Origin of the sequence: Microbacterium sp. LMC-P-041 (assembly GCF_030209555.1) — a bacterium.
Classification (GTDB): domain Bacteria; phylum Actinomycetota; class Actinomycetes; order Actinomycetales; family Microbacteriaceae; genus Microbacterium.
Genome location: NZ_JARVRV010000002.1, coordinates 222,944 through 279,513, shown reverse-complemented (window position 1 = coordinate 279,513; position 56,570 = coordinate 222,944). Strand labels below are relative to the sequence as shown.

The window sequence follows — 56,570 nt, the reverse complement described above, 5'->3', positions numbered from 1 at the left end:
CATCGACGACCCACCGTCAGCTCACGGAATCGCAGCTCGTCGCGGCGGGCGTGCGACCGGACCTCATCCGCATCTCGGTGGGCCTCGAGGACGCAGAAGACATCATCTGGGATCTTGACCAGGCCCTCACGACAGCGACAGGAGCCACTCGATGAGCGGAATCGAGACCACCGGCGCCGACGCCTGCGCGCTGCCGACCGCCCAGGATTCTGTGGCCTGCGCCCTGCCCGCATCCGCGCCGGCGCACCCGGATCGGACCTGGGAGGGCCCCAGCCAGCAGCAGCGCTTCGGCATATTGCGACGCGCGAAGTCGGTCGCCATCGTCGGCGCGTCGAACAATCCCGCGCGCGCCTCGTATTTCGTCGCGACGTACCTGCTCTCCAGCACCGCATACGACGTCTATCTCGTCAACCCGCGGGAATCGGAGATCCTCGGTCAGCCGGTCTACGCCTCGCTGTCCGACCTGCCCGTGGTTCCGGACATCGTCGACGTCTTCCGCCGCCATGACGACCTGCCCGGCGTCGCCCAGGAGGCGATCGAAGCCGGGGCACAGACCCTGTGGCTGCAGCTGGGATCGTGGAATGAGGATGCCGCGGCGATCGCCGAGGGCGCGGGGCTCTCCGTGGTGATGGATCGGTGCATCAAGATCGAGCACGCCCGGTTCCACGGAGGCCTCCACCTGGCCGGTTTCGACACCGGCGTCATCAGCTCGCGACGGCAGCTGCTGGCCCGCTGATCCGCGATCTCAGCCCCGTTTAGACTGGCGAGATGCCTCTCATCGCGCTCACCGGCGGCATCGCCTCGGGCAAGTCGACCATCGCACGACGACTCGCAGAGCTCGGCGCGGTGGTCGTCGACGCCGATCAGATCGTCCGTGACGTGCAGTCGCCCGGCTCCGAGGTTCTGGCTCGGATCGAGGATGCCTTCGGCGCGGACGTCATCTCGGCGGACGGCGCACTCGACCGCGCCGCCCTGGGGGCCAAGGTCTTCGGCGATCCGGAGCGGCTGGCGCGGCTGAACGCGATCGTGCATCCGGCCGTCCGTGCCGAGTCGCAGCGACGATTCGAGGCGGCAGCGGCCGCCGATCCGGACGGTGTGGTCGTGTACGACGTGCCCCTTCTGGTCGAGGCGCGCGTCGATGACCCCTGGGACCTGATCGTCGTCGCCCATGCGCCTGCCCAGGAGCGCAGACGGAGGCTCGTGGAATTGCGCGGCATGGCGGAACAGGCTGCGCAGGAGCGGATCGATGCGCAGGTCTCGGACGAGCGTCGGCTGGCGATCGCCGATGAGGTCGTCGACACATCCGGATCCCTGGAGCAGACGATGCTGCAGACCGATGCCCTGTGGGAGCGGATCCGCTCGTCGTGACCTTCACCGGTCACGCACCCGGATCCCCTGCCTATCGGCGTCTCATCGTCGGGCTCTTCTTCGCCGGCATCGCGACATTCGCCCAGCTCTATTCGCCGCAGGCCGTTCTGCCGCAGCTCTCGTCCGATCTCGGGATCACGCCTGCCACCGCGGCACTCGCTGTATCGGCCGCGACGCTCGGTCTCGCGGCGGCGGTGATCCCGTGGTCGATGGTCGCGGATCGCATCGGCCGAGTGCCGGCGATGGGGACCGGCATCCTCGCCGCTACCGTTCTGGGTCTGGTCGCTCCGCTCAGCACCGGCATGGAGATGCTGCTGGCGCTGCGCCTGCTCGAGGGCATCGCACTGGGCGCCGTGCCGGCCGTAGCGCTCGCGTACCTCAGCGAGGAGGTGAGTGCGCGGCATGCCGCGGCGGCCGCGGGGAGCTACATCGCCGGGACGACCGTGGGTGGTCTGCTCGGTCGCGTCGTGTCCGGATTGGCGGGCGAGCAGTGGGGGTGGCGTGCGGGAATCTGGGTCGTGGCCGGTGTCTGCGCGATGGCGGCCGCTCTCTTCCTCTGGCTGACGCCGAAGGCCCGGGGGTTCGTGCCCGGTCGGCTTCGCCAGGGTGCGACAAGCGGGATGCTCGCGCGTCTCGTGTCGCCGATGCGCTCCGCACCGCAACTCGCCCTCTACGCGCAGGGCTTCCTTCTCATGGGGGCGTTCGTCGCGGTGTACAACTACCTCGGATTCCACCTCATCGACGCGCCGTTCTCTCTTCCGAGCTGGCTGGTGACCCTGCTCTTCCTCGCCTACCTCGCGGGCACCGTCTCGTCACCGACCGCCGGTGCTCTCGCATCTCGCTTCGGTCGGTACCCGGTGCTGCTGTGCTCGATCGCGATGATGGGCATCGGAGCGCTCGCCATGCTCAGCCAGGCCGCGCTGCCGGTGGTCCTCGGACTGCTGCTCTTCACGGGCGGCTTCTTCGGCGCACATGCGGTTGCGTCGGGGTGGGCTCCGGCCGCTGCCACGCCGGACAGTCGTGCGCAGGCATCGTCGCTCTACTACTTCGGCTACTACGCGGGCTCGAGCCTGTTCGGATGGGCGCTGGGAATCGTGTTCGGCAGGGCGGACTGGGCGTGGTTCGTGGGCGCGATCATCACGATGTGCGCGGTGTCGGCGGCACTCGCGGCGCGCGCGCTCCGGTCGTCGCCGACTGGACGCATATGATCGCGAGGCGGCACCGCCGCGCAGCCGCTCGTCGGCGCGACCGACCCGAAGGACCAGCACCATGCGCATGAGGCATCTTGCAGCGTACGACCACGAGCTGCGCACGGATGCGGAAGTGGTGCATGCCCTCGATGTGGCGACGCACGGACCGCTGCGTCTCGCCGCCTTTCCGGGCGGGCGCGGGTTCGTGTCCTACGCCGATCTCGGCGGGGTCGATCAGGGCGGCATCGAGGCGCTCGTCGATGCCGCGCTCGCGCACTTCGGGAGGCGGAGCGACATCGACTCGATCGAGTGGAAGACGCGCGGGCATGACCGGGCACCGGGGCTCGGCGGGACTCTCGAAAGCCGAGGCTTCGTGCCGGAGGAGTCGGAGTCGGTGATGATCGGCGAGGCGGAGCTGCTCGCCCAGCCGGTGTCGCTCCCCGCCGGAGTCGAGCTTCGGCGCGCGCGAACGGAGACCGAGGTGTTCGCGATGGAGGAGATGCAGGGCAGGGTGTTCGGCGATCCCCGGTGGCGGGTGCGGGTCGAGACGACGCTGCAGCGCATCCGCGAGGACGACACCGTGGAGCTGTGGACCGCCGTCGCCGGAGACGAGGTGATCAGCGCTGGACGGCTCGAACCGGTCACGGGCACGCGATTCGCCGGTCTGTGGGGAGGTGCGACGCTGCCCGAGTGGCGGGGCCGCGGCGTCTATCGGGCTCTGACGGCCCAGCGGGCGCGATCCGCCCTCGCCCTCGGCAAGGTGTATCTGCACTCGGATTCCACGGAGTTCTCGCGGCCGATCCTCGAGCGGGCCGGGCTCGTCACGGTCACGACCACCACTCCCTACGTGTGGACGCGGTCGACTGACTGACGGGCAGGGATTCCGCTGGGGGCTCTCGTGGCCCCGATGTCGGTGGCCCGGCATACGCTGGAGGTATGCAAACCACGCGCAGCGTCCGTCCTTTCGAGGTCATCAGCGAATACGCGCCCGCCGGCGACCAGCCGAAGGCCATCGCCGAGCTCGCGTCGCGCATCAATGCCGGCGAGACAGACATCGTCCTGCTCGGTGCCACGGGTACCGGAAAGTCCGCGACGACCGCCTGGCTGGTCGAGCAGGTGCAGCGTCCGACGCTCGTCCTCGCGCACAACAAGACTCTCGCCGCGCAGCTCGCCAACGAGTTCCGCGAGCTGATGCCGAACAACGCCGTCGAGTACTTCGTCTCCTACTACGACTACTACCAGCCGGAGGCGTACGTCCCGCAGACGGACACCTTCATCGAGAAGGACTCGTCGATCAACTCCGAGGTCGAGCGTCTTCGCCACTCGACGACCAACTCGCTGCTGAGCCGTCGGGATGTGATCGTGGTCTCGACGGTCTCCTGCATCTACGGTCTGGGTGCGCCGGAGGAGTACCTCCGGGCGATGGTCGCGCTCCAGGTGGGGGAGCGCTACGACCGGGACGCGCTGATCCGACAGTTCATCTCGATGCAGTACAACCGGAATGACGTCGACTTCTCCCGAGGCAACTTCCGCGTGCGGGGAGACACCATCGAGATCATCCCCGTATACGAGGAGCACGCGATCCGCATCGAGCTGTTCGGCGATGAGATCGAAGCGCTCTATTCGCTGCATCCGCTCACCGGAGAGGTGATCGAGAAGCTCGACTCCGTGCCGATCTTCCCCGCCTCGCACTACGTCGCCGGCACCGACGTGATCCAGCGCTCCATCGGCACGATCGAGCACGAGCTCGAAGAGCGGCTCAAGGAGTTCGAGCGTCAGGGAAAGCTCCTCGAGGCCCAGCGCCTGAGGATGCGCACCACGTTCGACCTCGAGATGCTGCAGCAGCTCGGGTTCTGCTCGGGCATCGAGAACTACTCCCGGCACATGGACGGGCGCCAGCCCGGCGAGCCGCCGCACACGCTGCTCGACTTCTTCCCTGACGACTTCATGCTCGTGATCGACGAGTCGCACGTGACGGTGCCGCAGATAGGTGCGATGTACGAGGGCGACGCCTCCCGCAAGCGCACGCTCGTCGAGCACGGCTTCCGGCTTCCGAGCGCGATGGACAACCGGCCGCTGCGCTGGGACGAGTTCAAGAACCGAATCGGACAGACCGTCTATCTCTCTGCGACACCGGGCAAGTACGAGATGGGGATCGCCGACGGCGTGGTCGAGCAGATCATCCGCCCGACCGGACTCGTCGACCCGCACATCATCGTGAAGCCGTCGAAGGGGCAGATCGACGACCTCCTCGAGGAGATCCGGCTTCGGGTCGAACGCGACGAGCGTGTGCTCGTCACGACACTCACGAAGAAGATGTCCGAGGAGCTCACGGACTTCCTCGGCGAGCACGGCGTACGCGTGCGATACCTGCACTCGGACGTGGACACTCTGCGACGGGTCGAGCTGCTCAGCGAACTGCGTGCCGGGGTGTACGACGTCCTCGTGGGAATCAACCTGCTCCGAGAGGGGCTCGACCTGCCTGAGGTGTCCCTCGTCGCGATTCTCGACGCCGACAAGGAAGGCTTTCTCCGGTCAGGCACCTCGCTCATCCAGACGATCGGTCGCGCGGCGCGAAACGTCTCCGGCGAAGTGCACATGTACGCCGACAAGATCACCGACTCGATGGCGAAGGCGATCGAAGAGACCGATCGCCGCCGCGAGAAGCAGGTCGCGTACAACCTCGAGAACGGTATCGACCCCCAGCCGCTGCGCAAACGGATCGCCGACATCACCGAGGTGCTCGCGCGTGAGGGCGCCGACACCGCTGAGATGATGTCCGGGCGCGGGAGAGCGACCGGCAAGGGCAAGTCGCCGACGCCGAACCTGCGGCGCACCGGTATCGCCGCAGAAGGAGCTCAGCAGCTCGAAGCGGTGATCCAGGACCTCTCGGATCAGATGCTCGCGGCTGCCGCCGAGCTCAAGTTCGAGCTCGCCGGGCGGTTGCGCGACGAGGTGCAGGACATGAAGAAGGAACTGCGCGCGATGGAGAAGGCCGGCCACGCCTGAGAAGCTCGGAGGCACCAGGATGGATGCAGCGGGCGAGGAGCTCGCCGATCGAGTGCGAGCGCTCCTCACACTCGATGAGAACGTCGAGGAGAAGCGCATGTTCGGCACGCGCGCCTTCCTCCTCGATGGGCACATCCTCGTCGGAGCGCGCGCGGGCGGGGTTCTGCTCGTCCGGGTCGATGGCGAGCACGGTGACTCGCTGATCACCCGCCCCGGGGTGGCGGTCGCGGTCATGGGTGCGCGGACGATGGGCACCAGCTGGCTCGATGTATCGCCGAGCGTGCTCGTCGACGACGACGATCTCGCCTCGTGGCTCGACGTCGCACGCCAAGACGCGCAGCGCGACGACTGAGAGCGAGAGTCTCAGCTGACGCGCGAGAACGAGTCTCAGCCGACGGGTGAGATCCCCTGTCAGGGGCAGTGAACGAGGGTCTTCGGACCTGAACGGTCGATCTCGTGCTCGCTCATCGGCGCACCGCACAACGGGCAGGCGCGCTCCGCCCGCTCGGACGGGCTCGGCGGGGGAGTCTTTTCGTAAGGGCCGACGGAGGCGGGGCCCGCGAAGCGGATCAGATTCGAGTTGATCCACGCGTACAGTCCTCCGGCCTCGCGAATCCGAGTGCGGAGCGGAGGTCGATCGTCAGAACTGGCCATGTTGCTTAGTGTACTAACTATTAGGGTCAATGTATATTCGAAGCCGTGACCGCATCGGACGACCTGCTCAAACTCGACAATCAGCTCTGCTTCGCCCTGGTGACCGCCGCGCGCAACGTCGTGGCGATCTACCGGCCGATCCTCGAGCCGCTCGGGCTCACGCATCCGCAGTATCTCGTGATGCTGGCGCTCTGGGAGCGTGCTCCGCGTCCCTTGAACGATCTTGCGGCTGACCTCGCTCTCGAGCCGGCGACGGCGTCTCCCCTGGTGAAGCGTCTGGAAGCCGATGGGCTGGTCGCCAGACAACGCAGCGTCGAGGACGAGCGCCGTCTCGACATCACCCTCACGGACACGGGTCGAGCTCTGCGAGATCGCGCTCTCGACGTTCCTCGACAGGTGATGGCCGCCGTGGGGATGGATCTCGAGCAGGTAGCCACACTGCGCGACGGGTTGTCGGCATTCGCGGGTCGCCGCCCCGCCATGGAGTGACCGCACCGTAGGGTGTGGGCATGCCGAGCGAACCCCAGACGCGTCTTGCGCGCCGGAGCGTCGATCGCATGGTCCTCTCGACTCTCGTCGTGGGACTCTTCGTCGTGGCCATGATCGCTGCGGCGATCCAGGGCCGGCCGACGTTCCGCCCCGCCGCGCCGATTCCTCGGGGGACAGCGGAGCCGCTGCCGTCCAGCGATCCGGGTGCCACCGGGGTTCCCGAGCCCATGGAGATCGACTCCACCGCCGCCGCGGTCGTTCAGACGCTCGCCGTGATCCTCATGGCGCTGGTCGCTGCCGGGCTCATCGCGCTCCTCGTGATCGCCGCGAGAGCCCTGCTGCGAGCGTGGCGGGATCGCCCGCTGGGCCGCCGTGACGCGGCGGCGGTCGCATCCGAGGTCGATCACCTCACCTCGGCGCCGGAACCCGAGATCGCCGTCGCTGTGATGCAGCGCGGGATCGCGGGGGCGCTCATGCAGATCGACGAGCGCGCCCGAGCGTCGGATGCCATCGTCGCCGCGTGGATCGGCCTCGAAGAGAGTGCCGCGGACGCAGGGGTGAAGCGAGCGGTGACCGAGACTCCCGGCGAGTTCGTGGTGCGGATCATCACTCTGCGGCCCGGGGTGGCCGGGGACGCCGCGTCGCTGCTGCGTCTCTACGAGAGCGTCCGATTCGGAGCCGGGTCGGCCGACGAGGGTGACCGGGCCTCGGCGAGAGAGGCCCTGCGACGCATCGAGGAGGTGTGGCGGTGACCCTCCGCAGAACGCTGGTCGCAGCAGGGGCGGCGGTCCTCGTCGCTCTGGCGCTCCTCGGCTTCGGCTTCACCTGGCCGTTCGTGATCGCATGGGGTCTCCTGATCGGTGCGGTCGGTCTGCTCGCGCAGCTCGCGATGCCGCTCGAGCCGGGGTTCGACGCGCCGCGCATAGACGTGGAGCCGGATCGACGACCTACCGAGATCTCTCGCATGGCGTGGGCACTGAACACACACACCGGCATCGCGGGAGCGCAGATCACGCGCCGTGTCGGGGTGATCCTGCGTCAGCGGCTGATGCGCCACGGAGTGGATCCGGATGACCCTGCCCACCGCGACCGACTCCCGCGGCTGATCGACCCGGGAGTCTGGGAGCGCCTGACGGGACCGGAGACGACGATCGTCGACGTCGAGAGGGCGCTGGACGCGATCGATCGACTGGATCCCACCTCGCCGGACGAACCGTCACCCCGGTTGCACGTACCGACCCCCGACCACGGGCGGCCCTCGCCGCCGCGTCGATGAAGGAGATGCCATGACGAGCCCCGCAGAGATCGCCGCCACCGGAGCCCGGATCCTGGCTGCCGTGCGAACAGTCGTCGTGGGCATGGACGACCCGGTCGAGATCGCTCTGGCCTCGATCCTCGCCGGCGGTCACGTGCTGTTCGAGGATGTGCCGGGCCTGGGGAAGACGCTCGCCGCGCGCAGCCTCGCCTCGGCGCTGGGGCTGTCGTTCCGGCGCTTGCAGTGCACTCCGGACATGCTCCCCGGCGATGTCACGGGGTCGTACGTCTACGCTCCGGACTCGGGGGACTTCGTCTTCCGGCCGGGGCCGATCTTCACCGGACTGCTGCTCGCCGACGAGATCAACAGGACCACGCCGAAGACGCAGTCGGCGATGCTCGAGGCGATGGCGGAGCGTCAGGTGACCGTCGAGGGCAACAGCTTCGCCCTGCCCGCGCCGTTCCATGTGATCGCGACGTCGAATCCGATCGAGTACGAGGGCACGTACGCGCTGCCCGAGGCACAGCTCGACAGGTTCATGGTGCGGCTGTCCGTCGGCTATCCGGCGGCGGAGAGCGAGGCCCGCATCCTGGAGAACCGCGTGAGCAGGCGCCAGGAGGCTACTCACATCGCTCCGGTCATCGACGCCGCTCAGCTCATCTCCCTGCAGGAGGCCGTCGAGGCCATCCACGTCGACCCGGACATCTCGCGCTACTGCGTCGAGATCGCACGCGCCACCCGGACCGCGGCCAACGTCGAGGTCGGTGCGTCGCCGCGCGGTTCTCTGGGGCTGCTGCTGCTGGGACGAGCGCTCGCGGCTCTGGATGGCCGCGACTTCGTCCGTCCGGACGACATCAAGCGGATCGCCGTGCCCGTGCTGGCGCATCGTCTCACGCTCACACCCCAGGCGTGGGCTCAGGGCGCGTCGGCATCCGATGTGGTGCGCTCGGTCGTCGGACAGGTGGCTGTTCCGCCGACCGTCGGAGTGCTCGGATGACGGACGGGCCCGACGCGGGGCGTCGCGGTCCTGTGTTGTCCGTGGCGATCGGAGGCGCTGCCCTGCTCGCCGCGGTCGGCCTTCTCGCGGGAAGACCCGACGTGGTGGCGATGGGGCTTCCTCTGGCCATCTGGAGCGGTCTCGCGATCGCGCGGGGCACATCCGGCGCGGTGGCTAAGATCGCGATCGACCCGGTGCCCGGGCGCGATGGCGAGCTGCTCACATCGATCGCGGTGGACAGCGATGCGGATGCCGTCGAGGTGGTGGTCGTGCAGTCGGAGCGTCGCAGCAGACGCGTGATCGTGCCCGGCGGTGGCTTCACATTCACTGCGCGGAGCAGGGTCCTGCACTCCGGTCCGACGATCCCGGTCCAGGCGGCAGCGAGGGGGTTCTCCTTCGAGGGAGCGGCGCTCTCGTCGACGTCGGACCTCGCCGCCATCAGGCGTCAGGTGGCCCCGCCCCGCCGATCACTCGACGCGCTCCCGCTGCCGCGACGACTGACGGGGTCGCACGGCGCGCACGAGGGGCGCCGGGCGGGTCAGGGCGGCGACTTCCGGGACATCCACCCCTTCGCGCCCGGCGACGAACTCCGCCGCGTGGACTGGCGGGCGACGGCGCGGATGTCCCGCCGGCCAGGCGATCTGCTGGTCCGTCGGACCAATACGCTCAGCGACTCGTCGGTCGTGGTCGCCATGGACACGTCTGAGGATCTGGGTGAGGTCGTCGCCTCGTGGGGGAGCGGCGACCGCGAACGCAGCGGCGTGACCTCCCTCGACCTCGCGAGGGAGGCTGCGCGAGCCATCGCCGACTCGGCCATAGGCGAGGGCGACCGCGTCGCACTTCACGTGCTCGTGCACGGCGGCCGGTCGTTGAGGAGCGGCGGCGGCTCGAGGCACCTGGCACGGGTCGTGGCGGCCATCGCCGCGACGGGCCAGGCGAGAGACGACGCGACTTTCCGTCGCACTCCTCCCGTGCCGCACGGCTCGGTGGTCTTCGTGCTGTCGACCTTCTTCGAGGGCGCCGCCGCTCGGACCGCGCTGATGTGGAGGGCCAGCGGCCACAGAGTCGTCGCCGTCGATGTCCTCCCTGCGCTCGACCGTGCTCGGCTCACCCGTGCGCAGCTGATCGGCTTGCGCACCGTGCTCGCAGAGAGGGGGAACGTGTTCGCGGATCTCCACGGCGCCGGAGTCGACGTGGTCTCGTGGGCCTCGGACCCGTCCTCGGCGATGCGCGCGATCGCGAGGGCCAGGCGATGAGAGCGAACGACACGCTACGGACCGGTCCTGCCGTCCCGGGACTCGTCGTGAGGGGCGCGCTCGTCGTCGCCGTCGCCGCGGGTGCTGCCATGCTGTGCCCGTTGCTCGGATGGCAGGTGGCCGCAGTCGTCCTGGCGATCATCGCCGCCGCTCTTCCGCAGACTTTCGCGGCCTGGGGGTCGATCGGATGCCTCGTGATCGGGATGCTGATCTCGGAGCCCGACGTCGGGCGCGCGATGATCGCTGTTCTCGCGGTGCAGGTGATCCATGTCCTCATGTCGCTCTCCCTCGTGATCCCGGCCGGCTCCCGCGTGATCGTGGCCGCCCTCCGTCCGAGCCTGGTGAGGCTGATCGCCGTGCAGGCGATCGCCCAGCCGATCACCGTGGCCGTCATGGTGGTCATGCGCATCGACACCCCGGCGTCGCTGCCGACAGTGCCCTGGGCCGCTGTCGCCGGGGCCGGAGCCGTGGTCGCACTCGCCGCGACCCTGCTCACGCGGGCGAACCGCGGCACTCGAGAGCACTGATCGCTTCCCTGTGAGCCCTCACGGAGCCAATGTCGGTGGCCACTCGTAGACTTGATCAGTGCCTATCGTCCCGGTTGCAACCCCAGGAAAACTCAGTGTCCGCGGTGCCCGCGTACACAATCTCAAGAACGTCGACATCGACATCCCACGCGACTCCCTCGTCGTGTTCACCGGCCTGTCCGGATCGGGAAAGTCCAGTCTGGCCTTCGACACGATCTTCGCTGAAGGACAGCGTCGCTACGTCGAGTCGCTGAGCGCCTACGCGCGTCAGTTCCTCGGTCAGGTCGACCGACCGGACGTCGACTTCATCGAGGGCCTCAGCCCTGCGGTGTCGATCGACCAGAAGTCGACCAACCGCAACCCGCGGTCCACGGTCGGAACCATCACCGAGATCTACGACTACATGCGTCTGCTGTGGGCGCGGATCGGGATTCCGCACTGCCCCGAGTGCGGTGCGCGCATCCAACGTCAGACCGTCCAGCAGATCGCCGACCAGCTCATGGAGCTGCCCGAGCGCACCCGCTACCAGATCGTCGCGCCCATCGTCTCGCAGAAGAAGGGCGAGTTCGTCGACCTGTTCCGCGAGCTGGGGGCCAAGGGCTACTCGCGCGCGATCGTCGACGGCGACCTCATCCAGCTCGCCGAGCCGCCCACGCTCAAGAAGAGCTACAAGCATGACATCGCCGTCGTCGTCGACCGCCTCGTCGCGGCAGACGACATCCTCGGTCGAGTCACGGACTCGGTCGAGACCGCGCTCGGGCTCGCCGGCGGCGTGGTGCAGATCAACTACGTCGACGCAGAGGGCGACGACGCGTGGCAGTCCTTCTCCGAGAAGCTCGCCTGCCCGAACGGCCACGCGCTCACCCTCACCGAGATCGAACCACGCACGTTCTCGTTCAACGCGCCCTTCGGTGCCTGTCCGGCCTGCTCGGGTCTCGGCACCCGCATGTCCGTCGACATCGACCTGATGCTCGGCGACGAGGAGCTCTCCATCCGCGAGGGCGCGATCATCCCGTGGACCACTCAGGGCAAGGGGCTCTTCCAGTACTACGAGCGGCTGCTCGAGGGATTGGCCGACGACCTCAAGTTCTCTCTCGACACCCCGTGGCAGGATCTGCGCGTCGACGTTCAGGACGCGATCCTGCGCGGCGACAACTACAAGGTCACCGTCAAGTTCAAGAACCGCTATGGGCGCGAGATGCGCTATGCATCGGGGTTCGAAGGCGTCGTGCCGTACATCGAGCGGCAGTACGCCCAGGCCGAGTCCGACACGCAGCGCTCGCGCTGGGGCGAGTACCTCCGCGAGGTCCCCTGCCCGGTGTGCGACGGCAACCGACTCAAGCCCGAGGTCCTCGCGGTGCAGGTGCACGGGCATTCGATCGCCGAGGTGTCGCACCTGAGCCTCGCCGACGCGCGGTCGTTCATGGAGACCCTCACCCTCACCGATCGTGAGGCGAAGATCGCGGCTCAGGTGCTGCGTGAGATCCGCCTGCGACTCGACTTCCTCCTGCAGGTCGGGCTCTCCTACCTCAACCTCAGCCGGTCCGCCGGGTCGCTCTCCGGTGGAGAAGCGCAGCGCATCCGGCTGGCGACGCAGATCGGCTCCGGGCTCACCGGCGTCCTCTACGTCCTCGACGAGCCGTCGATCGGTCTGCACCAGCGTGACAACCGTCGTCTGATCGACACCCTTCTGAAACTTCGCGACCTCGGCAACACGCTCATCGTCGTCGAGCACGACGAAGAGACGATCGAAGCCGCTGACTGGGTCGTCGACATCGGACCGGGCGCCGGCGTGAACGGTGGAGAGGTCGTGCATTCCGGTCCGTACTCGGCTCTGTTGAACGAGCCGAACTCTATGACGGGCGAATACCTCTCGGGTGCGCGCGAGATCCCCACTCCGGCGAAGCGTCGCAAGCTCGACAAGAAACGCATGCTGAGCGTGGTCGGCGCCCGCGAGAACAACCTCAAGAACGTCAGCGTGAACTTCCCGCTGGGCGTTCTCACGGCCGTGACCGGCGTGTCGGGTTCGGGCAAGTCGTCGCTCGTCAACGACATCCTGTACCAGGTGCTGGCCTCGCGGCTCAACGGCGCCCGCACGGTTCCCGGAAAGCACACGCGTGTGTCAGGGCTCGACAACCTCGACAAGGTCGTGCACGTCGATCAGGCACCGATCGGCCGCACGCCGCGGTCCAACCCGGCCACCTACACCGGCGTGTTCGACCGCATCCGCTCGCTGTTCAGCGAGACCCCCGAGGCGAAGGTCCGTGGCTATCAGCCAGGGCGATTCAGCTTCAACGTCAAGGGCGGCCGCTGCGAGGCGTGCTCGGGCGACGGCACGATCAAGATCGAGATGAACTTCCTGCCCGACGTGTACGTCGACTGCGAGGTCTGCCACGGCAAGCGCTACAACCGCGACACGCTGTCGGTGCACTACAAGGGCAAGAACATCGCCGAGGTCCTCGAGATGCCGATCGCGGAAGCGGCCGAGTTCTTCGAGCCCATTCAGGCGATCCACCGCTACATGAAGACCCTCGTCGACGTCGGGCTCGGGTATGTGCGCCTCGGTCAGTCGGCGACGACTCTCTCCGGCGGCGAGGCTCAGCGCGTCAAGTTGGCCACCGAGCTCCAGCGGCGCAGCAACGGTCGCAGCATCTACGTCCTCGACGAGCCGACCACCGGTCTGCACTTCGAGGACGTGCGCAAGCTCCTCGAGGTACTGAACGGACTCGTCGACAAGGGCAACACGGTGATCGTCATCGAGCACAACCTCGATGTGATCAAGTCCGCGGACTGGGTGATCGACCTCGGGCCCGAGGGCGGCTCGGGCGGCGGCGAGATCCTGGCGACCGGCACTCCCGAGCAGATCGCGCGAGTCGAGGACAGCCACACGGGTCAGTTCCTCGCCGAGATCCTGGGTGAGGGGCGCTCTGCGCGGAAGGCCAGCTGATGGCCGACGTCCTGCCGTACAAGCCGCGGGCTGGTGAGATCCCCACCAACCCCGGCGTGTACCGCTTCCGCGATGCTGATGGACGCGTGCTGTACGTCGGCAAGGCCAAGAACCTGCGCCAGCGACTGTCGAACTACTTCGCTCCGCTGCGCACGCTCCACGAACGCACGCGGCGGATGGTCACCACGGCGTCGTCCGTCGAGTGGACCGTCGTCTCGACGGACGTGGACTCGCTTCAGCTGGAGTACATGTGGATCAAGGAGTTCGATCCGCCCTTCAACGTCCGCTACAAGGACGACAAGTCCTACCCGTTCATGGCCGTGACCCTGGGTGATGAGGCGCCGCGCGTGATCGTGACCAGGAACCGCAAGATTCCCGGTGCCCGATACTTCGGTCCTTATCCCAAGGTCTGGGCGGTGCACGAGACGATCGACCTGATGGTCAAGGCATTCCCGATCCGCACCTGCAGCGACTCCAGCTACAAACGCGCGATGCAGACCGGCCGGCCGTGCTTTCCCGGGCAGATCGGCAAGTGCGGCGGGCCGTGCTCGATGACGGTGACGATCGAGGAGCACCGTGCCATGGTCGACGACTTCGTCGCCTTCATGGCGGGCGGCGATGAGCGCTTCACCCGAGAGCTGACCAAGCGGATGCTGGCGGCGTCGGCCGCGATGGATTACGAGGCCGCCGCCAGATACCGTGACAAGCTCACCGCGATCGAGGCCGTGCTCGGCAAGAGCGCGCTCGTGCTCGCGACCGACGAGGATGCCGACCTCTTCGGCATCGCGGAAGACGAGCTGGCTGCCGCCGTGCAGCACTTCGTGATCCGCGGCGGGCGCGTCCGCGGTGTTCGCGCGATGACGATCGAGAAGGAGATCGACATCTCGACAGCCGATCTCGTCGACCAGGTGCTGCAGCGCGCGTACGGCGATGCGCAGGATGTGCCCCGGCGGATCATCGTGCCGACCCTTCCCGACGACGCGGCCGAGCTTGAGGTCTGGCTGCGCGAGCGGCGAGGCAAGAAGGTCGAGATCGCCATCGCCCAACGGGGGCAACGCGCTGATCTCATGCGCACGGCGACCCTCAACGCGCAGCAGGCCCTGATCAGGTACAAGACCCGTCGTACGAGCGACTACGTCGCACGAACCCAGGCTCTGACCGATCTGCAGGAGGCGTTGGGGATGTCGGAGGCGCCGCTTCGCATCGAGTGCTTCGACATCTCGCACCTCGGTGGCACGAACGTCGTCGCCTCGATGGTGGTCTTCGAAGACGGGCTTCCCCGCAAAGACCAGTACCGGTCGTTCAACATCGCCGAGACCACCGACGATACGGACTCGATGTACCAGGTGCTGCGTCGTCGACTCGCCTATCTCGATCGTCCGGAAGAGATCGATGAGCCCGCATCCGCAGCGGTCCCCGTGGAGGCGGGAGACGAGTCCGAGGACGTCGTCGTGGAGGTCAAGCGCAAACCGCGCTTCGCCTATCCGCCTCAGCTGCTGCTGGTCGACGGTGGACAGCCCCAGGTCGAAGCGGCGGCACGTGCACTGCGAGACGCCGGGCACACCGAGATCGCCGTGTGCGGCATCGCCAAACGGCTCGAGGAGATCTGGCTCCCGGGGGAGGACTTCCCGGTGATCCTGCCGCGCACCAGCGAGTCGCTCTACCTGCTGCAGCGGCTGAGAGACGAGGCCCACCGGTTCGCGATCACGCACCAGCGCAAACGACGCAAGAACGACATCACGTCGATCCTGGCCGAGGTGCCAGGCCTCGGCTCCTCGAGGATCAAGGTCCTCCTGAAGCACTTCGGCTCCGTCACCGCGCTGCGCTCCGCGCCTCTGGAGGCGATCCAGGAGGTGCAGGGGATCGGTCCTGTCCTCGCACAGAACATCCATACGCATCTCTCCACTCGCTAGGCTGGAGCCAGCGGGGGAGAAGGAGTAACCATGACTGACGGGGACAAAGGCGAGTTCCTCATCGTCACGGGCATGTCGGGCGCAGGGCGCACGACGGTAGCCAACGCACTCGAGGACCTCGGCTGGTACGTGGTCGACAACCTGCCGCCGCAGATCCTCCGACCGCTGCTCGACCTCACGGACATGGGCCGTGACGCTCTGCCGAAGGTCGCAGCGGTGGTCGACGTTCGCGGGCGCAACCTCTTCGACGACTTCCCGGGCGTCGCGAGGGCGCTGAGATCGCGTGGTTCCGTCCGCGTGCTGTTCCTGGACGCGTCGGACGATGTGCTCGTGCGTCGGTTCGAGGCGGTTCGCCGACCCCACCCGCTGCAGGGGGACGGCACTCTGCTCGACGGCATCCGCGTCGAGCGCCAGCGACTGGCGCCGATCCGCGAATCGGCCGATCTCGTGGTCGACACCTCCGCACTCAACATCCATCAGCTCGCCACCCAGGTCTCCGACCTCTTCTCGGAAGCGGGCGCAGCGAGGCATCGTGTGACGCTCATGAGCTTCGGTTTCAAGTACGGTCTCCCGACCGACGTCGACCTGGTCGCGGATATGCGCTTCCTCCCGAACCCGTTCTGGAACGAAGAGCTGCGGGGCCTGACCGGTCAGGACGAGTCCGTCAGGGACTACGTGCTGTCACGCGAGGGCGCCGCCGAGTTCCTCGATTCGTATTCGGCGGCACTCACTCCGGTGCTCGAGGGGTATCAGCGCGAGAACAAGAGCCATTCGACCGTCGCGATCGGCTGCACCGGCGGAAAGCACCGCTCCGTGGCCATGGCGGAGGAGCTGGCCCGTCGGCTCGCCTCCGTGCCGGGAGTGGCCGTCAACGTGCGTCACCGGGACCTCGGCAGGGAATAGCAAGAGCCTCCGTCAGAGTAGGCTGGAGGTTTGCGCCGCGATCCGGCGCGTGAGCGTAGAGGAGTGTCGTGGCACTAACGACCGACGTCAAGGCTGAGCTGGTCAGCATCCGTAATGCACCCCCGACGGTGCGTGTCGCGGAGGTCACCTCGATCCTCCGGTTCGCCGGCGGACTGCACTCCATCGCCGGGCGGGTCGCCGTCGAGGCGGAGGTGGATGCCGAGATCCTCGCGCAGCGTGTCGCGCGCGACCTTGCCGAGATCTACGGAGTCCGACCGGAGATCGCACAGGTGCAGTCGAGCACGGCGAATGACGGCGCGCGATGGGCTGTCCGGGTCATCGCCTCGGGGGAGACCCTCGCACGCCAGACCGGTCTGCTCGACCAGCGTCGGCGTCCGGTCCGCGGACTCCCCAACCGTCTCACCACTGGCTCTCGCGCTGAAGTGGCCGGTCTCTGGCGGGGTGCGTTCCTCGCCGCGGGAACGCTGAGCGAACCCGGCCGATCGGCCATGCTCGAGGTCGCCTGCCCGTCATCCGAGGCCGCCATGGCACTCGTGGGCGCGGCGCATCGCCTGGGTGTCGCCGCCAAGGCGCGCGAGGTGCGAGGCATGCCGCGCGTCGTCGTGCGTGAGGGCGAGGCGATCCGCACCATCCTCAGCGAGATGGGTGCTCAGAAGACCGCGGTCGCCTGGGAGGAGATGCGCCAGCGTCGCGAGGTGCGTGCGGGCGTCAACCGTCTCGTCAACTTCGACGATGCCAACCTCCGTCGCTCCGCGCAGGCCGCCGTCGCCGCCTGCGCGCGCGTCGAGCGGGCTCTGGAGATCCTCGCCGACGAGGTGCCCGACCACCTCAAGATCGCGGGAGAGCTGCGTCTCGCGCACCGCGACGCGAGCCTCGACGAGCTGGGCCACCACGCCGATCCGCCCATGACCAAGGACGCCGTCGCCGGCCGCATCCGCCGTCTTCTGGCGATGGCGGACAAGCGTGCCCAGCAGGAGGGCATCCCGGGAACGGAAGCAGCCGTGCCCGCGGGTCTCGACGTCTGACCACAGCGAACGACATCAGCGAGGCGATCCCTGTCAAGGGGTCGCCTCGCTTCGTCATATGGGGGAAGGATCAGGGTCGGCGACGCGTTGTCGTCACTAGGATGAGTTACGTCCGCTCTACGTCGCACATCGGCGGCGCAGAGGATCGGCAAGCGCCGCGGCGCGGCGCGGATTGGATGAAAGCGACATGGCGACCTACACGCTCCCCGACCTTCCCTACGACTTCGCAGCCCTCGAGCCGCACATCAGCGGCAAGATCATGGAGCTGCACCATGACAAGCACCACGCGACCTACGTCGCCGGCGCCAACACCGCCCTCGAGCAGCTCGCCGAGGCGCGCGACAGCGGCAACCTGGCGAACGTGAACAAGCTCGAGAAGGACCTCGCGTTCAACCTCGGCGGTCACGTCAACCACTCCATCTTCTGGACCAACCTCTCGCCGACCGGCGGCGGACAGCCCGAGGGCGAGCTCAAGGCAGCCATCGACGAGTTCTTCGGTTCCTTCGAGAAGTTCCAGGCGCACTTCACCGCGAACGCCCTCGGAATCCAGGGCTCCGGATGGTCCGTCCTCAGCTGGGACTCGATCGGCCAGCGCCTGATCATCCAGCAGCTGTTCGACCAGCAGTCGAACACGGCACAGGGCACCGTGCCGCTGTTCCAGCTCGACATGTGGGAGCACGCCTTCTACCTCGACTACCTCAACGTCAAGGCCGACTATGTGAAGGCCGCGTGGAACATCGCCAACTGGGAGAACGTCGCCCAGCGCTTCGAGGTCGCCCGCGAGAAGACGAACGGCCTGCTGGTACTGTCGTAATCGGGTCGCGTCCCGACGGGCCAAGTCTCGTCGGGACGCCATCTCAGCCAAAAACCCCCGCGCACCGCGCACGCACGATTGCTGCGCACAGCGCACGAGAAACAGGGAGACCTGAGTGTCTGTCAAGATCGGTATCAACGGCTTCGGCCGTATCGGACGCAACTACTTCCGCGCGGCTCTCGCGCAGGGAGCGGACATCGAGATCGTCGCTGTCAACGACCTCACCGATAACAAGACCCTTGCCCACCTTCTGAAGTACGACTCCGTGGGCGGCGTCCTCGATGCTGACATCAGCTACGACGACGAGAGCATCACGGTCAACGGCAAGGCCATCAAGGCGTTCGCCGAGCGCGACCCCGCCGGCCTCCCGTGGGGCGAGCTGGGCGTCGACATCGTCATCGAGTCGACCGGCTTCTTCACCAAGGCCGAGCTGGCCAAGAAGCACATCGAGGCAGGGGCCAAGAAGGTCCTCATCTCGGCTCCCGGCACCGGCGTCGACGGCACGTTTGTCATGGGCGTGAACGAGGACACGTACAACCCGGAGACGGATCACATCATCTCCAACGCCTCCTGCACGACCAACTGCCTCGCCCCGCTGGCCCAGGTCTTCAACGACGCCTTCGGCATCGACCGTGGCTTCATGATGACGGCTCACGCCTACACGGCAGACCAGAACCTGCAGGACGGTCCGCACAGCGACCTGCGTCGCGCACGCGCCGCAGCGATCAACATCACCCCGGCGTCGACCGGTGCCGCGAAGGCGATCGGCGAGGTTCTGCCCGAGCTCCAGGGCAAGCTGAGCGGCTCGTCGTACCGCGTTCCGGTTCCCACCGGCTCGATCGTCGACCTCACGCTGATCACCGACCGCGAGAACCTCACGGTCGAAGAGGTCAACGAGGCGTACAAGAAGGCTGCTGCCGACGGACGCCTCGCCGGTTTCCTGCAGTACAACGAAGACCAGATCGTGTCGAGCGACATCGTGCACAACCCGCACTCGTCGATCTTCGACGCCACGCTGACCAACGTCAGCGGCAACCTGGTCAAGGTCTCCAGCTGGTACGACAACGAGTGGGGTTACTCCAACCGTCTCGTCGACCTGACCGAGTACGTGGCAGAGCGTCTCTGAGACATCTCCCATGACTCTGCGCACCCTGGATTCACTGGGTTCGCTCGAGGGCAAGCGCGTCATCGTCCGTTGTGATCTCAACGTCCCCCTGCGGGATGGGATCATCACGGACGATGGCCGTGTCCGCGCCTCGTTGCCTACCCTCAACGCACTGATCAACGCGGGCGCCCGCGTCATCGTGTGCTCGCACCTCGGCCGCCCCGACGGTGCGCCCGACCCGCAGTACAGTCTCGCGCCGGTCGCCCAGCGGCTGTCCGAGCTGCTCGGCAAGCCGGTGGCGTTCGCTCGCGACACCGTCGGCGAGTCGGCGCAGGAGGCCGTGGCCTCGCTCGAGGACGGCGGCATCGTCGTCATCGAGAACCTGCGGTTCAACCCGGGGGAGACCTCGAAGGACGACGCCGAGCGCGGCGCCTTCGCGGCTCAGCTGGCAGAGCTCGGAGACGTCCTCGTCTCCGACGGCTTCGGTGTCGTGCACCGCAAGCAGGCGAGCGTCTACGACCTCGCCGAGCTGCTGCCGTCGGCCGCCGGTCTGCTCATCGCGGCCGAGCTGGACGTGCTCGACCGTCTCACCGAGAACCCCGAGCGCCCGTACGCGGTCGTCCTCGGCGGGTCGAAGGTCAGCGACAAGCTCGGAGTCATCTCGCACCTGCTGCCGCGCGTGGATCGCATCCTCGTGGGCGGCGGCATGCTGTTCACCTTCCTGAAGGCGCAGGGCCACGCGGTGGCGTCCAGCCTCCTCGAAGAGGACCAGCTCGAGACGGTCCGCGGCTATATCGCCGAGGCCGAGAAGCGCGGTGTGGAGCTGGTGCTCCCGACCGATGTCGTCGTCGCATCCTCGTTCTCCGCTGATGCGGAGCACGAGGTCACCGCCGCCGACGCCATCGAGAGCACCGCGTTCGGCTCCTCCGGCATCGGCCTGGACATCGGCCCGGAGACGGCTGCGCGGTTCGCGGAGGTCATCCGTGGGTCGAAGACGGTGTTCTGGAACGGCCCGATGGGCGTGTTCGAGTTCCCGGCCTTCGCCGGCGGCACCAAGGCCGTTGCGCAGGCGCTCACCGAGGTCGACGGCCTCAGCGTCGTAGGCGGCGGAGACTCGGCCGCGGCCGTGCGTCAGCTCGGCTTCACCGACGACCAGTTCGGTCACATCTCGACCGGCGGCGGCGCAAGCCTCGAGTTCCTCGAGGGCAAGAAACTACCCGGCCTGGAGGTGCTCGGATGGGTGTGAACACCCGTACCCCGCTGATCGCGGGAAACTGGAAGATGAATCTCGACCACCTGCAGGCGGTCGCCTTCGTGCAGAAGCTGCACTGGACGCTCAAGGACGCCAAGCACGAGGACGGCTCGGTCGAGGTTGCGGTCTTCCCGCCCTTCACCGACATCCGCAGCGTGCAGACGCTCATCGACGCCGACAAGATCCCGTTCGCCCTCGGCGCGCAGGACCTCTCGGCTCACGACTCCGGCGCCTACACCGGGGAGATCTCGGGAGCCTTCCTGGCGAAGCTCGATGCGAAGTACGTGATCATCGGTCACTCGGAGCGCCGTGAATACCACGCGGAGTCCGATGACGTCGTCGCGGCCAAGACGAAGGCCGCGCTGAAGCATGGTCTGTCGCCCGTCATCTGCGTCGGGGAGACGGCTGAGGACCTCGAGAAGTTCGGGGCCAGCGCAGTGCCCGCGGGGCAGCTCGAGGCCGCTCTCCAGGGTCTGTCGAAGGATGCGGACATCGTCGTGGCGTACGAGCCGGTCTGGGCCATCGGCTCCGGGCAGGCAGCGACGCCGCAGCAGGCGCAGGATGTCTGCGCTGCGCTGCGCACGGTGATCGCCAAGGTTCTCGGTGACGACGCTGCGGCGCGCACCCGGATCCTGTACGGCGGATCGGTCAAGGCGGCCAACATCGCCAGCTTCATGCGCGAGCCTGATGTCGATGGCGCACTCGTCGGAGGCGCGAGCCTCGTGGTCGACGAGTTCGCGGCGATCATCCGCTTCGAGAAGCACGTCGGCGTGTGAGTGTGGCGGGGCTCCGGCCCCGCCGCACCGTATACTTGACCGTTACCGGGGCAATCCTGCCCCAGCGAAAGGCTCTTCCTCGTGGAAATTCTCGAGTTCGTCCTGCAGGTGGTGCTGGGCATAACCAGCGTCCTGCTGACTCTCCTCATCCTCCTCCACAAGGGTCGCGGTGGCGGCCTCTCCGACATGTTCGGTGGAGGCATGACGTCAGCTGTCGGCTCGTCGGGTCTCGCTGAGCGCAATCTCAATCGCTTCACGGTCATCCTCGCTCTGGCGTGGTTCGTGTCGATCGTGGCGCTCGGTCTCATCACGAAGTTCGAGGTGATCTGATGGCTACCGGCGGCAACGCGATCCGAGGGACCCGAGTGGGTTCCGGCCCCATGGGCGAGCAGGACCACGGCTACCACGCCGACCGCATCGCGGTCTCGTACTGGGACGGTCTCGGCAACGAGACGGTCCGCTACTTCGCCGCGGGGCTCCCTGAAGAGGAGATCCCCGAGACGATCGACCACCCGCAGTCCGGTCTTCCGGCGGGTCGCGACAAGGCCAACCCGCCTGCCCTCGCGAAGCCGGAGCCCTACAAGACGCATCTCGCGTATGTGAAGGAGCGTCGCACCGACGCAGAAGCCGTCCAGCTTCTCGAAGATGCGCTCACCCAGCTGCGTGAGCGTCGGGGTCAGTGACCTCGATCTGATCTCCTGACAGAAGCCGCCGCGATCCGATCGCGGTGGCTTCTCTCGTACCAGGCGGACGTGCTCACCGGCACCCGTACGCGGCGTCGATGTAGGACTGAGGTGGGTAGCCGTACGCCCAGACGCCGTTGGCATCGTCGGTGAAGCCCATGCTGATCGCCCACGCCGTGGCCCACTTCTCGATGCTGTCCTGCGTCGACGAGTCGTACATGTCCTCGCACTTCACGCTGATCGCGTGGCCGACCTCGTGGGCGATGAGAGCCTTGCTCCGGTCCGCCGGCCACTGCTCGGCGACCGAGTTCGACAGCTCGATGGCGGCGCGGTCGGGATCGTCCCACCACCAGGTCGTGAGGCCTCCCATGCTGCCGTTGGAACCGGCGTTGTTGACGATCTGGTTCCAGTCGAACTCGAGCAGCACCCCGGGTGCGAGCGACCGGGCGAACGCCTCGATCTCGAGGCGATCACCCTGCAGCGGTCCCGCCTTCTCGGCGAGTTCGGCCTGTTCGGTCGCCACGACCTGTCCTGCGGCGTCCTGCATGGACACCAGTGATTCGACCGCCGTCACATCGAGGAGCATGGTGTCGGGTACTCGCGACGCCGCATCGCGCAGGGCGATGACGGCGTCGTTCTTGGCCGAGAGGTGTGCCGACTCGAAAGCCGGGGCTGCGTCGGCCGCCGAGCGCAGGAGGGCCACGCCGGCCTCGGTCACTTCGGCACTGGCGGCGGTCATCGCAGGTGTCGCCGCGTCGAGGTCGGCAGCCAGCTCGTCCAGGTCGCCGGCGTCGACGGCGAGCTGATCGGATGCTGCGAAGAGCTCCCAGAACGCCGACGGCTTGGAATCCGCCGAAGCCAGCGGTTCGGTGAGCAGTTCCTCCGCCGGACCGGCGGCTTCATCGGCATCCGTCGACGCCGTCGTGAGCGCGTCCCTCGCGGAGGGCACGGTGAGGACGCCGGTATCGGCCGTCTTCAGCAGATCAGCGACATCGGTAACGGATGTGAGCGTGTCGAGCTCCTGCTGGACCGTCGTCGCGCTGTCGCGAGCCGAGGCCGCCGCTGCGTCGAACTCGGCGCGTGCCCCGTCGTATCCGAGGCTGGCGGTGACCTGGAGCACGCCGACGGCCGCCGCGACCAGGACTCCCGCAGCGCCCAGCATGAACCCGATGCGCCGTCCTCGGCGCTTCGGCGCTGCGTCGTCGGTGCTGGCGAAGTGCGGGGGGAGTGCGTGGCCTCCGGCGGGGGAGGTGGCCACGTCGACGGATGCAGTCATGCGGGGGGACCTCCGTGGGGAACCGGCTCATGATGACTCTAATCAGTGAGCCGTCCGGTGCGAGAACCCCCGGGGACGAGAAAGGCCCCCGCATCGCGGGGGCCTTTCTCGAGTGGAGGGGCTGACGAGAATCGAACTCGCATCATCTGTTTGGAAGACAGAGGCTTTACCACTAAGCTACAGCCCCGTTGTCAGCTGCATCCGGGAGGACTGTGCCGACTCATCGATCATAGCGGACTGACGGAGGTGCTCGTGTCCGTTAGACTCGGTGGGGCTGAATCTGCATGCGGATTCCCCGGGGCGTAGCTCAGTTTGGTAGAGCGCCCGCTTTGGGAGCGGGAGGTCGCAGGTTCAACTCCTGTCGCCCCGACATGGCTTCAACGGCCTGACAGCCGCGATTCAGCGCGGAAATCACAAGGAGAGCACACCAGAATGGCGAACAGCACCGTCGAGAAGCTGACCCCGACCCGGGTCAAGCTCAGCATCACGGTCACCCCTGACGACCTCAAGCCCAGCATCGCGCACGCCTACGAGCACATCGCTCAGGACGTCCAGATCCCCGGCTTCCGCAAGGGCAAGGTCCCCGCTCCGATCATCGATCAGCGCATCGGTCGTGGCGCGGTCATCGAGCACGCGGTCAACGAGGGCCTCGACAAGTTCTTCCGCGACGCGACCGTCGAGCACAAGCTCCGCGTCGTCGGACGTCCGGCCGCCGACATCACCCAGTGGCCGAACGAGAAGGACTTCTCGGGCGACCTCCTGGTCGACATCGAGGTGGACGTGCGTCCCGAGATCGAGGTCCCGGCATTCGACGGCATCACCCTGACGGTCGACGCCGTCGAGGCCGACGACGCCGCGCTCGACGCAGAGCTCGAGAACCTGCGCGCGCGCTTCGGAACGCTCGTTCCCGTCGACCGTCCCGCCGCGAGGGGCGACTTCGTCGAGCTCGACCTGGTCGCCACGATCGACGGTGCGGAGATCGACCGCGCCGAGGGCGTCTCCTACGAGGTCGGCTCGGGCGAGCTGCTCGAGGGCATCGACGACGCGATCGAATCCCTCACCGCCGGTGAGGACACCACGTTCCGCTCTGCGCTCGTGGGCGGCGACCACGCCGGCTCCGAGGCGGAGGTCTCCGTCACGGTCAAGGCGGTCAAGGAGCGCGAGCTCCCCGAGGCCGACGACGACTTCGCGCAGATCGCGAGCGAGTTCGACACGATCGCCGAGCTCCGCGCGAGCCTCGCCGAGCGCGTCTCGCAGCAGGGCGTCTTCACTCAGGGTTCCGCGGCTCGCGACAAGCTCGTCGAGACGCTGCTCGAGCAGATCGAGATCCCCGTGCCGCCGAAGCTCATCGAGGACGAGGTGCACAACCACCTCGAGGGTGAGAACCGCCTCGAGGACGACGTGCACCGCGCCGAGGTCACCGAGGCCAGCGAGAAGCAGTTCCGCACGCAGGTTCTGCTCGACACGATCGCCGAGCAGGCTGACGTGCAGGTCTCGCAGGAGGAGCTCTCGCAGTACCTCATCCAGTCCGCCTCGCAGTACGGCATGGCTCCCCAGGAGTTCGTCGAGGCTCTGCAGTCGTCGAACCAGCTTCCGGCGCTCGTCGGAGAGGTCGCCCGCAACAAGGCCCTCGCGATCGCCCTGGGCAAGGTCAAGGTCGTCGACACGAACGGCAAGCCCGTCGATCTGTCCGACTTCGTCGTGACCGACGACGAGGCCGAGTCCGAGACGGCTGCCGACGAGAAGCCGGCCAAGAAGGCTCCCGCGAAGAAGGCTGCCGCGAAGAAGGCCGACGACGCCGACGCCGCTGAGAAGCCGGCCGCGAAGAAGCCCGCTGCGAAGAAGGCGCCCGCGAAGAAGGCCGACGACGCGGAGGCCGCTGAGAAGCCCGCCGCGAAGAAGCCCGCAGCCAAGAAGGCTCCGGCCAAGAAGGCTGCCGACAAGGCGGAGTGATCGGACACGATCTCATGAGGGGCGGATGCTGCGGCATCCGCCCCTTTCGCGTCAGCGGGGAGAGCAGATGAACGAGGAGACCATGAAGACCTGGGACGAACGCATCGACGAGGTGTGGGACGACGCGTCCGGCGAAGAGGTCGGAGACCAGACGATCGCCCGGATCGACGCGCTGGCCGCCGAGCGCGGCGTCGATGACGCCCGCGCGGAGTTCGAGCGCGCCGGGGCACGTGATTCGGCCGGCCGCCCCGCCGAGGCAGTCGAACTCTACCGGCGCGCGCTCGCACTGGGTCTCGACGACGAGCACCGCCCGCAGTGCGTGATCCAGCTTGCGAGTTCACTGCGCAATCTGGGCGAGTACGACGATGCCCTCGCCGTCATCCGTGCGGAGGAGGAGCTCTCGGCGGACGGCCCCTACCGGGATGCCGTGGCGACGGTCCACGCGCTGATCCTGGCGAGTTCCGGACGCCCGGCGCGGGGCCTGTCGGTCGCTCTCCTCGCACTCGTGCCGCACCTGCCGCGGTACCACCGCTCGATGACCGCGTACGCACACGAGATCGCGGAACTCGACGCCTGATATGCCGACGGCGAACACGGCCTGAGCGCTGCGTTGTCGCCGGTAGATTCGAATCACTGAAACACGGAATCAGGAGCTGACATGGCTGCAGAACCCCTCCTCGCTACGAGCGTCTTCGACCGACTGTTGAAAGACCGCATCATCTGGCTGGGATCGGAGGTGCGCGACGACAATGCGAACGAGATCTGCGCGAAGATCCTCCTTCTCGCCGCAGAGGACTCCGAGAAGGACATCTACCTCTACATCAACTCGCCCGGTGGATCGATCACCGCGGGCATGGCGATCTACGACACGATGCAGTTCGTCCCGAACGACATCGTCACCGTGGGCATCGGCATGGCCGCATCGATGGGTCAGCTGCTGCTGACCGCGGGCACGAAGGGCAAGCGCTACATCACGCCCAACGCCCGCGTGCTGCTGCACCAGCCGCACGGTGGCTTCGGCGGAACGTCGAGCGACATCCAGACGCAGGCGCAGCTGATCACCTCGATGAAGAACCGCCTCGCCGAGATCACCGCGGCGCAGACCGGCAAGTCGGTCGAGCAGATCAACGAAGACGGTGACCGCGACCGCTGGTTCACCGCCGACGAGGCGCTCGAGTACGGCTTCGTCGATCACATCCGCGACTCGGCCACCGACGTCATCGGTGGCGGCGGAACCGACCAGGACATCAAGTAACGGAAAGCGAAAGGACTCTCATGTACGCACCCACCTTCCGCTCTGCCGGCGATCTGCCCTCCAGCCGCTACGTGCTTCCTCAGTTCGAGGAGCGCACGGCATACGGCTTCAAGCGCCAGGACCCCTACAACAAGCTGTTCGAAGATCGAGTGATCTTCCTCGGCGTCCAGGTCGACGATGCGTCGGCCGACGACGTGATGGCGCAGCTGCTCGTTCTCGAGAGCCAGGACTCCGAGCGTGACATCACCATGTACATCAACTCGCCCGGTGGTTCGTTCACCGCGATGACGGCGATCTACGACACGATGCAGTACGTCGCGCCGCAGATCCAGACCGTGGTGCTCGGCCAGGCGGCTTCGGCCGCATCGGTGCTGCTCGCAGGCGGTCACCCCGGCAAGCGCCTGGCTCTGCCCAACGCCCGTGTGCTCATGCACCAGCCGGCGATGGGCGAGGCGGGGCACGGTCAGGCATCCGACATCGAGATCCAGGCGGCCGAGATCCTGCGCATGCGCACCTGGCTCGAGGAGACCATGGCTCGTCACACGGGCAAGTCGGTTGAGCAGGTCAACCGCGACATCGACCGTGACAAGATCCTGTCCGCCGCTGAGGCGCTGGACTACGGCATCGTCGACCAGGTGCTCACCTCGCGCAAGCGCATGTGATCGCATCTCCATGGTGAGAGGACGTCGGCCCTTCAGGGTCGGCGTCCTTTTGTCGTCTCCGGCGAATGTGCGACCACTGGAAGCGTCAATGCTCATATGAGCATCAAGCTGCGCGAACGGTGCTACGGACGTATGCTGGAGACGGAAGGAGGATGCCATGGAAGAAGAACTGATCATGGTCCGCGTCGCCGAGCTGTACTACGACGAGGACAAGACGCAGGACGAGATCGGCGCCCTCCTCAAGCTGTCCCGCTGGAAGGTGGGGCGCCTTCTCACACAGGCCAGAGAGCGTGGCATCGTCCGCATCGAGATCGTGCACCCGCGTGCGCGCCGACTCGGACTCGAGCGCCAGCTCGTCGAACGCCATGGCCTCACGGCTGCCGTCGTCGTTCCCTCCCCGGACGGCGATGACGGGACCCTCGAGCGGGTCGCCCAGGCCGCGGCCGACTACCTCACTGCGATGCGGCCGGTGCCCCGCACGCTCGGCGTCAGCTGGGGGCGTACGTTGCGCGCCGTCGCAGAGTCGCTGCCCGAAGGATGGGCGACCGGCGTCACCGTCGTGCAGCTCAACGGGGGAGTGAGCCTCAACCGCCGTTCGGGCGGAGCCGCGGGCCTCGCCGTCACCATCGCCCAGCGTGCATCCGGACACGTGTCCCTCCTGCCGAGCCCGGCGATCCTCGAACGCGTCGAGACCAAGCAGGCGATCGAAGCCGACCGCACCGTCGCGGCCGTCCTCGTCGAAGCGGCCGAAGCGCAGGCGTTCCTGTTCACCGCGGGGCCCTGCGATGCGACCTCCGCGCATGTCGAGAACGGCTACCTCTCGGCATCCGATGTCGAAGAGCTCGCGCGCCGTGGTGCCGTGGGCGACGTCCTCGGGCGGTACATCGACGCCGACGGCAACATCGTCGACCCGCAGCTCGACGCCCGGACGGTCGGAGTCGACCTCGGGCGCCTGCGCGCCGCGAAGCGCTCGATCTTCGTCACCGCCGGTGACGCCAAGCATGACATCGCGCGCACAGTCGTGACCAGCGGCCTGTGCAGCGTTTTGGTGACAGATGAGACCACAGCACGAGCATTGTTGGAGGAACGATGACGACCCAAGAACTCAGCCGCAGATCGGCGGTGGACGTTCTCGGCGGTGAGCCGGATGACGCCACGCTCCGCCGGTTCCTGCACGGACTCCCGGGTGTCGACGCCGTCGGCCTGGAGCAGCGCGCGGCCGCACTCGGCACGCGTTCGATCAAGACCACGTCGAAGGCCTGGGCACTCGACACGATCATCAAGCTGATCGACCTCACCACCCTCGAAGGCTCCGACACGCCGGGCAAGGTGCGCTCGTTGGTCGCCAAGGCGAAGAACCCGGATGCCGCCGACCCGACGACCCCCCGGGTCGCCGCCGTCTGCGTGTACGGCGACATGGTCGGCGACGCGGTCGAGGCGCTCGGCGCTATGCACGGCGATCCGGATGACGGACTCATCTCGGTCGCCGCGGTCGCCACCGCGTTCCCCAGCGGACGTTCTTCGCTGGCCATCAAGCTGGCCGACACCGCCGAAGCGGTCGCGGCCGGCGCCGACGAGATCGACATGGTCATCGACCGAGGAGCGTTCCTCTCGGGCCGATACGGACTCGTGTACGACCAGATCGCCCAGGTGAAAGAGGCATGCCGTCGTGCCGACGGTTCATACGCCTCGCTCAAGGTGATCCTCGAGACCGGCGAGCTCAACACCTACGACAACATCAAGCGCGCATCGTGGCTCGGCATCCTCGCCGGTGGCGACTTCATCAAGACCTCCACCGGGAAGGTGCAGCCGGCGGCGACGCTGCCGACGACGCTGCTCATGCTCGAGACAGTGCGCGACTGGCACCGGGGTACGGGAGAGCGCATCGGCGTCAAGCCCGCCGGCGGGATCCGCGCGTCGAAGGATGCGGTGAAGTACCTCGTGACGGTCGCCGAGACCGTGGGGGAGGAATGGCTCCAGCCGCACCTGTTCCGCTTCGGCGCCTCGAGCCTGCTGAACGACGTGCTGCTGCAGCGCCAGAAGCTCACCACCGGCCACTACTCCGGCCCCGACTACGTCACGATCGACTAGGAGCCCGCATATGTCATTCCTGGAATACGCTCCGGCACCGGAGTCGAAAGCAGTACTCAACCTCAAGGACAGCTACGGACTGTTCATCGACGGCGAGTTCGTCGACGGATCGGGCTCGAGCTTCGCGACGATCTCGCCGGCTGACGAGAGCCACATCGCCGAGATCGCCTCGGCGAGCGACGCGGACGTCGACCGGGCGGTCGCCGCCGCGCGTCGCGCCTACGAGAAGACCTGGTCGAAGATGAGCGGCCGCGATCGCGGCAAGTACCTCTTCCGCATCGCACGTCTCGTGCAGGAGCGGGCTCGCGAGCTCGCGGTCGCCGAGAGCCTCGACAACGGGAAGCCGATCAAGGAGAGCCGCGATGTCGACGTGCCTCTCATCGCCTCCTGGTTCTTCTACTACGCGGGGTGGGCTGACAAGCTCGACTACGCCGGACTCGGCGCCAACCCGCGTGCGCTCGGCGTGGCCGGGCAGATCATCCCCTGGAACTTCCCGCTGCTGATGCTCGCGTGGAAGCTCGCTCCTGCTCTGGCGGCAGGCAACACCGTGGTGCTCAAGCCTGCGGAGACCACGCCGCTGACGGCGCTGATCTTCGCAGAGATCCTGCAGCAGGCGGATCTGCCGGCCGGTGTCGTCAACATCATCACGGGTGCCGGTTCCACGGGGGCCACGCTCGTGCGTCACCCCGACGTCGACAAGGTCGCCTTCACGGGTTCGACCGGTGTCGGCCGCGACATCGCACGGGCCGTCGCGGGGACCGACAAGAAGGTCACGCTCGAGCTCGGCGGCAAGGCCGCCAACATCGTGTTCGATGACGCGCCGATCGACCAGGCCGTCGAGGGCATCGTGAACGGCATCTTCTTCAATCAGGGGCATGTGTGCTGCGCCGGAAGCCGACTGCTCGTGCAGGAGTCGATCCATGACGAGGTCATCGATCGCCTGAAGAGCCGCCTGTCGACGCTGCGCCTCGGCGACCCGCTCGACAAGAACACCGACATCGGCGCGATCAACTCGGCGGCACAGCTCGCCCGCATCCGTGAGCTGAGCGACATCGGCGAGGCCGAGGGCGCAGAGCGCTGGACCGCGGACTGCGCGATCCCCGACAAGGGGTTCTGGTTCGCTCCGACGATCTTCACCGGTGTCGAGGCGTCGCATCGCATCGCCCGCGACGAGGTCTTCGGGCCCGTCCTGTCGGTGCTGACGTTCCGTACGCCGGCCGAGGCGATCGCCAAGGCGAACAACACGCCGTACGGCCTCTCCGCCGGCATCTGGTCGGACAAGGGCTCGCGCATCCTCGCGGTCGCCGACCGTCTGCGTGCCGGTGTCATCTGGGCGAACACGTTCAACCGATTCGACCCGTCGAGTCCGTTCGGCGGCTACAAGGAGTCCGGATACGGCCGTGAAGGCGGACGTCAGGGTCTCACCGCATACCTGAAGGGGGCCTCCGCATGAGCAAGCGATTGACCGTTCCGAAGACTTACAAGCTGGCGATCGGCGGCGCCTTCCCGCGCAGCGAGTCCGGCCGCACCTACGAGGTGCTGTCGGCGAAGGGGGCATTCCTCGCGAACGCCGCCCAGGGCTCGCGCAAGGACGCACGGGACGCCGTCGTGGCCGCACGTGCCGCCGTGAAGGGGTGGTCCGGCGCCACCGCATACAACCGCGGGCAGGTGCTGTACCGGGTCGCCGAGGTCCTCGAGGGTCGCCGCGCGCAGTTCATCGACGAGATCGCCGCGCAGGAGGGCGTCTCCACGTCCGCCGCCGCCGCGCAGGTCGACGAGGCGATCGACCTCTGGGTCTGGTACGCCGGCTGGTGCGACAAGTACGCGCAGGTCGCGGGCAACGCGAACCCGGTCTCGGGTCCGTACTTCAACATCTCGGTGCCGGAGCCGACCGGCGTGGTCGCGATCGTCGCACCGCAGGACTCCGCGCTGCTCGGTCTTGTCTCGGTCGTGGCTCCTGCGCTCGTCGCAGGCAACACGGTCGTCGTGATCGCGAGCGAGCGGTTCCCGCTGTCGGCCATCAGCCTCGCTGAGGTGCTCGCCACGAGCGATGTGCCCGGGGGCGTCGTCAACGTGCTCACCGGGTCTCCCGCCGAGATGGCGCCCTGGCTCGCCTCGCACCAGGACGTCAATGCGCTCGATCTGGCCGGTGCCGGCGATCTCGAGTGGATCGACATGCAGATCGCCGCCGCCGAGACGCTCAAGCGCGTGCTGACTCCCGGCGCGGTCACCGCGTCTCCGGAGCGCATCGGCGCCTTCACCGAGGTCAAGACCGTCTGGCACACCAAGAGCCTCGTCTGACGTTCGAGCATCACGAAGCCCGTCTCCCCGCACCGAGGAGGCGGGCTTCGTCGTGCAGACGCGGACGGGCGATACGGACTCGAGATGTACGACGCCGCGCCAATGCGTCCCGGTGTCGGATGCAGCGGTTAGGCTCAGTAGACGATCTCAGGATCCCCCCTAGGAGGACGCGCATGGCCCGTATCGGCGAAAGCGCTGACCTGTTCAAGTGCTCATTCTGCGGAAAGAGCCAGAAGCAGGTGCAGCAGCTCATCGCAGGACCCGGTGTGTACATCTGCGACGAGTGCGTCGAGCTGTGCAACGAGATCATCGAGGAGCGGATGGCCGAGTCCTCCGCCGACGGCACGGCGGACTTCGAACTCCCCAAGCCGCGCGAGATCTTCTCTTTCCTCGAGGAGTACGTCGTCGGACAGGAGCCAGCCAAGAAGGCACTGGCCGTCGCGGTGTACAACCACTACAAGCGGATCCGCGCGCACGGCACCCTCCAGACGGCCGAGCAGAAGGCCGAGAGCGTCGAGATCGCGAAGAGCAACATCCTGCTCATCGGGCCGACCGGATGCGGCAAGACCTACCTCGCCCAGACCCTCGCGAAGAAGCTCAACGTGCCGTTCGCTGTCGCGGACGCCACGGCGCTCACCGAGGCCGGCTACGTCGGCGAGGATGTCGAGAACATCCTGCTCAAGCTCATCCAGGCGGCGGACTACGACGTCAAGCGCGCAGAGCAGGGCATCATCTACATCGACGAGGTCGACAAGATCGCCCGCAAGGCGGAGAACCCCTCGATCACCCGCGATGTCTCAGGTGAGGGCGTCCAGCAGGCCCTGCTGAAGATCATCGAGGGAACGGTCGCATCGGTGCCCCCGCAGGGTGGGCGCAAGCACCCGCACCAGGAGTTCCTCCAGATCGACACGTCCAACGTGCTGTTCATCGTCGCTGGCGCGTTCGCGGGCCTCGAGGACATCGTGTCGGCACGCGTCGGCAAGCACGGAATCGGCTTCGGTGCTCCGCTGCACGACAAGGGCAAGGACCTCGACCTGTTCAGCGAGGTGCTTCCGGAGGACCTGCACAAGTTCGGTCTGATCCCCGAGTTCATCGGTCGTCTTCCGGTCGTGACATCGGTGTCTCCGCTCGACCAGGATGCGCTCATCGACATCCTCACGGGTCCGCGCAACGCACTCGTCAAGCAGTACCAGCGCATGTTCGAACTCGACGGCGTTCAGCTCGAATTCGAAGAGGGCGCGCTCCGTTCGATCGCCGACCTCGCCGTCGAGCGCAAGACCGGCGCTCGCGGACTGCGGGCCATCCTCGAAGACGTGCTCGGTCCGATCATGTTCGAGATCCCCTCGGCCGAAGACGTCGCCAAGGTCATCGTCACCCAGGCGGCCGTCGACGAGGGCGCTCCGCCGACGATCGTGATGGAGCGCAAGCGCAAGAGCGCGTGAGTTCCGCTCCCTCGCCCTGGCGGGTGGTCGACAGCAAGCTGGTGCATGCAGACCGCTGGATCCGCGTGCGCGCGGATGACTGCGTCGACGAGCGAGGACACTCGATCGCTCCGTACTACGTGCTCGAATACGGCGACTGGATCTCGGTGCTCGCCGTCGATCGGGATGGCCACGCGATCGTCGTCGACGAGTATCGCCATGGTGCAGGAATCGTCGCGGTCGGGACGATCGGTGGCGGTCTGGAGGCTGGCGAGTCACCGGAAGCGGCCGCCATCCGCGAGCTGCGCGAGGAGACCGGGTACGAGCCCGACGAGATGATCGACCTCGGTCCCACCTGGGCCAACTTCGGCAGCCACACCAACCGGGTGCATCACTTCCTCGCGCGGGGCTGCGTGCGAGTCACCGAGCAGTCGCTCGATGACAGCGAGGCGATCGCCGTGCACGTCGTGTCTCTCGACGGCCTCGGCGATCACCTCGCGCAGAGCTACCACCAGCTCACCTGGTACAAGGCGATGGAGATGCTCGACCGCTGAGGTCACGCGGCGTGCGACCTGATCACGCCTCGAGTCCGCGCCGCTTCAGGAGCGGTGCGATCTCTGCATCGCGCCCGCGGAAATCGCGGTAGGCGTCGAGCGGATCCTTGGACCCTCCGACGCCGAGGAGACGGAAGCGGAACCGGTCGCCGTTCTCGCGGGTGAGTCCGCCGTTCTCACGGAACCACTCGACGGTGTCCGCGTCGAGAACCTCACTCCAGATGTAGGAGTAGTAGCCGGCGCTGTATCCGCCCGAGAAGACGTGTGCGAAATAGGTCGACGAGTAGCGGGTCGGCACGGCAGGATCGTCGAGTCCGATGTCGGCGAGGGCGGCGGCCTCGAAGTCGGCCACGTCGAGGATCTCCGTCTGCGTGCTCACGCGATGCCATGCCTGGTCAAGCCAGGCGGCTGCGAGGTATTCGCTCGTGTCGTGGCCCTGGTTGAACGTCTCCGTCGCGCGCAGTCGTTCGACGATCGCGGGGTCGAGCGGCTCTCCCGTCTCATGATGCCGGGCATAGTTGTCGAGGACCTCGGGCCATAGGATCCACATCTCGTTCACCTGACTCGGGAACTCCACGAAGTCGCGGAAGACGTTCGTTCCGGCGAAGTGCGGGTAGGTGACGACGGCGAAAAGGCCATGCAGAGCGTGGCCGAACTCGTGGAAGAGCGTCGTGACCTCGTCGAGGGTGAGCAGCGTGGGCTCTCCCTCTCCGGGGAGCGCCACGTTGAGGTTGTTGACCACCACGGGCAGCGTCCCGCGCAGGCGCGACTGGCTCACGATCGGATTCATCCAGGCGCCACCGCGCTTCGAGTCGCGGGTATAGAGATCGAGCACGTACAGTCCGACCGCGCTCCCGTCCGCGTCCCTCACCTCGAACACACGCGCACCCGGGTGGTAGGCCCGGAGGTCCCGGCGCTCTGCGAACGTCACCCCGTAGAGCTTCGTCGCAGCGAAGAACACGCCGTCCTTCAGGACCCGCTCGGCCTCGAACCACGGACGGAGCGCGCTCGTGTCGATCGCGTATCGGGCGGTCCGCACCTTCTCCGTGTAGAAAGCCCAGTCGTGCGCCTCGACCGCGAAGGGCGTCGCCTCGGTCTCGTCGACGATCGCCTGCAGGGCTTCCTTCTCGGCTCGTGCGTTGCGTGCAGATGGCGCCGCGAGATCGCGCAGCATCCGCTCGACCGCGTCCGGCGTGCCGGCCGTCTCATCTGCCGTCACGTACGCGGCGTGCGAGGCATAGCCGAGCAGTGCCGCGCGCTCGGCGCGGAGGCGCACGATCTCGGCGAGCACGGGACGATTGTCGTTCCCGTTGTTACGCGACGCGCGCGACTGCGAGGCCGCCAGGATGCGGCGACGCGACTCGCGATCGCGGAGCTGCGCCAGGTACGGATGCCCGGTGAACAGCGGGAGGGAGATGACGAAGCGTCCGTCGAGGCCGCGATCCGCCGCCGAGCGAGCCGCTGCGGAGAGCTCACCGCTGCTGAGGCCCGCGAGCTCCTCGGGCGAGTCGAACACCACCGCGAGGTCGTTCGTGTCGTTGAGGAGGTTGCGCTCGAAGGTGTTGTTCAGCGTCGACAGCTGCTGGTTCAGGGCGGTGAGTCTGCTCTTCGCCTCGTCGCCGAGGGCCGCGCCCGCGTGGGTCATCTCGCGGTGGTGCCGTTCGACGAGGTACCGCTGCTCATCATCGAGCTCGAGATCGTCGAGGTGCGAGTGCACCTGCTGGACGCGCCAGTACAGCGCAGCGTCGAGAGTGATGGCATCCTGATGGGCCGCCATGAGAGGAGCGAGCTGTTCGTCGATCTCCTGGATCTCCGGCGTCGCATCGGCCGAGGTCACGGTGTAGAACGCGTGCGCGACGCGGTCGAGCAGCTCTCCTGAGCGCTCCAGCGCCTCGATCGTGTTCTCGAAGGTGGGCATCGAGCGCACCATCGTGATCCGGGCGATCTCTCGGAGGTGCTCGTCGAACGCGGCCTGGAATGCCGGCAGGTAGTGCTCGGGCCTGATGGCAGCGAAGTCGGGAAGACCGTAGGGGAGCGTGGACGGCTGAAGCAGGGGATTCGCGACGTCGGTCATCCTCTGAGCCTAGCCATCACCCGCTACAGGGACTCGCTTCCCGGCGGCGGCGTCCGTGACGGCACGGGCTCTGGCCGTACGGCGCAGACGTGTGCAAAGTTTAATTTGCAAAGATTAACTTGCAAAGAAGTCTTTGCAAGAGTATCGTCGACGGTATGGAAGACGAACTGCAGTTGCGACGCCTCGACGCGGGGGCGCTCAAAGCCCTCGCTCACCCGCTGCGTGTGAGGATCTTCGACCTGCTCAGCACTCACGGGCCGCAGACGGCGAGTTCGCTCGCCTCGATGCTGGGTGAGACGTCCGGGTCGACCAGCTATCACCTGCGAACGCTCTCGGCGCACGACCTCATCCACGAGGTCGAGGGCCGCGGCACGGCCCGAGAGCGCTGGTGGGAGCTTCCCGAAGGACGCATCGACATCCCCGGTCCCAGTCAGAGCATGTCACCGGCGAATCGAGCCGCGGCGCAGATCGTCTCGTCCGAGTTCTTCCGACTTCGCCACGAGACCCTGATGTCCTACGTGAATCGGCCGGACACGGACGTGCCAGAGGGCTGGAAGGACACCGGGTTGATCGCCACGACTCTGCTCGAGATGACCCCCTCGCAGATGGCGGGTCTCAAGGATGAGCTCATGGCGGTGGTCGACAGCGCGGTCGAGCGATTCCGCGGCCAGACCGGGCCGGATGTGCGCCGGGTGTCGCTGCGCACCGAGCTCTTCGACCTGCCGGCCTCCGGTGCTGTGCTCGCGGATGCCGCCGACTCGAAGACGGAGGAATCATGACCAGCGCGACCATCCGACTCGTCGCCCCGACGCGCACTGAGCGCAGGCTGCTCGGCCTCGCCGGGCTGCTCACGGCCTTCGTGGAACGTCGCATCGAACGTCGGGCCGAGAAGCGGACGCTCGCGCTGGATCTCCTGCGCGAGCAGCAGACCAGACGCCAGGATCCCCACGCCGTCGACCACATGCTCGCGCAGCTCGGCCTGCCGCGTCGATGACATCGCCACACGCAGCGAAGCCCCCTGTCTGGAGTTCCGGACAGGGGGCTTTCTGATCAGAGTTCGTCAGTCCTCGAAGGGGCGGGCGATCACGTCGCCGGCCCCGGTCTGCACGACCTCCCAGCCCGCATCGAGCTCGGCGATCGCACGGCCCTCGAGCCATGTGAGCGTCCAGTGTCCGGTGAGGCCGCGGGATTCGACCTCGGCGATCGCCGGCCGGAGCGCGGCGGGAACGGATGCCGGCGGCTCCGAGCCGGTGGCCCACCGCGTACCCAGCTGCATCATGCCCCCTCGACCGGAGCGAGCTCGATCGCGGTGACCGCGAACTCGTCGGCCTCGGTGAACTCGAGGTCGGCGATGCGGCCGACGGCCTTGAGATCTTCGGCTGCGGCGCGGAGTGCGTCGAGCTTGGCGGCGGGCGCCGCGATCGCGGCACGAGATACCGGAGTCTTCTGCGATGCCTTCGCCTCGGTCTTGGCGCGGCGGATGCCGATCAGTGCCTCACTCGCGGCCGACAGCACCGCCGTGTCACCGTCGATGCCGAGAGGTTCCGGCCACGCGGCGGTGTGGACCGAGCCTTCTTCGAACCACGACCACACCTCTTCGGTCGCGAACGAGAGGATCGGCGCGAGAAGGCGCAGCAGCGTGGACAGCGCCAGGCGCAGCGCGAGTGCCGCGGAGGCCTGGCCCACGTCGTTCTGGTTGTAGGCGCGCTCCTTGACGAGCTCGAGGTAGTCGTCGCAGAACGTCCAGAAGAACGCCTCGGTGACCTCCAGCGCCTTGGCCTGGTCGTAGTTCTCGAACGCCTTGGTCGCCTCGGCGATCACGGCGTCGAGGCCTGTCAGCATCGAGGCGTCGAGGGCGTGCGTCACCTGGGCGCCTTCGGGCACCGGGAACGACAGCACGAACTTCGCCGCGTTGAGCACCTTGATCGACAGTCGGCGGCCGATCTTGACCTGCGTCGGGTTCTGCGGGTCGAAGGCGGCATCCATTCCCAGGCGGCTGGAGGCGGCCCAGTAGCGCACCGCATCCGATCCGTGGGTCTCGAGGATGTCCGCCGGCGTGACGACGTTGCCCTTCGACTTCGACATCTTCTTGCGGTCGGGGTCGACGATGAAGCCCGAGATCGCGGCGTTGCGCCACGGCGAGCGCCCGTCTTCGAGGGTCGAGCGCAGCATGGTCGAGAAGAGCCAGGTGCGGATGATGTCCTGTCCCTGCGGGCGCAGGTCGAACGGTGCCGTGAGCTGCCACAGCTCCTCGTCGCGCTGCCATCCACCGGCGAGCTGCGGAGTGAGCGACGAGGTGGCCCAGGTGTCGAGGATGTCGGCCTCGGCCTCGAAACCACCGGCCACGCCGCGCTGATCCTCGGTGTATCCCTCCGGCACGTCGGTCGTCGGGTCGATGGGGAGACTGGCGTGATCGGGAGCGATCACGCGGGCGTAGTCGCGCTCGCCGTTCTCGTCGAGGCCGTACCAGAGCGGGATCGGCACGCCGAAGAAGCGCTGACGCGACACGAGCCAGTCTCCGGTCAGACCTCCGACCCAGTTCTCGTAGCGAACCCGCATGAAGTCCGGGTGCCACGCCAGCTGCGTGCCGCGCTCGAGCAGCTCGTCGCGCAGGTTCGCGTCGCGTGCGCCGTTGCGGATGTACCACTGGCGGGTCGAGACGATCTCGAGAGGGCGGTCACCCTTCTCGAAGAACTTCACGGCGTGGTTGAACGGCTTGCCGACGGCCGTCATGTCTCCGGTCTCCTGCAGCTTCTCGACGATGGCCTTGCGCGCGGAGAACACCGTCTTGCCCGCGAGCTCGGCGGTGTACCAGTCGATCGCGTCGGCATCGGCGACGATCGACGGCGCCGTCGGGAGGAAGCGTCCGTCGAGGCCGATCGTGGTCATGTTCGGGAGGTGGTCGCCCGCCGCCGTGCGCAGCTCGCGCCACCAGATGATGTCGGTCACATCGCCGAAGGTGCAGACCATCGCGGCGCCGGTGCCCTTGTCGGGCTGTGCGAGGTGGTGGCCGTGGATCTCGATCTCGGCGCCGAAGAAGGGCGTGCGCACCTTCGTGCCGATCAGGTGCTTGTGCGGGCCCTCGGGGTGGGTCACGATCGCGATGCACGCGGGAAGCAGCTCGGGGCGGGTGGTCTCGATCGTGATCGAGCCGGATCCGTCGGCGAACGGGAAGTCGATGGTGTGGTACGCGGCCTGCTGGTCGCGATCCTCGAGTTCGGCCTGGGCGATCGCCGAGCGGAAGTCGATGTCCCACAGCGTCGGAGCGAGCGACTGATAGGCCTCGCCGCGCTCGAGGTTGCGCAGGAATGCGAGCTGGCTCTGACGGATCGTGTCGTCGGAGATGGTGCGGTAGGTCTGCGTCCAGTCGACCGAGAGGCCGAGCTGGCGGAACAGCGCCTCGAACTGCTTCTCGTCCTCGATCGTCAGACGTTCGCAGAGCTCGATGAAGTTGCGGCGGCTGATGGGCACCTGGTCGGCAGCGCGGCTGGACTTGTTGTCGCCGCCTTCGAACGGCGGGGTGAAGTCGCTCTGGTAGGGGAGCGTCGGGTCGCACCGCACGCCGTAGTAGTTCTGCACGCGGCGCTCGGTGGGCAGTCCATTGTCGTCCCACCCCATCGGGTAGAACACGTTCTTGCCGCGCATGCGCTCGAAGCGCGCCTTGACATCGGTGTGCGTGTACGAGAAGACGTGCCCGATGTGCAGGCTTCCGGATGCGGTCGGCGGGGGAGTGTCGATCGAGTAGACGCCCTCGCGGCCGGACTCCGCGGCGCGGATGCGGTCGAACAGGTACGTGCCCCGCTCGGACCAGGTCTCACCCCACTTCGCTTCGAGACCTTCGAGTGCGGGCTTGTCGGGAATAGCGGACATGAAGGTTCTCCTCGAGCGATGTATGCGGCACTGTGTGAGCGTGCCTGAGTGTGGATTGTGTCCCACAGTCTAATCGCCCGCGGCAGTGCAGAGTTCCGGTCCTGCCGCGCAGCGCCGGGGGTGAAGAGGACGCTCTAGAATTGGATCCAGTCCAACAAACGACGCGTCCGCGTCCCTTCGCCTTCCCTCCCGAGGAACAGCATGCCCATCACCTTCCTGCGCCGCGCGATCCCGCTCGGTGCCACCGTCGCCGTGAGCGCCCTCCTGCTCAGCTCCTGCGCCGCGCCGTCCTCCGAGTCCGACGGCGGAGAGCTCGTCTGGTCGATCGAGGGCGCGAACCTCTCTGCCGGGCACATGGATCCGCAGGTGAGCCAGCTCGACGTCTCCGGCATGGTGCAGCGGGCAGTGCTCGACTCGCTGGTCTTCCAGGAGGACGACGGCTCGTTCAGCCCCTGGCTGGCGAAGGAGTGGACCGTCTCCGACGACAGCACGGAGTACACCTTCGTCCTCCGTGACGACGTGACGTTCACCGACGGCGAGGTCTTCGACGCCGAGGCGGTCAAGGCGAACTTCGACCGCATCGTCGACCCCGAGACGGAGTCGGCGCAGGCGGCGTCGATGCTCGGAGCAGACTTCTACGCGGGTACGGAGGTCGTCGACGAGCACACCGTCACGGTCAGCTTCACCCAGCCGTACGCGCCGTTCCTGCAGGCGGCCAGCACGCCGCAGCTCGGGTTCTACTCACCGGCCGTGCTGGCGGAGTCCGCCGACCAGCTGAAGGCCGGAGGGCCCGATGTCACGGTCGGCACCGGTCCGTTCGTGCTCACCGAGTACACGCCCGATCAGGAGCTGGTGTACACCCGGAACGATGACTACGCCTGGGGGCCGCACGGCGAGGATGCGGCGGAGGTCGAGACGCTGCGCGTCGAGATCCAGCCGGAGGCCTCCGTGCGCACGGGCGTCGTGCAGAGCGGCGAGGCGGACCTCGCGAGCAACATCCCCCCGAACCTCGCGGGAGATCTCGGCGACGGCATCACCGTGGACTCGGTCGAGTACCCCGGCCTGCCGTACTCGCTGTACCTCAACGAGAAGTACGGTGTCTTCGCCGACGAGAAGGTGCGCCAGGCATTCGCTCGGGGCATCGACGTCGACGCCGCCGTCGAGGAGATCTTCTTCGGGCAGTTCCCACGAGCATGGAGCGTGCTCGGCTCGACGACTCCCGGGTACGACGCCTCCCTCGAGGACAGCTGGCCTTTCGATGCAGCAGCGGCGAACGCTCTCCTCGACGAGGCCGGCTGGACGGAGCGCGACAGCGACGGCATCCGCATGAAGGACGGCAAGCGCCTGTCTGCGCGGTGGATCGCATGGACCCCGGTGCCGGACGACAGGGCCGCCCTGGCGAACGCCATCCAGTCGGATCTCAAGGGGATCGGGTTCGAGGTCGTGCGCGAGGTGCTGGAGCCCGGCGCCTACAACGAGCAGTACGGTCCGAAGACCTTCGACCTGACGGACTGGGGATTCTCCGGCGTCGACCCCGACTTCCTCCGTGCGCACCTGCACACAGAGGGGTTCCAGAACGCCTCCCAGGTCACCGATCCGGAGATCGACGCTCTGCTCGACCAGGCCGTCGCCTCCAGCGATCAGGACGAGCGCAACAGCATCTACACGCAGCTGCAGGAGTGGAATGCGGAGTACACGGCCATCGTCCCGCTCTACAGCCCCTCGGCGATCACCGCCGTCGGCGAGCGGGTCAGCGGTCTCGACTACGACCTGTACGGACGTCCGCTGTTCTACGACGTGAGCGTCGGCTGACCGCTGAGTCGTCGAGCACCCTTGGGCATATCGCTGCGGTATCGTTCGTGAGCGAGCGCCGCGTGCCGAAGGGTGCTCAGAGATCGTCGAGAGGGCGCCAACGGTGAAGGCAGCGCTCATCCGGATCGCCGGTCTCGCGGCATCCGTCGTGATCGTGCTCTGGGGCGCGGCGACACTCGTCTTCCTGGCGTTCCGCGTCATCCCGGGCGATCCGGTCTCGGTGATGCTCGGGCCGCAGGCTCAGGTGAGCGAGGCGGTCAAGGACGGCATCCGTGCGGAGCTCGGCCTCGATCGACCCCCGCTCGAGCAGTATCTGACCTTCATCGGTCAGCTCGCCCGGGGAGACCTGGGCGAGTCGTATCAGCTGCGGATGCCGGTGACCGAGGTCATCGGCCGTCAGCTCGGATCGACGCTGCAGCTCTCGGCGCTGGCTCTCGTGATCGCCGTGCTGCTCGCGCTCGCCGTCGCCCTGCTGGTGCGAGGCCAGGCAGGACGAGCCGTCGCCGCGGGCATCGAACTCGTCATCCTGTCGTCGCCCGTGTTCTGGATCGGACTGATCCTGCTCAGCGTCTTCGCATTCGGACTGGGGTGGTTCCCTGTCTCGGGTGCCCGCAATCCGGCGACGATCGTGCTGCCGGCCATCACGCTCGCGCTTCCCGTGGCGGCGCTGCTCAGCCAGGTGCTGCGGGATGGACTCGTGCAGGCCGAGCGGATGCCGTTCGCCGAGACCGTGCGGGCGCGGGGTGCGAGCCCGTCCTGGTTCACGCTGCGTCACGGACTGAGACACGGTGCCGCGAATGCCGTGACCCTGGCGGCCTACCTGACCGGATCGGTGCTCGGAGGAGCGGTGCTCGTAGAGACCGTGTTCGCCAGGGCGGGCCTCGGCCGGGTCACCCTCGCGGCCATCACGAACCGCGATCTGCCGGTGATCACCGGGATCATCCTGCTCAGTGCCATCGTCTTCGTGATCGTGAACCTCGTGATCGAGCTGCTGCATCCGCTCATCGATCCTCGGCTGCGCACCGGGCGGGGAGGAAGGCGATGAAGCGCGCGCAGACCGTGCTGCTCTGGTGCGCCGTGGCCGTGCTGCTGGTGCTCGCATTCGCTGCGGCCTTCCCCGCTGTCCTCGCCACGCACGACCCTCTTCAGACCGACGTGCGCGCATCGCTTCTGCCGCCCAGCGCCGAGCATCTGTTCGGCACCGATCAGAGCGGGCGCGACGTCTACTCGCGCGTGCTCTACGGGGCAGGGCGCTCGATCGGCATCGGCCTGCTCGCCACGGGCATCGCGCTCGCCGTGGGGCTGCTCATCGGTGCGCTCGCCGGCCTCGCCCCGCGGGGAGTCGACGCGGCACTCATGCGGGTGAACGATGTGCTCATGGCCTTCCCCGAGTTCCTGGTCGCGCTCGTGGTCGTGGCGGTGCTCGGGCCCGGACCGGTCAACATCGCGATCGCCGTGACGCTCGCCGCCGTCCCCGTCTACATCCGGCTGGCGAGGGTGCAGACCCGCACCCTCCGCAGCGCCGAGCACGTCGAGGCCGCCCGGATCCTCGGCGTCCCCCCTGTGCCCGCGTTCGTCCGGCATGTCGTGCCGGGTGTGCTCGGGTCGCTGAGCGTGCTCGCGACGATCGGCATCGGCTCGAGCATCCTCGCGGCCGCCGGACTCAGCTTCCTCGGTCTCGGCCCATCGGAGCCCACTCCCGAGTGGGGCCTCATGCTCGCCGGAGGACGCAACGTGCTCGGACAGGCCTGGTGGATCGCCGTGTTCCCCGGCATCGCGATCACCGTCACCGTGATCGCGGCGACGATCGTCGGCCGCGTGCTGCGTGCCAGAGCAGAGGGGCGGGCGTCGTGACGGAAGCGCTCGAGCTGCAGGGGTTGCGCATCGACTTCGGTGGGACGCCCGTCGTCGACGGGGTGTCGCTGTCGGTGGCGCGAGGGGAGTGCGTCGCCATCGTCGGTGAGTCGGGCGCGGGCAAGTCGCTCACCGCACGGGCACTTCTCGGACTGACGCCCGCAGACGCACGGGTGCGGTTCGAACGGTTCATCATCGACGGGACGGATGTCGCGCGGTTCGGCGAGCGGCGTTGGCGGTCTCTGCGCGGCGCGGGCATCGCGCTCGTCTCGCAGGATGCCCTCGTCTCGCTCGATCCGCTGCAACGGGTGGGATCGGAGATCGCCGAACCCCTGCGTCTCCACGGCCTCAGGTCCGGACGAGCGGCGCTGCGCGAAAGAGTGCAGGAGCTGCTGCACCGCGTCTGGATGCCGGACGCCGGCCGCCGAGCGCGGCAGTACCCGCACGAGCTCTCCGGCGGACTCAGGCAGCGGGCACTGATCGCCTCGGCCATCGCTGCCGAACCCGCGATCCTCGTCGCGGACGAGCCGACCACGGCTCTCGATGCGACGGTGCAGGCGAGGATCCTCGGACTCCTCCGCGACATCGCCGACGCCGGCACCGCGATCGTGTTCATCAGCCACGACTTCGCGGCCGTCCGTCGCATCGCCGATCGCGTGCTGGTCATGCGCAACGGCGTGGTCGTCGAGTCCGGGCCCGTCGGCGAGGTTCTCGAGAAGCCGCAGCACGCGTACACCCGACAGCTGATCGCCGCGACGATGCACGAGCCGCGTGTGACCTCTACCGACGACGTGACACCCGTGCTCGTCGCCACAGGCGTCACCAGGACATACGAGGAGATCGCCGCCGTGAACGACGCGTCGTTCGCCGTGCATCAGGGACGCACACTCGGCATCGTCGGGGAATCGGGGTCGGGCAAGACGACGCTCGCCCGGATGATCGTCGGTGTCGAGCAGCCGGACGACGGCGGCCTGCGCTGGATCGGCGAGCACCGCGTGCAGCTCGTGCACCAGAATCCGCTCGGCGCATTCGATCCCCGATGGAGCATCGGGCGGTCGCTGAGGGAGGCGCTCGCCGCGGGCGGCGTGCCTCGGGCGCTGCGGGCCGCGCGGGTGTCCGAGCTTCTCGCCGAGGTCGACCTCGACCCCGTATTGGCGACACGGCGGCCGTCCGCGCTGTCGGGTGGGCAGCGACAGCGTGCCGCCATCGCTCGGGCACTGGCTGCCGAGCCCGAGGTGCTCGTGCTGGACGAGCCGGTGTCGGCTCTGGATCCGTCGGTGCGTGAGCGCGTGATCCAGCTGCTGCTCAGGCTGCAGCGCGAGCGTCGGCTGACCATGATCTTCGTGTCGCACGATCTCGATGTCGTCGGGGCGGTCGCCGACGACGTGCTGGTGATGCAGGACGGCGTCATCGTCGAACAGGGTGCAGTCACGGACGTGTTCGAGTCGCCGCAGCATCCGTTCACTCAGGAGCTGCTCGACGCGAACCGGCCCGTCAGTCCCTGACCTGGATGCCGATCCCCGCCGCGAGTACCGGTGCGAGCTGCTGCACCTGGAAGCTGCTCAGGGTCGTGCCGCGGAGGCTGTTCGCATCGAGGAACGCCGAGGCGTCGAGCCCGCGCAGGTCGACGTGCGTGGCGCGCATGCCGCGGGAGTCCACCTCGTCGCAGCGCGTGTCGGTGAAGCGCACGCGGGTGAGCTCGGCCTGGGGCATGTCGATCGTCCGGATGCTGCACGCGGTGATCTCGACGTCCGTGGCCTTCGACGCCCCCAGGTTCAGATAGTCGATCCGCACGTCGCGGAGCTCCAGCTCGTCGATTCGGGCGCTGCTCAGATCGAGCGTGCCGATGCGTCCGCCGCTGATGCGCACGCGACGGATGCCGGCATCCCGCATCTTGAGCGAGGCGATGCGGACACCCGTCATGTCGACGTCGATGAGGGTGGCTCCGGTCAGATCGACACTGTCGGCGTCGGCCGTGATCGTGCACTGCTCGAGTGAGGCGTGGGCGAGATCGGCTGCGACCTCGAGATCGAGCTGTGCCGCGAGCAGATCGGCGCTGCGCCGAGCCGTCGCCGACTCGAACTCGAGGGGAAGGTCGGGAGGCGATACGCGGGGAGCCGCAGGGGATTCGGGGGAGCGGACCATGCTTCGAGGGTAGGGGGTGGGTGAGACACTCCTCGGTTCGGCCGCGCCTTCCTCGGTTCGGCTGCTCCTTCCTCGGCCGGATGCGCTTCACTCGGCCTATTGCGCGGAATCGGACCGAGGGAGGTGGATTCGGCCGAGCGAGAGCGGGAGCACGAGAGTGGCGAGCGAGCGACGTCTGCGGACGCCTCGACCGGTCCTGCACAGAACGCCACGAGACGCCGTTGTGCGCACAAGCCTGGAACGGGGGGCGACGCGCACGCGATACGTCCCACACTGGCTGGGTGCGGAGAACGTCAGAGGACTTGCTTGCGACGATGACGGAGCTCGGCGGCGTCGTGCGTGTCACCGTCATCCAAGAGCGCGGATTCGCTCGGAGCCTGGTCGCGTCGGCGGTCGAAAGCGGTGTGCTGATCCGGCCGCGACGAGGATGGCTCGCGGTGCCTTCCGCCGACGGGATGCTGATCAGCGCGGCGCGCCGAGGCGTCGTGCTGACCTGCCGTACTCAAGCCGCTCGGCTCGGTCTCTGGCTGCACGACGATTCGGGCAAGCCACACGTCGCCGTCGGGCCGAACGCCGCGGGGAGGCGACGTGTCGACGCGCAGGTGCACTGGGGCAGTCCGATCGTGCCGCGTCATCCGGATGTGCTCGTCGATCCGATCGAGAATGTGCTGGCGTACATCGCTGAGTGCGAGCCTTTCGAGCGGGCGCTCGCGACCTGGGAGTCAGCGCTCAACAAGTCGCTCGTCACGATGGAAGCTCTGCGCGGATACTCGTGGAAGCCGGCGGCGCGGCTGATTCTCGAACGGGCCACTCCTTTCGCCGACGCGGGGCTGGAGACCTACCTTCGTGCGCGACTGCGGTGGTTGAGAGAGCCGATCCGCGTGCAGATCTGGATCGCGGGCCACCGCGTCGACGCTCTGATCGGCGACCGATTCGTCGTACAGATCGACGGGGCCCACCACGTCGGTGCGCAGCGATCCGAAGACATCCGGCACGATGCCGAACTGCGGCTGATGGGGTATCACGTGATGCGCGTGTCGTACACGCACGTCATGTTCGACTGGCACATCGTGCAGGACCTGATCATGCGCGCGGTCGCGCAGGGACTGCACCGCGCGGGGTGAGTGACCCGCCGTTCAGACGCTTCGCACCGTCGGACAGATCGTCGTGCCTCGGCCGAATTCCCGGAGACTGGCCGACGGAGGTGCATTCGGCCGACGGGGGTGCGGGCTCCGGAGACAGAACCGACATCGGAAGCGCGCACGGACTTCGGCCGCTCTCAGGAGGCAGGAGGCGCACGCGCCGCACCGCGCGTACAATGGGAGACAAGAGCTGTGATCCGGACATCACCGGGGAGCTCTCGGAAGAACGGTCGGCTCGCGAGGGCGGACTCAGTAGAACCGAGCGGGGCAGGCCCGTCACAGCCGCAGTGAGAGTGGCTCCGCCGTGAGGCGCGGCACGCGAGGTGGTACCGCGGTCCCCGGAACGACAAGCCGGACGGATCGTCCTCGCAGCAGCATCCGCCACGACTCCTGCGAGACGACATGACCTACCCGCGTTCCTCCTTCGGCCCCGCCGCCGACCAGGCTGCCTCCGTCGCCCCGAGCCCTCGGTTCCCTCAGATCGAGCGCGAGGTGCTCGACTTCTGGGAGACCGATCAGACCTTCCGCGCCTCGATCGAGCAGCGCGAGGGCGAAGACGAGTGGGTCTTCTACGACGGCCCGCCGTTCGCCAACGGCCTGCCGCACTACGGGCACCTGCTCACGGGCTACGCCAAAGACGTCTTCCCGCGATTCCAGACCATGATCGGCAAGAAGGTCGATCGTGTCTTCGGCTGGGACACCCACGGTCTGCCCGCCGAGCTCGAGGCCATGAAGCAGCTCGGCATCACCGAGAAGAGCCAGATCGAGGAGATGGGCATCGACGTCTTCAACGCGAAGGCGAAGGACTCGGTGCTCAAGTACACCCATGAGTGGCAGGACTACGTCACGCGTCAGGCTCGCTGGGTCGACTTCGAGCGCGGATACAAGACGCTCGACCTCGGTTACATGGAGAGCGTGCTCTGGGCGTTCAAGACCCTGTTCGACAAGGGACTCGCCTACGAGGGATACCGCGTGCTGCCGTACTGCTGGCGCGACGAGACCCCGCTGTCGGCGCACGAGCTGCGCATGGACGACGACGTGTACCAGAACCGTCAGGACCCGTCGGTCACCGTCACGTTCCCGCTGACCGGTGCGAAGGCTGAGGCCCTCGGTCTCACCGCCGTGCGGGCACTCGCCTGGACGACCACCCCCTGGACCCTCCCCACCAACCTCGCGCTCGCCGTCGGCCCCGACATCGAGTACGTCGTGCTGCCCGCCGGTCCCGGAGGAGCCGCCGACGTGCACCAGGTCGCGGGAACGACGGATGCCGCCGTCGAGGCCTCGGCCCACCGCTACCTTCTGGCGCGTGAGCTGCTCGGCGGCTACGTCAAGGAGCTCGGATACGAGAGCCTCGACGAGGCGCTCGCCGCGGTCGACGCGACGGTGCGCGGAGCCGAGCTCGAGGGAGTCACCTACGACCGGCTCTTCGACTACTACGCCGACGCCGAGACCTACGGCACGGAGAACGCCTGGCGCATCCTCGTCGACGACTACGTCACGGTCAGCGACGGCACCGGCATCGTCCACCAGGCTCCTGCCTACGGTGAGGACGACCAGCGGGTGGCCGGTGCTGCCGGCATCCCGACGATCCTGTCGCTCGACGATGGCGGACGATTCCTGCCGAACGTCACCGACGTCGCCGGGCAGCTGTGGATGGACGCGAACACGCCGCTCATCCGCCTGCTGCGCACCGAGGGGCGCCTCCTGCGCGAGCAGAGCTACGTGCACTCGTACCCGCACTGCTGGCGGTGCCGGAATCCCCTGATCTACAAGGCCGTGTCCAGCTGGTTCATCCGCGTCACCGACATCAAGGACGACCTGCTCGCGAACAACGAGCAGATCACCTGGGTGCCCGAGAACGTGAAGCACGGCCAGTTCGGCAAGTGGCTCGAAGGCGCGCGCGACTGGTCGATCAGCCGCAACCGCTACTGGGGCTCGCCGATCCCGATCTGGAAGAGCGACGACCCCGAGTACCCGCGCGTCGACGCCTACGGCTCGCTCGAGGAGATGGAGCGCGACTTCGGCACGCTCCCGCGCAACCCCGAGGGCGAGATCGATCTGCACCGCCCGTACATCGACGACCTCACCCGTCCGAACCCCGATGACCCGACCGGCCGGAGCACCATGCGCCGCATCGAGGACGTCTTCGACGTGTGGTTCGACTCCGGCTCGATGCCGTACGCGCAGGTGCACTATCCGTTCGAGAACCAGGAGTGGTTCGACACGCATGCGCCCGCCGACTTCATCGTCGAGTACATCGGGCAGACGCGTGGCTGGTTCTACGTCATGCACGTGCTCTCGACGGCGCTGTTCGATCGACCGGCGTTCACGGGCGTCAGCTGCCACGGCATCGTCCTGGGCAACGACGGCTACAAGATGTCGAAGTCGCTGCGCAACTATCCGGACGTCTCCGAGGTGCTCGACCGCGACGGCTCCGACGCGATGCGCTGGTTCCTCATGTCGAGCTCGGTGCTGCGCGGCGGCAACCTCGCAGTGACCGAAGAGGGCATCCGCTCGGGCGTGCGCGAGTTCCTGCTCCCGCTGTGGAACTCGTGGTACTTCTTCGCGACGTACGCCAACGCGGCGAAGCCCGGCGGATACGAGGCGACCTGGCGCACTGATTCGACCGACGTCCTCGACCGCTACATCCTCGCTCGTCTCGGCGACCTGGTGCGCGAGGTGCGAGCGGACCTCGAGGGTCTCGACTCCACGACCGCGTCCGCGCGTCTGCGCGACTTCGCCGAGGTGCTCACCAACTGGTACATCCGTCGCTCGCGCGACCGGTTCTGGGAGGGGTCGAGCACAGACGCCTTCGACACGCTCTACACGGTGCTCGAGACGCTGACCCGGGTCGCCGCGCCTCTCGTGCCGCTCATCAGCGAGCGCGTGTGGCAGGGGCTCACGGGCGGACGCAGCGTGCACCTGCAGGACTGGCCGGATGACACCGCGTTCCCCGCGGCGGACGAGATCCGCGACGCGATGGATGCCGTTCGCGAGCTGTCGAGCGTCGGCAACGCCCTGCGCAAGAAGGAGAAGCTCCGTGTGCGGCTGCCACTCGCACGCCTCACGGTGGTGTCACCTCTGGCGGCCACGCTCGGCCAGTTCGAGGACATCCTGCGCGAGGAACTCAACGTCAAGTCGGTCGAGCTCGTCCAGCAGTCGGACACGACCGCCGGCGGATACGGGATCAGCCACCGGCTGAGCGTGAACGCCCGTGCGGCGGGTCCGCGCCTGGGCAAGAACGTGCAGACGGTGATCAAGGCCGCGAAGTCCGGCGACTGGTCGGAGGTCGACGGCGTCGTGACCGCGGGCGGCATCGTGCTCGAGCCGAGCGAGTACGACCTCGTGCTCGAGACCACCGGCCGGCCCGAGGGGGAGGCGCTCGCGATCGTGCCGAGCGGCGGATTCGTGCTGCTCGACACGACGACGACTCCTGAGCTCGAAGCCGAGGGACTGGCGAGAGACGCCATCCGCGTCGTGCAGGAGGCCCGCAAGAATGCGGACCTCGATGTGAGCGACCGCATCGTTCTGGCACTGAACGTCGGCCCGGCCGATGCCGAGGCGCTGCAGGCGCATGCGGACCTGATCGCGGGGGAGACCCTGGCCATCGCGTTCGCGGTGCAGGCGACCGACGACATGGACACCCTCGTGCAGGAGGTCGCCAGCCCCGGCGACGGCGTCTTCCGCAGTGGTGCGACCGCCCTGGGCGCCGACAAGCGTCCGATCATCGTCACGATCGACGTCACGACGAAGGAGCCCGCCGCATGAGCGCACGCGACAAGGCCGATGCCGTCTACGACAAGCTGCTGAGTCGTGCGGGGGAGCGCTGGGTGCAGCCGCGCAAGGAGCGCACAGCGCGCATCCTCGCGTATCTCGACGATCCGCAGCGCACGTATCGCGTCGTCCACATCACGGGTACGAACGGCAAGACCTCGACCGCTCGCATGATCGAGACCCTGCTGCGCGCGCACGGGCTGCGCACGGGCCTCTTCACCAGTCCGCACCTCGAGCGCTTCACCGAGCGCATCGTGATCGATGGAGAGCCGATCGAGGATGCCGCCGTCGTCGACGCCTGGAACGAGATCGAACCGTTCGTCGAGATCGTCGACGCCGAGCTCGAGGCAGCGGGTGAGGAGCCGCTCACGTTCTTCGAGCTGCTCACCGTGCTCGCCTTCGTGGCGGTGGCGGATGCCCCGGTCGACGTGCTCGTCCTCGAAGTGGGAATGGGCGGCGAGTGGGACTCGACCAACACGGCCGACGGTGATGTGGCGGTGTTCGCGCCCATCGACATCGACCACGCCGATCGTCTCGGCGGCACGATCGCCGAGATCGCGACCGTGAAGGCGGGAATCATCAAGGAGGGCGCTGCCGTCGTGTCGGCCCAGCAGCCCGCGGAGGCCGCCGAGGTGCTGCGCCGTGTCGCTGCCGAGAGGAACGCCACGATCGCCTTCGAAGGCGAGGAGTTCGGGCTCGCCGAGCAGAAGCTCGCCGTCGGCGGACAGCTGCTGACCATCCGCGGTCTCGCCGGAGCGTATGTCGAGGAGTACCTGCCCCAGTACGGAGCGCACCAGGGACACAACGCGGCCCTCGCGGTCGCAGCCGTGGAGTCGCTCATCGGCGGGGCGCAGCAGCCGATCGCCGCCGACATCATCTCGGAGGGCCTGCAGGGCTCGACCTCGCCGGGGCGACTTCAGCTGTTGGGCGTCGCTCCCACGGTGATCGTGGATGCTGCGCACAACCCGCACGGCGCAGCCGCGCTCGTGCAGGCGATGGATGACAGCTTCGACTTCGACGAGTGGGGTGTGGTGCTCGGCGTGCTCGCTGACAAGGATGCCGCCGGTATCGTCTCGAAGCTCGCGCCCGCGGCGGCCCATGTGTTCGCCACGGCGCCCGAGTCCGACCGTGCGAGCGACGCGGATCTCATCGCCGATCTCGTCGAGTCGACGGGACAGCGCGCGACGGTGCACCCGACGCTCGCCGAGGCAGCGGACGCCGCCCGCGAGTGGGCGGCGTCATCGGATCGCCGGGCCGTCGTGATCGCCGGCTCGGTCGTGCTCGCCGGCGAGGCGATCGCTCTCGCCGAGGAAGAGGACTGGAAGTCGGGATGGCGCGCGTGACCGCCGCATCCCGCCCGGCCCGTCCGCCGCGTCCCCCACGCACTCTGGTGCAGAAGCTGGCGCCGATCGTGCTCGGTTTCGAGTCCATCGTCGTCTTCCTCGCGGGGCTCACGGTCTTCGGTCTGAAGACGCTGCCCGCGGGCATCCCGCAATGGTGGGGGATCGTCGGCGGTGCCGTCGTCGGGCTCGCCTGCCTCGCCCTCGCCGGCATGATCACGAAGCCGTGGGCGATCACGGCGGGCTGGGTCCTGCAGGTCGTCATCGCTCTGGCGGCTATCCTGGTCCCCGCGATCCTGCTCGTCGTCGTGGTTTTCGGCGGCATGTGGGGGTATGCGACGATCATGGGGGCCCGATTGGACGCACGACGTCCCGACGGGCCCACGACTGAGACTCAGACAGAGAGTGAATGACATGGCCACCGAAGAAACCCTCGTCCTCGTCAAGCCCGATGGTGTCGCCCGCGGCCTCACCGGCACGATCCTGGCGCGCATCGAAGCGAAGGGCTACGCCCTCGTCGACATCCGCCTGGTCGAGCCCGACCGCGACCTGCTCGCCGAGCACTACGCGGAGCATGAGGGCAAGCCCTTCTACGAGCCGCTCCTGGAGTTCATGCTCTCGGGCCCGTCGGTCGCCATCCGCCTCGCCGGCAACCGTGTGATCGAGGGCTTCCGCTCGCTCGCCGGCACGACCGACCCCACCACCGCCGCGCCCGGCACGATCCGTGGCGACTTCGGCCGCGACTGGGGTCTCAAAGTGCAGCAGAACCTCGTGCACGGCTCGGACAGCCCCGAGTCGGCCGCACGCGAGCTCGGCATCTGGTTCGACTGACCGATCCGCACACGACGAAGCCCGCCGCACGAGATCGTGCGGCGGGCTTCGTCATGTCCAGGCGGGGTCAGAAGATTATGCGCGCCATCTCGCCGAGGAAGTCCAGGCCCTGCAGCTGCGCCATCATGATGATGACCGCGTAGGCCAGGATGGTGGCCAGCGGAACCCAGACCATCAGCTTGTCGGCGCGTTCCCGGGTCTTCTCGTTCCGTGTGAAGGTGCCGTTGCGGGTCAGATGCAGCATCGTCGCGAAGAAGGTCGGGATGGTCACTGCCCACGTCACCATGCACCACGGGCACAGAACCCCGAGGTTCGCGGCGTAAAGGCTCTGGCCGATGAGCCAGCAGACGAGTCCGAAGGCGAAGGTGATCCCCGCGCCGAAGGCCGCCCAGAACCACCGCGGGAACCTCGCCCCGGCGAGGATCGCGACGCCGATCACCAACGGGGCCATCCACCCGGTCAGTCCGAGCAGCGGGTTGGGGAAGCCGAAGATCTCACCCTGCCAGGACCCGAGGTTCTTGCTGCACTGGATGAAGGGGCTCACATCGCAGGCGAGCGCATCGGTCGGGTTCTCCAGAAGCACGAACTTCTCGACCGTCAGCTGGAAGGCGGCGAACCAGCCGATGACGCTCGCGATGATCAACCACACGGCATAGACGACGGGGCGGGTGCGCTGCTCGCTCATGTGTGGATTCTCTCAGCGATCGCTATGTATCGGGCGTGAGCGCGCCGGAGAAAACGACCCGGAGTCGCGAGGATGCCGCGAACCGGGGCACTTGGTGCGATAATGGCCTGTGATGCATCGCTCGACCCCGTCGTGGCGCGCATCGACGCAGACTTCGGGGCCGTATGCCCCTCGTGATCAGAGCCATGGGCCGGTCGCACACCGAATGAGTTCGCGACACCTGCGGGTGTCGCATGAGAGTTAGCGGAACACGAAGTGTCCGCGCGAGGAGCAAGCCAGAGATGGCCGATGAGAACAATGACTACGACGCCCCTACCCTCGACTTCACTGCGGATGCTGACGCGCCCGCAGAGGTAGTCGCCGACGCTCCGGAGGCTGAAGCATCCGACGCTCCGGCCGACGGCGAGGGTTCGACGAGCGAGACCGCCTCGGCCGAGGAGACTCCTGCGGAGGAGGCCCCTGCGGAGGAGGCTCCTGCTGAGGATGCTCCTGCTGAGGATGCTCCTGCTGAGGAGGCTCCTGCTGAAGAGGCTCCCGTCGAGGAGACTCCTGTCGAGGATGCCCCGGCTGAGGATGCCGCTGCTGCGGAGGCTCCGTCGCAGGACGCGCCCGACGCCTCTGCAGAGCAGCCCGCTGTCGAAGCCGCACCCGAGCAGCCCGCTGCCGAGAAGCCCGCTGCCGAGAAGCCCGCTGCCGAGACCGCACCCGAGAAGCCGGAGGAGCCCAAGCCCCTCACCGCCGTCTCGCTGGGGCTGCTCCCCGAGGTCTTCGTCTCGCAGGTCTCGACCCAGCTGCACTTCTACGCACCCGAGGTCCTGCCGCTTCCTGCGCGCACGGGTCGCGAGCGTGTGTTCGACCGCATCGCCGACCGCGAGCAGGACGAGCCGGCCGGTCGTCGCGGCCGCCGTCGTCGCGGCGGTTCGGACGACCTCGACACTCGCGATCAGCGTGAGCCGCGGGAGCAGCGCGATGAACCGCGCCAGCCCCGTCAGCGCGTCGTGGAGTACATCACCGAGCCGAAGGCCATCAAGGGCTCCACGCGCCTGGAGGCGAAGAAGCAGCGCCGCCGCGACGGACGTGACGCAGGTCGTCGTCGCCCGGTCGTGACCGAGGCGGAGTTCCTCGCGCGTCGCGAGTCGGTCGACCGCAAGATGGTCGTCCGCTCCAAGAACGGCCGCACGCAGATCGGCGTCCTCGAAGACGGCGTGCTCGTCGAGCACTACGTCGCTCGCAACCAGGACGCATCGCTGATCGGCAACGTCTACCTCGGTCGTGTGCAGAACGTGCTGCCGAGCATGGAGGCAGCGTTCGTCGACATCGGCCGCGGCCGCAACGCCGTGCTGTACTCCGGTGAGGTCGACTGGGACGGCGTCGAGACCGGGAACCAGCCGCGTCGCATCGAGCTCGCGCTGAAGGCGGGCGACCGCGTCCTCGTGCAGGTCACCAAGGACCCGGTGGGCCACAAGGGCGCGCGTCTGACCAGCCAGATCTCGCTCCCGGGCCGCTACCTCGTGTACGTGCCGGGCGGATCGATGAACGGCATCAGCCGCAAGCTTCCCGACAACGAGCGCACGCGCCTGAAGCGCATCCTCAAGGAGGTCCTGCCCGAGTCCTCCGGCGTGATCGTCCGCACGGCGGCCGAAGGCGCCACCGAGGACCAGCTCACGCGTGACGTCCAGCGGCTGACCAGCCAGTGGGAGCACATCCGCAAGCAGGTCGAGAACCAGCAGGCACCCGCACTGCTGCACGCCGAGCCCGACCTCCTCGTCAAGATCGTCCGCGACGTCTTCAACGAGGACTTCACGAAGATGCTCATCCAGGGCGAGGACGCGCAGCGCACGATCCGCGCCTACCTCGAGAGCGTCGCACCCGACCTCCTCGAGCGCGTCGAGTCGTATGAGGACGAGACCGACCCGTTCGACGCTTTCCGGATCACGGAGCAGATCGAGAAGGCGCTCGACCGCAAGGTGTGGCTGCCCTCGGGTGGTTCGCTGGTCATCGACCGCACCGAGGCGATGACCGTCGTCGACGTGAACACCGGCAAGTTCGTCGGCTCGGGCGGAAACCTCGAGGAGACCGTCACCAAGAACAACCTCGAGGCGGCCGAGGAGATCGTCCGCCAGCTGAGGCTGCGAGACATCGGCGGCATCATCGTCGTCGACTTCATCGACATGGTGCTCGAGTCCAATCGCGACCTGGTTCTGCGTCGCCTGATCGAGTGCCTCAGCCGGGACCGGACGAAGCACCAGGTCGCCGAGGTCACCTCGCTCGGCCTCGTGCAGATGACCCGCAAGAAGCTGGGCCTCGGCCTGCTCGAGACGTTCAGCGAGGCGTGCGACGTATGCGCCGGCCGCGGCGTCATCGTCCACCACGACCCCGTCGTCAAGCACCGCTCCAGCAGCAACGGGAACGGCAACGGGAACGGCAGCTCTCAGTCCAACCGTCGCCAGCGCGGCGGCAACGGTCAGTCGCAGAGCGCTGCTCCGGCCGCGGTGACGACGCACAGCATCCCCGAGGGAGCGAAGTCGGCACTCGCGCAGATCGCAGCCTCGACGCGCACTCCGAATGCCGACGAGCCGGCAGAGGCCGTCGCTCCCGTGGCTGAGCCGACGGAAGCGACCGCACCGCAGGAGCGCGCCAAGAAGCCTCGCAAGAAGCGCGGATCCGACCGCAAGTCGTCGCCGAAGTCCCCGGCGGAGGCGCTGCTCGATTCGGTGCTCGATGCTCTTCCCGAGCCGAAGGCGCCCGGTCAGGGTCGCGGTCGTCGCCGCGTCTCGACGGCTGCCCTCACAGGCACGCCCGTCTCGGTGAACTCCGAGCCGTCAGCGCCGGTCGCGAGCGGGGATTCGGAGTCCTGAGGCGATCAGCCGCCTGACCAGCTCCTTGCCGCCGACATGCTGTGCGCCGGCGGCGAGGAGCCGGGGGATGATCTCTTCCGGAACGTCGTAGTGGTCGAGATCGAACGCGCGCGCGGGCACGTCATGCGCCCTCGCGAAGTCGTGCAGCTCCTGCAGGGTGTCATCGCTGACGAGATGAGCCCACAGGCGTCCGTGCGCAGGCCACAGGGGGTCATCGACGAGAACGGTCATCCCTTCAGCCTATGACCGGACACACCGGGCGGCACGTTTTGCCACAGTGTCCCGCATCCGGTAAAGTAGTCCCTTGGTGCGTATGCCGCGTCGTCCTGGACGGTCGGAGCGGAGAGTCTTGCGTTCGTGCCCGTCGCCCCGCGATGCATGCAAGCAACAGTCTTCCCGTGAGATCTCGGAGCCGCGAGCTCCCCAACGAAACAGGTATGAAGTGGTTTACGCAGTAGTGCGCGCCGGTGGGCGGCAGGAGAAGGTCG

At 67.7% G+C, this 56,570-nt stretch carries 54 protein-coding genes and 2 tRNA genes (2 of these 56 running past the window's edge); 47 read left to right on the top strand and 9 right to left on the bottom strand.

The window, feature by feature from the left end; all coding sequences use genetic code 11:
• The 7 genes from QRN21_RS05250 to QRN21_RS05220 all read left to right on the top strand — a co-directional run.
• Positions 1–155 carry the end of an O-acetylhomoserine aminocarboxypropyltransferase/cysteine synthase family protein gene (locus QRN21_RS05250; RefSeq protein ID WP_056278941.1) on the top strand. Its footprint begins 1,150 nt before the window's first position, so 155 of the gene's 1,305 nt are visible here — the last part of the coding sequence; its start codon lies off the left edge, out of view; its stop codon occupies positions 153–155.
• The gene (locus tag QRN21_RS05245; RefSeq protein ID WP_285363341.1) at positions 152–736 is read left to right on the top strand and encodes a CoA-binding protein; all 585 of its coding nucleotides are present in this window, start codon (positions 152–154) and stop codon (positions 734–736) included. Before QRN21_RS05250 ends, QRN21_RS05245 begins: the two co-directional genes overlap by 4 nt.
• A gap of 32 nt (positions 737–768) precedes the next feature.
• Positions 769–1,368: a dephospho-CoA kinase gene (coaE, locus tag QRN21_RS05240; RefSeq protein ID WP_285363340.1), complete on the top strand. Its 600-nt coding sequence runs from the start codon at positions 769–771 to the stop codon at positions 1,366–1,368.
• A complete protein-coding gene (locus QRN21_RS05235) occupies positions 1,365–2,576 on the top strand; it encodes an MFS transporter (protein WP_082586632.1) in 1,212 nt (403 codons plus the stop codon). Before coaE ends, QRN21_RS05235 begins: the two co-directional genes overlap by 4 nt.
• A 67-nt stretch (positions 2,577–2,643) precedes the next feature.
• The gene (locus QRN21_RS05230) at positions 2,644–3,429 is read left to right on the top strand and encodes a GNAT family N-acetyltransferase (RefSeq protein ID WP_285363339.1); all 786 of its coding nucleotides are present in this window, start codon (positions 2,644–2,646) and stop codon (positions 3,427–3,429) included.
• Between the two features lie 65 nt (positions 3,430–3,494).
• Entirely contained in the window at positions 3,495–5,567 is a 2,073-nt protein-coding gene (gene uvrB / locus QRN21_RS05225) for an excinuclease ABC subunit UvrB (protein ID WP_053096678.1), read from the top strand.
• A gap of 19 nt (positions 5,568–5,586) precedes the next feature.
• Positions 5,587–5,919: a TfoX/Sxy family protein gene (locus QRN21_RS05220; protein ID WP_230100727.1), complete on the top strand. Its 333-nt coding sequence runs from the start codon at positions 5,587–5,589 to the stop codon at positions 5,917–5,919.
• A gap of 59 nt (positions 5,920–5,978) precedes the next feature.
• Here QRN21_RS05220 and QRN21_RS05215 read toward each other — a convergent pair whose 3' ends face one another.
• On the bottom strand, positions 5,979–6,221 hold the full coding sequence (locus QRN21_RS05215) for a hypothetical protein (RefSeq protein ID WP_053096676.1): 243 nt from the start codon (positions 6,219–6,221) through the stop codon (positions 5,979–5,981).
• Between the two features lie 45 nt (positions 6,222–6,266).
• Between QRN21_RS05215 and QRN21_RS05210 the strand changes: the two genes are divergently transcribed.
• The 16 genes from QRN21_RS05210 to QRN21_RS05135 all read left to right on the top strand — a co-directional run bounded on the left by QRN21_RS05210 (position 6,267) and on the right by QRN21_RS05135 (position 22,184).
• A complete protein-coding gene (locus tag QRN21_RS05210; RefSeq protein WP_053096674.1) occupies positions 6,267–6,710 on the top strand; it encodes a MarR family winged helix-turn-helix transcriptional regulator in 444 nt (147 codons plus the stop codon).
• Between the two features lie 20 nt (positions 6,711–6,730).
• Positions 6,731–7,462 (top strand): DUF4129 domain-containing protein, encoded by a 732-nt coding sequence (locus tag QRN21_RS05205; RefSeq protein WP_285363338.1) that lies wholly within the window; start codon positions 6,731–6,733, stop codon positions 7,460–7,462.
• Complete coding sequence (locus tag QRN21_RS05200) at positions 7,459–7,986, top strand: hypothetical protein (protein WP_285363337.1); 528 nt, start codon at positions 7,459–7,461, stop codon at positions 7,984–7,986. Before QRN21_RS05205 ends, QRN21_RS05200 begins: the two co-directional genes overlap by 4 nt.
• Positions 7,987–7,996: 10 nt before the next feature.
• The gene (locus tag QRN21_RS05195; protein WP_187249805.1) at positions 7,997–8,962 is read left to right on the top strand and encodes an AAA family ATPase; all 966 of its coding nucleotides are present in this window, start codon (positions 7,997–7,999) and stop codon (positions 8,960–8,962) included.
• On the top strand, positions 8,959–10,218 hold the full coding sequence (locus QRN21_RS05190) for a DUF58 domain-containing protein (protein ID WP_285363336.1): 1,260 nt from the start codon (positions 8,959–8,961) through the stop codon (positions 10,216–10,218). The genes QRN21_RS05195 and QRN21_RS05190 overlap by 4 nt, the downstream gene beginning before the upstream one ends.
• Positions 10,215–10,745, top strand: coding sequence for a hypothetical protein (locus tag QRN21_RS05185; protein ID WP_285363335.1), 531 nt, complete (start codon positions 10,215–10,217; stop codon positions 10,743–10,745). The genes QRN21_RS05190 and QRN21_RS05185 overlap by 4 nt, the downstream gene beginning before the upstream one ends.
• Positions 10,746–10,803: 58 nt before the next feature.
• Entirely contained in the window at positions 10,804–13,692 is a 2,889-nt protein-coding gene (gene uvrA / locus QRN21_RS05180) for an excinuclease ABC subunit UvrA (RefSeq protein ID WP_285363334.1), read from the top strand.
• Positions 13,692–15,605 (top strand): excinuclease ABC subunit UvrC, encoded by a 1,914-nt coding sequence (uvrC, locus tag QRN21_RS05175; RefSeq protein WP_053096661.1) that lies wholly within the window; start codon positions 13,692–13,694, stop codon positions 15,603–15,605. Before uvrA ends, uvrC begins: the two co-directional genes overlap by 1 nt.
• A 30-nt stretch (positions 15,606–15,635) precedes the next feature.
• Positions 15,636–16,508 carry an RNase adapter RapZ gene (gene rapZ / locus QRN21_RS05170; RefSeq protein ID WP_285363333.1) on the top strand — a complete coding sequence of 291 codons (873 nt, stop codon included), beginning with the start codon at positions 15,636–15,638 and terminating at the stop codon, positions 16,506–16,508.
• Between the two features lie 68 nt (positions 16,509–16,576).
• A complete protein-coding gene (gene whiA / locus QRN21_RS05165) occupies positions 16,577–17,554 on the top strand; it encodes a DNA-binding protein WhiA (protein WP_285363332.1) in 978 nt (325 codons plus the stop codon).
• 187 nt (positions 17,555–17,741) lie between these two features.
• Positions 17,742–18,368: a superoxide dismutase gene (locus QRN21_RS05160; protein ID WP_042540783.1), complete on the top strand. Its 627-nt coding sequence runs from the start codon at positions 17,742–17,744 to the stop codon at positions 18,366–18,368.
• A gap of 115 nt (positions 18,369–18,483) precedes the next feature.
• Positions 18,484–19,494, top strand: coding sequence for a type I glyceraldehyde-3-phosphate dehydrogenase (gap, locus tag QRN21_RS05155; RefSeq protein WP_053096657.1), 1,011 nt, complete (start codon positions 18,484–18,486; stop codon positions 19,492–19,494).
• 10 nt (positions 19,495–19,504) lie between these two features.
• Entirely contained in the window at positions 19,505–20,719 is a 1,215-nt protein-coding gene (locus QRN21_RS05150; RefSeq protein WP_187249801.1) for a phosphoglycerate kinase, read from the top strand.
• Positions 20,710–21,501, top strand: coding sequence for a triose-phosphate isomerase (gene tpiA, locus QRN21_RS05145; protein ID WP_053096653.1), 792 nt, complete (start codon positions 20,710–20,712; stop codon positions 21,499–21,501). The genes QRN21_RS05150 and tpiA overlap by 10 nt, the downstream gene beginning before the upstream one ends.
• 81 nt (positions 21,502–21,582) lie before the next feature.
• Complete coding sequence (gene secG / locus QRN21_RS05140) at positions 21,583–21,831, top strand: preprotein translocase subunit SecG (RefSeq protein ID WP_053096652.1); 249 nt, start codon at positions 21,583–21,585, stop codon at positions 21,829–21,831.
• Positions 21,831–22,184 (top strand): RNA polymerase-binding protein RbpA, encoded by a 354-nt coding sequence (locus QRN21_RS05135; protein WP_042540778.1) that lies wholly within the window; start codon positions 21,831–21,833, stop codon positions 22,182–22,184. The genes secG and QRN21_RS05135 overlap by 1 nt, the downstream gene beginning before the upstream one ends.
• A gap of 73 nt (positions 22,185–22,257) precedes the next feature.
• On the opposite strand, the gene QRN21_RS05130 is transcribed toward QRN21_RS05135, so the two are convergent.
• Together QRN21_RS05130 and QRN21_RS05125 are read right to left on the bottom strand one after the other, a co-directional pair.
• Positions 22,258–23,460 carry a hypothetical protein gene (locus QRN21_RS05130; protein ID WP_285363331.1) on the bottom strand — a complete coding sequence of 401 codons (1,203 nt, stop codon included), beginning with the start codon at positions 23,458–23,460 and terminating at the stop codon, positions 22,258–22,260.
• 113 nt (positions 23,461–23,573) lie between these two features.
• Positions 23,574–23,647 (bottom strand) — tRNA-Gly (locus QRN21_RS05125).
• Between the two features lie 109 nt (positions 23,648–23,756).
• Here QRN21_RS05125 and QRN21_RS05120 point away from each other — a divergent pair.
• The 11 genes from QRN21_RS05120 to QRN21_RS05070 all read left to right on the top strand — a co-directional run bounded on the left by QRN21_RS05120 (position 23,757) and on the right by QRN21_RS05070 (position 33,697).
• Positions 23,757–23,830, top strand: a tRNA-Pro gene (locus QRN21_RS05120).
• A 62-nt stretch (positions 23,831–23,892) separates the two neighbouring features.
• Positions 23,893–25,413, top strand: a complete 1,521-nt coding sequence (gene tig / locus QRN21_RS05115; RefSeq protein ID WP_285363330.1) for a trigger factor — start codon at positions 23,893–23,895, stop codon at positions 25,411–25,413.
• A 67-nt stretch (positions 25,414–25,480) separates the two neighbouring features.
• The gene (locus QRN21_RS05110) at positions 25,481–25,990 is read left to right on the top strand and encodes a tetratricopeptide repeat protein (RefSeq protein ID WP_315985294.1); all 510 of its coding nucleotides are present in this window, start codon (positions 25,481–25,483) and stop codon (positions 25,988–25,990) included.
• 81 nt (positions 25,991–26,071) lie between these two features.
• Complete coding sequence (locus QRN21_RS05105; RefSeq protein ID WP_053096644.1) at positions 26,072–26,668, top strand: ATP-dependent Clp protease proteolytic subunit; 597 nt, start codon at positions 26,072–26,074, stop codon at positions 26,666–26,668.
• Positions 26,669–26,688: 20 nt separating this feature from the next.
• Positions 26,689–27,330, top strand: coding sequence for an ATP-dependent Clp protease proteolytic subunit (locus QRN21_RS05100; RefSeq protein ID WP_042540774.1), 642 nt, complete (start codon positions 26,689–26,691; stop codon positions 27,328–27,330).
• Positions 27,331–27,487: 157 nt separating this feature from the next.
• Positions 27,488–28,423 (top strand): sugar-binding transcriptional regulator, encoded by a 936-nt coding sequence (locus QRN21_RS05095; protein WP_056278928.1) that lies wholly within the window; start codon positions 27,488–27,490, stop codon positions 28,421–28,423.
• On the top strand, positions 28,420–29,421 hold the full coding sequence (deoC, locus tag QRN21_RS05090) for a deoxyribose-phosphate aldolase (protein ID WP_285363329.1): 1,002 nt from the start codon (positions 28,420–28,422) through the stop codon (positions 29,419–29,421). The genes QRN21_RS05095 and deoC overlap by 4 nt, the downstream gene beginning before the upstream one ends.
• Before the next feature lie 10 nt (positions 29,422–29,431).
• Entirely contained in the window at positions 29,432–30,874 is a 1,443-nt protein-coding gene (locus QRN21_RS05085) for an aldehyde dehydrogenase family protein (protein ID WP_285363328.1), read from the top strand.
• Positions 30,871–31,722: an aldehyde dehydrogenase family protein gene (locus QRN21_RS05080; RefSeq protein ID WP_053096636.1), complete on the top strand. Its 852-nt coding sequence runs from the start codon at positions 30,871–30,873 to the stop codon at positions 31,720–31,722. Before QRN21_RS05085 ends, QRN21_RS05080 begins: the two co-directional genes overlap by 4 nt.
• Before the next feature lie 173 nt (positions 31,723–31,895).
• On the top strand, positions 31,896–33,164 hold the full coding sequence (gene clpX, locus QRN21_RS05075; RefSeq protein WP_053096617.1) for an ATP-dependent Clp protease ATP-binding subunit ClpX: 1,269 nt from the start codon (positions 31,896–31,898) through the stop codon (positions 33,162–33,164).
• On the top strand, positions 33,161–33,697 hold the full coding sequence (locus QRN21_RS05070; protein ID WP_285363327.1) for an NUDIX hydrolase: 537 nt from the start codon (positions 33,161–33,163) through the stop codon (positions 33,695–33,697). Before clpX ends, QRN21_RS05070 begins: the two co-directional genes overlap by 4 nt.
• A gap of 22 nt (positions 33,698–33,719) precedes the next feature.
• Here QRN21_RS05070 and QRN21_RS05065 read toward each other — a convergent pair whose 3' ends face one another.
• A complete protein-coding gene (locus tag QRN21_RS05065) occupies positions 33,720–35,771 on the bottom strand; it encodes a M3 family metallopeptidase (protein ID WP_285363326.1) in 2,052 nt (683 codons plus the stop codon).
• A gap of 155 nt (positions 35,772–35,926) precedes the next feature.
• On the opposite strand from QRN21_RS05065, the gene QRN21_RS05060 reads away from it, so the two are divergent.
• Positions 35,927–36,550 (top strand): ArsR/SmtB family transcription factor, encoded by a 624-nt coding sequence (locus tag QRN21_RS05060; RefSeq protein ID WP_053096611.1) that lies wholly within the window; start codon positions 35,927–35,929, stop codon positions 36,548–36,550.
• Positions 36,547–36,765: a hypothetical protein gene (locus QRN21_RS05055; RefSeq protein ID WP_072591421.1), complete on the top strand. Its 219-nt coding sequence runs from the start codon at positions 36,547–36,549 to the stop codon at positions 36,763–36,765. Before QRN21_RS05060 ends, QRN21_RS05055 begins: the two co-directional genes overlap by 4 nt.
• 66 nt (positions 36,766–36,831) lie before the next feature.
• Here the strand turns inward: QRN21_RS05055 and QRN21_RS05050 are convergent, their stop codons facing one another.
• Together QRN21_RS05050 and valS are read right to left on the bottom strand one after the other, a co-directional pair.
• Positions 36,832–37,050 (bottom strand): hypothetical protein, encoded by a 219-nt coding sequence (locus QRN21_RS05050; RefSeq protein WP_394194020.1) that lies wholly within the window; start codon positions 37,048–37,050, stop codon positions 36,832–36,834.
• Positions 37,047–39,641 carry a valine--tRNA ligase gene (gene valS, locus QRN21_RS05045; RefSeq protein WP_053096608.1) on the bottom strand — a complete coding sequence of 865 codons (2,595 nt, stop codon included), beginning with the start codon at positions 39,639–39,641 and terminating at the stop codon, positions 37,047–37,049. The genes QRN21_RS05050 and valS overlap by 4 nt, the downstream gene beginning before the upstream one ends.
• Positions 39,642–39,842: 201 nt before the next feature.
• Here valS and QRN21_RS05040 point away from each other — a divergent pair, with 201 nt between their 5' ends.
• The 4 genes from QRN21_RS05040 to QRN21_RS05025 all read left to right on the top strand — a co-directional run bounded on the left by QRN21_RS05040 (position 39,843) and on the right by QRN21_RS05025 (position 44,812).
• Complete coding sequence (locus QRN21_RS05040; protein ID WP_285363325.1) at positions 39,843–41,453, top strand: ABC transporter substrate-binding protein; 1,611 nt, start codon at positions 39,843–39,845, stop codon at positions 41,451–41,453.
• 103 nt (positions 41,454–41,556) lie between these two features.
• Entirely contained in the window at positions 41,557–42,498 is a 942-nt protein-coding gene (locus tag QRN21_RS05035; RefSeq protein ID WP_056278920.1) for an ABC transporter permease, read from the top strand.
• Positions 42,495–43,307: an ABC transporter permease gene (locus tag QRN21_RS05030; protein ID WP_285363324.1), complete on the top strand. Its 813-nt coding sequence runs from the start codon at positions 42,495–42,497 to the stop codon at positions 43,305–43,307. The genes QRN21_RS05035 and QRN21_RS05030 overlap by 4 nt, the downstream gene beginning before the upstream one ends.
• On the top strand, positions 43,304–44,812 hold the full coding sequence (locus tag QRN21_RS05025; protein WP_285363323.1) for an ATP-binding cassette domain-containing protein: 1,509 nt from the start codon (positions 43,304–43,306) through the stop codon (positions 44,810–44,812). The genes QRN21_RS05030 and QRN21_RS05025 overlap by 4 nt, the downstream gene beginning before the upstream one ends.
• Here the strand turns inward: QRN21_RS05025 and QRN21_RS05020 are convergent.
• Positions 44,802–45,452, bottom strand: a complete 651-nt coding sequence (locus QRN21_RS05020) for a pentapeptide repeat-containing protein (protein WP_285363322.1) — start codon at positions 45,450–45,452, stop codon at positions 44,802–44,804. The two genes, QRN21_RS05025 and QRN21_RS05020, sit on opposite strands and share 11 nt — an antisense overlap.
• Before the next feature lie 314 nt (positions 45,453–45,766).
• On the opposite strand from QRN21_RS05020, the gene QRN21_RS05015 reads away from it, so the two are divergent.
• The 5 genes from QRN21_RS05015 to ndk all read left to right on the top strand — a co-directional run bounded on the left by QRN21_RS05015 (position 45,767) and on the right by ndk (position 52,539).
• Positions 45,767–46,576, top strand: coding sequence for an endonuclease domain-containing protein (locus QRN21_RS05015; RefSeq protein WP_285363321.1), 810 nt, complete (start codon positions 45,767–45,769; stop codon positions 46,574–46,576).
• A gap of 420 nt (positions 46,577–46,996) precedes the next feature.
• Complete coding sequence (gene ileS, locus QRN21_RS05010) at positions 46,997–50,362, top strand: isoleucine--tRNA ligase (protein ID WP_285363320.1); 3,366 nt, start codon at positions 46,997–46,999, stop codon at positions 50,360–50,362.
• The gene (locus QRN21_RS05005) at positions 50,359–51,711 is read left to right on the top strand and encodes a bifunctional folylpolyglutamate synthase/dihydrofolate synthase (protein ID WP_053096595.1); all 1,353 of its coding nucleotides are present in this window, start codon (positions 50,359–50,361) and stop codon (positions 51,709–51,711) included. The genes ileS and QRN21_RS05005 overlap by 4 nt, the downstream gene beginning before the upstream one ends.
• A complete protein-coding gene (locus QRN21_RS05000) occupies positions 51,699–52,121 on the top strand; it encodes a DUF4233 domain-containing protein (RefSeq protein WP_053096593.1) in 423 nt (140 codons plus the stop codon). The genes QRN21_RS05005 and QRN21_RS05000 overlap by 13 nt, the downstream gene beginning before the upstream one ends.
• Before the next feature lies 1 nt (position 52,122).
• On the top strand, positions 52,123–52,539 hold the full coding sequence (ndk, locus tag QRN21_RS04995; RefSeq protein WP_029261664.1) for a nucleoside-diphosphate kinase: 417 nt from the start codon (positions 52,123–52,125) through the stop codon (positions 52,537–52,539).
• 67 nt (positions 52,540–52,606) lie between these two features.
• On the opposite strand, the gene QRN21_RS04990 is transcribed toward ndk, so the two are convergent.
• Positions 52,607–53,224 (bottom strand): vitamin K epoxide reductase family protein, encoded by a 618-nt coding sequence (locus tag QRN21_RS04990; protein WP_053096588.1) that lies wholly within the window; start codon positions 53,222–53,224, stop codon positions 52,607–52,609.
• A 281-nt stretch (positions 53,225–53,505) separates the two neighbouring features.
• Between QRN21_RS04990 and QRN21_RS04985 the strand changes: the two genes are divergently transcribed.
• Positions 53,506–56,082 (top strand): Rne/Rng family ribonuclease, encoded by a 2,577-nt coding sequence (locus QRN21_RS04985; RefSeq protein ID WP_285363319.1) that lies wholly within the window; start codon positions 53,506–53,508, stop codon positions 56,080–56,082.
• Here QRN21_RS04985 and QRN21_RS04980 read toward each other — a convergent pair.
• Complete coding sequence (locus QRN21_RS04980; RefSeq protein WP_053096584.1) at positions 56,047–56,313, bottom strand: DUF4031 domain-containing protein; 267 nt, start codon at positions 56,311–56,313, stop codon at positions 56,047–56,049. The genes QRN21_RS04985 and QRN21_RS04980 overlap by 36 nt on opposite strands.
• A gap of 211 nt (positions 56,314–56,524) precedes the next feature.
• On the opposite strand from QRN21_RS04980, the gene rplU reads away from it, so the two are divergent.
• On the top strand, positions 56,525–56,570 hold the start of the coding sequence (gene rplU, locus QRN21_RS04975; protein ID WP_072591411.1) for a 50S ribosomal protein L21. The gene runs 263 nt beyond the window's last position; only the first 46 of its 309 coding nucleotides appear in the window; its start codon is at positions 56,525–56,527; its stop codon lies off the right edge, out of view.

Bases quoted from the DNA above. Each gene is read 5' to 3' on its own strand.
- QRN21_RS05245 (WP_285363341.1), top strand. From the start codon at position 152: ATGAGCGGAATCGAGACCACCGGCGCCGACGCCTGCGCGCTGCCGACC.
- coaE (WP_285363340.1), top strand. From the start codon at position 769: ATGCCTCTCATCGCGCTCACCGGCGGCATCGCCTCGGGCAAGTCGACC.
- QRN21_RS05230 (WP_285363339.1), top strand. From the start codon at position 2,644: ATGAGGCATCTTGCAGCGTACGACCACGAGCTGCGCACGGATGCGGAA.
- uvrB (WP_053096678.1), top strand. From the start codon at position 3,495: ATGCAAACCACGCGCAGCGTCCGTCCTTTCGAGGTCATCAGCGAATAC.
- QRN21_RS05220 (WP_230100727.1), top strand. From the start codon at position 5,587: ATGGATGCAGCGGGCGAGGAGCTCGCCGATCGAGTGCGAGCGCTCCTC.
- QRN21_RS05215 (WP_053096676.1), bottom strand. From the start codon at position 6,221: ATGGCCAGTTCTGACGATCGACCTCCGCTCCGCACTCGGATTCGCGAG.
- QRN21_RS05205 (WP_285363338.1), top strand. From the start codon at position 6,731: ATGCCGAGCGAACCCCAGACGCGTCTTGCGCGCCGGAGCGTCGATCGC.
- QRN21_RS05195 (WP_187249805.1), top strand. From the start codon at position 7,997: ATGACGAGCCCCGCAGAGATCGCCGCCACCGGAGCCCGGATCCTGGCT.
- QRN21_RS05190 (WP_285363336.1), top strand. From the start codon at position 8,959: ATGACGGACGGGCCCGACGCGGGGCGTCGCGGTCCTGTGTTGTCCGTG.
- QRN21_RS05185 (WP_285363335.1), top strand. From the start codon at position 10,215: ATGAGAGCGAACGACACGCTACGGACCGGTCCTGCCGTCCCGGGACTC.
- uvrC (WP_053096661.1), top strand. From the start codon at position 13,692: ATGGCCGACGTCCTGCCGTACAAGCCGCGGGCTGGTGAGATCCCCACC.
- rapZ (WP_285363333.1), top strand. From the start codon at position 15,636: ATGACTGACGGGGACAAAGGCGAGTTCCTCATCGTCACGGGCATGTCG.
- QRN21_RS05160 (WP_042540783.1), top strand. From the start codon at position 17,742: ATGGCGACCTACACGCTCCCCGACCTTCCCTACGACTTCGCAGCCCTC.
- QRN21_RS05150 (WP_187249801.1), top strand. From the start codon at position 19,505: ATGACTCTGCGCACCCTGGATTCACTGGGTTCGCTCGAGGGCAAGCGC.
- tpiA (WP_053096653.1), top strand. From the start codon at position 20,710: ATGGGTGTGAACACCCGTACCCCGCTGATCGCGGGAAACTGGAAGATG.
- QRN21_RS05135 (WP_042540778.1), top strand. From the start codon at position 21,831: ATGGCTACCGGCGGCAACGCGATCCGAGGGACCCGAGTGGGTTCCGGC.
- QRN21_RS05130 (WP_285363331.1), bottom strand. From the start codon at position 23,460: ATGACTGCATCCGTCGACGTGGCCACCTCCCCCGCCGGAGGCCACGCA.
- tig (WP_285363330.1), top strand. From the start codon at position 23,893: ATGGCGAACAGCACCGTCGAGAAGCTGACCCCGACCCGGGTCAAGCTC.
- QRN21_RS05110 (WP_315985294.1), top strand. From the start codon at position 25,481: ATGAACGAGGAGACCATGAAGACCTGGGACGAACGCATCGACGAGGTG.
- QRN21_RS05105 (WP_053096644.1), top strand. From the start codon at position 26,072: ATGGCTGCAGAACCCCTCCTCGCTACGAGCGTCTTCGACCGACTGTTG.
- QRN21_RS05100 (WP_042540774.1), top strand. From the start codon at position 26,689: ATGTACGCACCCACCTTCCGCTCTGCCGGCGATCTGCCCTCCAGCCGC.
- QRN21_RS05095 (WP_056278928.1), top strand. From the start codon at position 27,488: ATGGAAGAAGAACTGATCATGGTCCGCGTCGCCGAGCTGTACTACGAC.
- deoC (WP_285363329.1), top strand. From the start codon at position 28,420: ATGACGACCCAAGAACTCAGCCGCAGATCGGCGGTGGACGTTCTCGGC.
- QRN21_RS05085 (WP_285363328.1), top strand. From the start codon at position 29,432: ATGTCATTCCTGGAATACGCTCCGGCACCGGAGTCGAAAGCAGTACTC.
- QRN21_RS05080 (WP_053096636.1), top strand. From the start codon at position 30,871: ATGAGCAAGCGATTGACCGTTCCGAAGACTTACAAGCTGGCGATCGGC.
- clpX (WP_053096617.1), top strand. From the start codon at position 31,896: ATGGCCCGTATCGGCGAAAGCGCTGACCTGTTCAAGTGCTCATTCTGC.
- QRN21_RS05065 (WP_285363326.1), bottom strand. From the start codon at position 35,771: ATGACCGACGTCGCGAATCCCCTGCTTCAGCCGTCCACGCTCCCCTAC.
- QRN21_RS05060 (WP_053096611.1), top strand. From the start codon at position 35,927: ATGGAAGACGAACTGCAGTTGCGACGCCTCGACGCGGGGGCGCTCAAA.
- QRN21_RS05055 (WP_072591421.1), top strand. From the start codon at position 36,547: ATGACCAGCGCGACCATCCGACTCGTCGCCCCGACGCGCACTGAGCGC.
- QRN21_RS05050 (WP_394194020.1), bottom strand. From the start codon at position 37,050: ATGATGCAGCTGGGTACGCGGTGGGCCACCGGCTCGGAGCCGCCGGCA.
- valS (WP_053096608.1), bottom strand. From the start codon at position 39,641: ATGTCCGCTATTCCCGACAAGCCCGCACTCGAAGGTCTCGAAGCGAAG.
- QRN21_RS05040 (WP_285363325.1), top strand. From the start codon at position 39,843: ATGCCCATCACCTTCCTGCGCCGCGCGATCCCGCTCGGTGCCACCGTC.
- QRN21_RS05030 (WP_285363324.1), top strand. From the start codon at position 42,495: ATGAAGCGCGCGCAGACCGTGCTGCTCTGGTGCGCCGTGGCCGTGCTG.
- QRN21_RS05020 (WP_285363322.1), bottom strand. From the start codon at position 45,452: ATGGTCCGCTCCCCCGAATCCCCTGCGGCTCCCCGCGTATCGCCTCCC.
- QRN21_RS05015 (WP_285363321.1), top strand. From the start codon at position 45,767: ATGACGGAGCTCGGCGGCGTCGTGCGTGTCACCGTCATCCAAGAGCGC.
- ileS (WP_285363320.1), top strand. From the start codon at position 46,997: ATGACCTACCCGCGTTCCTCCTTCGGCCCCGCCGCCGACCAGGCTGCC.
- QRN21_RS05005 (WP_053096595.1), top strand. From the start codon at position 50,359: ATGAGCGCACGCGACAAGGCCGATGCCGTCTACGACAAGCTGCTGAGT.
- QRN21_RS05000 (WP_053096593.1), top strand. From the start codon at position 51,699: ATGGCGCGCGTGACCGCCGCATCCCGCCCGGCCCGTCCGCCGCGTCCC.
- ndk (WP_029261664.1), top strand. From the start codon at position 52,123: ATGGCCACCGAAGAAACCCTCGTCCTCGTCAAGCCCGATGGTGTCGCC.
- QRN21_RS04990 (WP_053096588.1), bottom strand. From the start codon at position 53,224: ATGAGCGAGCAGCGCACCCGCCCCGTCGTCTATGCCGTGTGGTTGATC.
- QRN21_RS04985 (WP_285363319.1), top strand. From the start codon at position 53,506: ATGGCCGATGAGAACAATGACTACGACGCCCCTACCCTCGACTTCACT.
- QRN21_RS04980 (WP_053096584.1), bottom strand. From the start codon at position 56,313: ATGACCGTTCTCGTCGATGACCCCCTGTGGCCTGCGCACGGACGCCTG.